Consider the following 57,314-nt stretch of genomic DNA (forward strand, 5'->3'; position numbering starts at 1 on the left):
GTCACGACGGAAACCCGGCGCACCCTGGTCGCCGAGACCGCCACCGGACCGGGCGAGACGCTGCGCCGCACCTTCACGGTCGACGTACGCGACCCGCAGGGCGAGCCCACCGGACCGGTCGGCACCCCCGGTCTCGACCTCACGGTCTCCGGCGCCGCACCCCGGCTCGCGGGTCTGAAGGTCACGCCCGCTCCGGGCGCGCGCCAGATCCTGCTCGCGGGGGACTCCACCGTCTGCGACCAGCCGGGGGATCCGTACGCGGGCTGGGGACAGGAGCTGCCGCAGTTCCTCGGCAAGGGCCAGGCCGTCGCGAACTACGCGGATTCGGGGGAGGGCTCGCAGTCCTTCCGCGACAACCCGGTCTTCTTCGACGCGCTGCGGTCCCGTATCCGCGAGGGCGACCTGGTGCTCATCCAGCTCGCCCACAACGACAAGCAGACGCCCGCCGAGATCTACCGCGCCAACCTCACCGCCATGATCGACGGCGTACGGGCGGAGGGCGGCCGGCCGGTTCTGGTCACCCCGATCGTGCGGCGTTGGTTCAACGCCGACGGCACCCTGAACAACGGCACCGCGCTGATCGTCAACGGCCTCGGGGTGGACCTGCCCGGCGAGGTGCGGGCGCTCGCGGCCGCGCAGGACGTGCCGCTGATCGACCTGACCGCGCTGACGAAAGCACGGGTGGAGCAGCTGGGGCCCGAGGCGTCCAAGGCGCTGTACCTCTACAACGAGAAGCGGGACAACACCCACACCTCGGTGCGGGGAGCCACCGAGTTCGCGGCGCTGGTGCACGGTGAGCTGCGGGGGCAGGGGTTGATTCCGTAGCGCGTGTCCGTGCTGTACGCCGGGGTCCCGTGGGCAGCTCCACGGGACCCCGACGTGCTGACAGGGGCGATTCCCGGCCAGCGGAACGGCAGGGATCAGGACTTTGTTTCCACCCCTTCGTGGACTCGGGTCACAGCCGATGCACAGGGGCGCGAGCAGCTCCGTTAGCATGTTCGACCGCGTGGTGATCGCGTGCATGAACCTTCTGCCGGCAAGCAACGTCTTCGAGGACACACAGCGACCATCCAGCCAATATCTAGCGAACTGGCCAGGAGCATTGATAGCGAATCCGACGCGGGAGTCGACGCGCACCAGTGACCGAACGCGGGCGGCCGCACGGTGGCAGCCCAAGACCCTGATCTGGGTCGTGGCGGGCGTCGTCGCGCTCGGCTTCGTCGTGGGGCTGGAGTTCGCCGCGCGGAACTACGGCGTGCCCGGACCGCTCACCCAGCAGGCGCGCGAGCTCATCTTCGCACCCGCCTCGGGGCCGCTCCTGTACGCGGCCATGGCGCTGATGATGGTCGTGCTCACCAAGCGGGAGCGCATCGTCGCCTTCGGCGCCGCGGTCGGCATCGATCTGCTCTTCTGGCTGGTGCGCTGGGCCGTCGGCGCGGACATGAACTTCGGCAACGGCGCGCTGTGGGTGATGGTCGGCGTCGCGGTCACCGCCGTGACCCGGCGGGCGGGGCCCGAGCGGGTGCTGCTCCTCAAGGGCGTCGGCCTCGGACTGCTGCTCGTGGCGGGCCGCAAGACCGGTGACGCCTGGCTCCTGATCACCTCGAAGACCCGGCCGAAGGTGCTCGACCCGTATCTCGCGACCGCCGATCACGCGCTCGGCAACCCCTCCTGGGTGGCCGGCCGGATCCTGGAGGCCATCGGGCCGGTCGGCGCGCATGTCCTCGACTGGGTCTATGTGCAGCTCGCCGTGGCCGCCGTGGTCATCTCGCTCTACCAGCTGCGGAACGTCTCGGCCGCCCGCCGTTTCCCGCGCCACCATCTCGTACGGACCTTCCTGGTGATAGGTCTGCTCGGGCCCGGCATCTACATGATCTTCCCGGTGGTCGGCCCCGTCTTCGCGTACGGGATCGACGGCGGCCTGTGGGCGGCCGGCCAGGTGTGGCCGCACACACCGGTCCAGCTGACCGCGCCGCAGGCGATCCCCTTCGACCAGATCACCCCGCGCAACTGCATGCCGAGCCTGCACACCGCGTGGGCGACGGCCCTGTTCATCCACTCGCGCAAGGGGCCGCGCCTGCTGCGGTTCGCCGGGACGTTCTGGCTCGTGGCCACACTCTGCGCGACGCTCGGCTTCGGCTACCACTACGGGGTCGATCTCGCCTCCGGCGTGGTGTTCGTGCTGACCATCGAGGCGGCGCTGCGGGCACAGGAGCACGGCTGGGACCGTCCGGCGCTCAAGCTCGCGGGCTACGGTGCGGGCGTGTTCACGCTGATGCTGGTCATGTACCGGTTCGCCGCCGTGGAGATGTCCCGGTACCCCGTGATCTTCGGGATGCTCGTGCTCCTCGCGATGGGTTCGGTCATCTACGGCTACGTACGGATCAGCAAGCGCTGGGAGCAGAAGTCCCTTCCCACGCCGCGCAGGCCCGTTCTGCCCCGGCCCGCTGCCGCGCCGGTTCCGTAAGCCTCGCGCGCCTTCTTGTCGGTACGCGTCCTGTTGTCGGTGCGCGCCTTCTTGTCGGCGCGCACCGTCTTGTTGCCCCCACTCAGGTCGTCTACTGTATGCAATCTGCGATCCGGTGACCGGTGCCCGGGTCGGGCCATGCGCCGGGCGGGAGGGGCCACCCATGCTGTTTCGCCAGCTGGAGTACTTCGTCGCCGTGGCGCGCGAGCGGCACTTCGCCAGGGCCGCCGAGTCCTGTTACGTCTCGCAGCCCGCGCTCTCCGCCGCGATCGCCAAACTGGAGCGCGAGCTCAACGTCACGCTCATCAACCGCGGGCACAACTACGAGGGCCTCACGCCCGAGGGCGAGCGGCTCGTCGTGTGGGCCAAACGGATCCTGGCCGAGCAGGAGGCGTTCAAGGCCGAGGTGGCCGCCGTGCAGTCCGGGATCACCGGCACGCTCCGGCTCGGCACCGAACCCACCGCGTCGACCACGCTCGCGCTGCCCGTGGGCGCGTTCTGCTCGGCGCATCCGCTGGCCAAGGTGCAGGTGCGCTCGCGGCTCGCGACCAAGGAGCTGCTCCGCCAGCTCAGGGAGTTCGAGCTGGACGCGGTGATCGGCTACTTCGGGGCCGATGACCACGAGGGGCTGCAGGTCGTGCCGCTGTACGAGGAGCAGTACATGGTGGTCTCCGGCGATCAGCTGCTGCCGCCGGGCACGACCATGACCTGGGCCGAGGCGGCGCAGCTGCCGCTCGCGCTGCTGACCCCTGACATGCGGATCCGGCAGCTCATCGACGAGGTGCTCGGCCGCGCGGACCTGGTGGCCATGCCCCAGGTCGAGACGGACTCGATCGCCTCGCTGTACGCGCACGTCGGCGTGGGGGAGTGGGCCAGCATCGTGCCGCACTCGTGGCTGCGGGCGATGCCGGTGATCGGGCGGGCGCGGGCGGTGCGGCTGGTGTCGCCGGATGTGCGGGCCCAGGTGTCGGTGGCGATCCACGCGGCGACGCCTGGGTCGGTGGCGGCGCGGGCGTTCGTTTCGGCGGCGACGGGGTTGGCGTTGGATTCGTTTTTCGGGGAGCCGGTGGTGGGGGGTGTGCATCGGGTGCGGGCGGCTGTCGGGTGACGGGGTGGTGGGGTGCGGGTTCGTGGCGCCTGCGGCGGGCCTCTCTCCCCGCCCCGCCCCTTCCCGGCAGTGACATTTTGCGGCTCCGCCGCGTGGGGGCTCCGTCCCCGGACCCCCTCATCCGAACTTCGTTCGGATCTGCTCAAGCGCCGCAGGGGCTGGTGGGGAAACCCTCCCTGAGTGCCTGGCGATCCAGGCCGCCCTGGGTCGTGTGGGGCAGCGTGGTCACGATGTCCACGCGGTCCGGTACGCCCGGCATCGCCAGTCGTCCGCGGCAGTAGCGCAGTACCTGCTCCGACCCCAGGTACTCGCCCTCGCGTGCGACCACGGCGGCCCCCACGCGCTCGCCCAACTCCGGGTCGGGCAGGGCGAAGACGGCTGCCTCCAGGACGCCGGGGCAGCCGGCCAGGATGTCCTCGATGTACTCGGGGGAGATGCGCCGGCCGCCGCGGTGGATCAGATTTCTGATCCGGCCGGACAGGAAGAGGTAACCGTCCTCGTCGAGCCGTCCCAGGTCGCCGGTGCGCAGCCAGCCCTCCTGGAATCCGTGTGCGGTCGCCGCCGGATCGGCGAGGTAGCCCCGGGCGACGGCGGGGCCGCGCACCCACACCTCGCCTTCCTCTCCTGTTGCGCAGGTCCGCCCTCGCGCGTCCACGATCCGCAGCTCGACCCCGGTGGGCCGGCCCGCCGAGGCGTGCTTGAGGAAACCGTGCTGAGGGAGCGGTTCGCTCGTGACCTGGTGCGTGGACTCCGTCATCCCGTACGCGGTCAGCAGCGGCGCGCCGAAGGTGCGTTCCAGGGCGCGCTGGGTCGCGGTGTTGAGCGGGGCGCTGGAGCTGCGGACGAACTTCAGCGGGGCCGCACCCGGGCCCGGATAGTCGCGTTCCGCTCGCTCCAGGAGCAGTTCGTGCACGGCCGGGACCGCGGTGAACCAGGTGGCCGCGACCGCGCGTACGTCGTCCCAGAAGGTGGTGGCCGAGAAGCGTCCCCCGGCGGGCAGCAGCACACAGCCCCCGCTCGCCAGCGAGGCGAGCAGCGTCGCGAACAGGCCGTGGCTGTGGAAGAACGGCATCACCGCGACCGTCGCATCGCCCGGACCCAGCTCGTACGTGCCGCAGATCCCGCGGATCGCGGCCATCACGTTGACGTCCGTGAGCGGCACCATCTTGGCGCGGTCGCTCGTGCCGACGGTGAAGAGGATCAGCGCGTCCCCCTTGCCGTCGTCCGCTGCAGACGCTTCCCGCAGCTCGCCCGACGCAAGCCCCAATGCCCCCCGCGGCACATCCGCCCTCAGCGTCCAGGAACCCGGTACGCCGACGTCGGGCGAAGCCAGAACAGCCCGCGCCCCCAACCCGGCCAGCCGTTCGGTGAGTTGGCCCCGAGCCCACTCCGGATCGACCGGCGCCACCACCAGACCGGCCCGTGCCGCCCCGAGCAGTCCGACCACGAACTCCACGGTGTTGGCCGAGACCAGGACCACCCTGTCGCCGCGCCGCAGCCCGGACCGGGTGAGCCGGTGCGCCAAGTCGTCGACCAGGGCGTGCAGTTCGCGGTACGACAGGCTGCTCCGGTCGGCGGCGTGGACGAGTGCGGTGGCCGAGGGACGTTCCCGTACCGGCCGATCCAGAAGATCCGCCAGGCCGGTGATCGCCGGCGGACGGTACAGCGATACGCCCCGCACCGATGCCGCGGTCGAAACGGCCATGACCCCCACCTCTTCGTACGGAGGAACCTCGCGGACACAGCCCCGGAAGGCTGCCGTCTAGCGAGCGTGCGCGGCCCGTCGGCGCACGTCCAATACGCGCTGGTGAACACCCGATAGCGGGTGCTTATCAACCGGGGCGAAACCCCAGGTGGCGAGGGTTGGTCGGACGCTCGATAGACGGCGTTTATCGGCTGGTCGCCGATACGTCTTGGACGGCGGCGAGCGGGGTGCGCAAGGTGAGACCAGTAGCCGCATCAAGGACCGCACGTATGACCGCTCAAGGAGGAGCTCGGACCATGACTGACACTGCTGCTGCCACCGACACCGCGGCGAGCGATGGAGACCGGGCCGAGCTCACCGACGGATACCACCTGGTCGTCGACGCGCTCAAGCTCAACGACGTCGAGACGATCTACGGCGTGGTCGGCATCCCGATCACCGACCTCGCACGCCTCGCCCAGGCCGAGGGCATCCGCTACGTGGGCTTCCGCCACGAGTCCAACGCCGGGCACGCCGCGGCCATCGCCGGATACCTCACGAAGAAGCCCGGTATCGCGCTCACCGTATCCGCGCCCGGCTTCCTCAACGGGCTCGTAGCGCTGGCGAACGCCACCACCAACTGCTTCCCGATGGTGCAGATCTCGGGCTCCAGCGAGCGCCATCTCGTCGACCTCAAGCAGGGCGACTACGAGGAGATGGACCAGCTCGCCGCCGCGCAGCCCTTCGTGAAGGCCGCGTACCGGATCAGCCGGGTCGAGGACATCGGCCGCGGCATCGCCCGCGCGCTGCGCACCGCGATCTCCGGCCGGCCCGGCGGTGTCTATCTGGACATCCCGGCCGCCGTACTCGGCTCGATCATGCCTGCCGACGAGGGCGCGAAGACGCTGAGCAGGCTGGTCGACCCGGCGCCCCGGCAACTGCCCGCGCCCGAGGCCGTGGACCGCGCGATCGAGCTGCTCGCCTCCGCCGAGCGCCCCCTCGTCGTGCTCGGCAAGGGCGCCGCCTATGCCCAGGCGGACGAGAAGATCAAGCAGTTCATCGAGTCCACAGGCATCCCGTACGCGCCGATGTCCATGGCCAAGGGCCTGCTGCCGGACGGCCACCCGCAGTCCGCGGCCGCCGCGCGCTCCCTCGCTCTCAAGCGGGCCGACGTGGTGGTCCTGATGGGCGCGCGCCTCAACTGGCTCCTGAACCACGGCGAGCGGGGCTGGAACCCGGACGCCCAGTTCATCCAGATCGACATCGAGCCCAAGGAGATGGACTCCAACCAGCCCATCGCCGCGCCGCTCGTCGGCGACATCGAGTCGGTGCTCGACGCGCTCGCCGAGCGCACCAAGCCCGGCCAGATCTCCGCGCCCCAGGCGTGGAAGGACGAACTGGCCACGAAGACCGCGGACAACGCGGCGAAGATGGCCAAGCGGCTCGAGGCCGACCCGCACCCGATGCAGTTCATGGGAGCGCTCAAGGCCGTACGGGACGTGCTGCGCGAGCGTCCCGAGGTGTACCTCGTCAACGAGGGCGCCAACGCGCTCGACATCGCCCGCAACGTCATCGACATGCAGGTACCGCGGCACCGCCTCGACAGCGGTACGTGGGGCGTGATGGGCATCGGCATGGGATACGCGATCGCCGCGGCGGTGGAGTCGGGGCAGCCGGTCGTCGCGGTCGAGGGCGACAGCGCCTTCGGGTTCAGCGGCATGGACCTGGAGACCATCTGCCGCTACAACCTGCCCGTCGTCACCGTCATCATGAACAACGGCGGGGTGTACAAGGGCGACGAGGCCCCCGGCGGCGGCTCCAGCGACCCTGCGCCGACCGCGCTGATGAGCGCCGCACGGCACGATCAGATGATCGAGGCCTTCGGCGGCAAGGGCTACCGGGCCACCACGCCCGCCGAGGTCACGGCGGCGCTCACCGAAGCACTCGCCGCGGGCGTACCGGCCCTGATCGACTGTGTCATCGACCCCTCGGCCGGCACCGAGAGCGGCCATATCGCCCACCTCAACCCGAAGGGGCTCGGCAACTTCGGCGGCAAGAAGTAGCGCCGCGAACAGCGGTCTCCCCGCGGCTGCCACGATCGGGCCGGGCTCTCCTCGTACGAGGAGAGCCCGGCCCGATCGGTGTGCGACGGGGTCTTACCGACTCCCGCTGCCGCTCGTATAGTTACGTAACTTTACCGACGCAGCTGTGCACTGACCGGCGCCTCCGATACGCACGCGAGGAGCTCGAAGTGAACGATCCTGCTCCGTTACCCAATCCCACCCCCACCCCCACCCCCACCCCCACCCCCACCCCCACTCCCTCGTCCGTCGTCCTCGCCCTCGACATCGGCGGGACGAAGACCGCCCTGACCGTCGCCGACCTCGACGGTCGGCGCCTCGCCGACCTCACCGTCGCGACGCCCGCGGACCAGGGCGCCCAGGCCGGCCTGAAGAGCGCGGTCGACGCCGCACGGGCCCTGCTGGACGGCCGCGAACCCGTCGCCGTGGGCGTGTCCACCATCGGGATCCCCGGCGAGGACGCGGTGGCGCTCGCTCCGAACATCCCCGGCTGGGAGGAGCTCGCGCTCGGCCGCGAACTCGCCCTGGCCTTCCCGGAGTCTGCGCTGCGCCTGGTCAACGACGTGAAGGCCGCGGCCCGCCACGAACACGACCACGGCGCCCTGGCCGGCGCCGACCCCGGCCTGTACCTCAACCTCGGCACCGGACTCGCCGTCGCACTCGTCGTCGGCGGCACGGTGCTCTCCGGGCGGCACGGCGCCGCGGGCGAGATCGGGTACAACCTGCTCTCGCCGGCCGACGTCGGCAAGGCGGCCCCCGTCCCGCTGGAGTCCGTGGTCAGCGGGAAGGCGCATGCCCAACGCCCGCTGGGAGAGGGCGAGTTCCTGAACCTGCTCGCCTTCCATCTCGTCAACCTCGCCATCGCCCTCGATCCCGAACGGATCGCCGTCGGCGGCGGCATGGTCCGCTCCTGGGCGGCGCTGCACGGTCCGCTGCGCCGCGCCCTGGACGCCGCCGTGCCCTATCCGCCCCAGCTCGTCCGCGCCGCGCACCCCTACGAAGCGCCGCTCCTGGGCGCACTCGCGCTGGCCGTGGAGGCCGCGCACCACCCCGTATGACCGTGTGAACTCCCGAAGGGACTGGCAGCCATGAGGCCCACGCGCACCCTCGCCGCCGCTGTCGTCGTCGCACTCGCATGGACGGCAACGGCCTGTTCGGAGACCAAGCGGAAAGACGACGACAACAACCCCACGCAGAGTGCGGGGCCGCGCAAGAAGGGCGGCGAGGTCACCATCGCCAACACGGCGGGCCAGACCTGGACCTGCAACTTCAACCCGTTCAACCCGGCCGTCTACAACACCTCGATCGGCTTCGTGTACGAGCCTCTCGTCTTCGTCAACGCCCTGAAGGACGCGGCCGAGACACCGATGCTCGCCAAGAGCTACCAGTGGAACGCCGACAAGACGCAGATCGACTTCACCATCCGCGAGGGCGTGAAGTGGAACGACGGGAAGCCGTTCACGGCGAAGGACGTGGCCTTCACCTTCAACCTGATGAAGGAGCATCCGCCCATCGACCTGTACGCGCTGTGGACCACCGCGGGGCTGCAGTCCGTGACCGCCTCCGGCGACAAGGTCACGCTGAAGTTCAAGGAGGCCGCACAGCCGTACTTCTACGCCTTCGCCAACCAGCAGCCGATCGTCCCCGAGCATGTCTTCGGCGCGGGTGAAGCACAGAGCAAGCCCGAGACCTGGGTGGACAAGAAGCCCGTCGGCACCGGCCCGTTCGAGGTCGACCCGTGCTCGCCCAACAACATCCAGTACACGGCCAATGCCGAGTACTGGCAGCAGGGCAAGCCGTACATCCAGAAGGTCCAGTACCCGGCGTACCTCGACAACGCGCCGGCGAACCTCGACCTCGCGAGCGGCAAGGCGCAGTGGGGCAGCCAGTTCATCCCGGGGATCGAGCAGTTCTATCTCGGCAAGTCGAAGGACAACCACACCTGGTCCCCGCCGGTGCTCAACGTCGGCATCTACCCGAACCTCGACCCGTCCAAGAAGACCAGCAGCAACAAGAAGGTCCGGCAGGCCATCTCGTACGCCATCGACCGCGAGCAGGTCGCGAAGATCGGCGTCGGCGGTCAGGTGCCCGTGGCCAACCAGTCCGGCGTCGTGATCCCGACCTTCGACAAGTACTACGACGCGGCCGCCGTACAGAAGGCGGGCTTCGACAAACCCGACCCGGACCGGGCCAAGGAGCTCCTGTCCGAGCTCGGCTATTCGCCGTCCAAGCCCCTGAAGCTCACCATCCTGTCCATCACCGGCTACACGGACTGGGACGCCTCGCTCAAGGTCATCAAGCAGAATCTGAAGGCCGTCGGCATCGACCTCACCGTGCAGACCCTCGCCCAGCAGACCTTCGTCGGGCGCCTGTACACCGGCGACTACGACTTCGCGTACTACAACCAGCAGACCAGCGGCCCGTCCCCGTACTACGAGCTCCGGCAGATGCTGCACTCCGCGAACACCGCACCGCTCGGCGAGAACGCGCCCAGCAACTTCGAGCGCTACAAGAACCCGCAGGTCGACGCGCTGCTCAACGAGTACGCGGCGGCCGACGAGGGACGCCAGGCGGAGATCGTCAAGGAGGTCTCCCAGTTCATGCTGGACGACGTCCCGGTGATTCCGGTGGTTTGCGCGGTGGACTGGTACCAGTACAACACTGAGGACATCGCGGGCTGGCCCACCGAGGAGAACCCGTACGCCCAGCCCGCCGCGTACAACTTCCCGGACAACGGGCAGGTTCTGGCCAACATCTACTCCAAGTCCGCTCAGTAGGCGGTGACTTGTGCGCTTCATCCTGCGCCGCCTGGGGTTCTTCGTGCTCACGCTCTGGGCGGCGCTCACCCTGAACTTCTTCATCCCGCGCTTCATGCCGGGCGACCCGGTCGACGCGCTGATCGTGCGCACCCGCGGCCGGGTCACCCGGGAGTCCCTGGAGGGGATGCTGACCTCGTTCGGCTTCAAGCCGGACACGAACCTCCTGGTCCAGTACCTCGACTACCTGGGCCATATGTTCACCGGCGACTGGGGCCGCTCCATCGGCCAGACCCTGGGCGAGCCGGTCACCTCGCTGATCGGCGGGGCGCTGCCCTGGACGCTCGGCCTGGTCGGCATCACCACGGTCCTGGCGTTCCTGCTCGGCGCCTTCATCGGTACGGTCGCGGGCTGGCGCCGCGGCGGCACGCTCGACGCGATCCTGCCGCCGATCTTCGTGGTGACCTCCGCGCTGCCGTACTTCTGGGTGGGGCTGCTCCTGATCCTGGTGTTCTCGGAGTGGACCGGCGGGCTGCTGCCGTCCAACTTCAACTACGACACCTCGATCGTCCCCGGCTTCTCACCCGGGTTCGTCGGCAGTGTGCTCACGCACGCGATCCTGCCGGCGGCGACGCTGCTCATCACCACGATCGGCGGCTGGATCCTGACCATGCGCAACAACATGATCACCACGCTCGCCGAGGACTACGTACGGATGGCGCGCGCCAAGGGCCTCAACCCCCGCCGCATCATGTACGCCTACGCGGCCCGCAACGCCGTCCTGCCGAACCTGGCCGGCTTCGCCATGTCGCTCGGGTTCGTGATCTCCGGCGCGATCCTCATCGAGTACGTCTTCAACTATCCGGGCGTCGGCTATCTGCTCTACAACTCCGTGCAGAACGTCGACTACCCGCTGATGCAGGCCCTGTTCATGCTCTTCACGGTCGCCGTCCTGGTGGCCCTGCTGATCGTGGACATCGCCACCGTATGGCTCGATCCGCGCGCCCGGGCGAAGGGATGACGATGGCCACCACGACCGCCCTCACCACCGCGCCCGCCCGCACCCGCGCCGGATCCGGCCTGTGGCGGGCGATCCGCGGCAACCGCAAGGCGCTCGCCGGTACGGTGATTCTCTTCGTGTTCACGCTGATCGCGTTGTTCCCCGGCCTGTTCACCTCCGTGGATGATCCGAGCGAGCTGGCCTTCGAGCCCCGCCTGGAGCCGTCCACGGCGCATCTGCTCGGCACCACCGGACTCGGCCAGGACATCTACTCCCAACTCATCCACGGGACAAGGGAGTCGCTCGTCATCGCGGTGGTCGCCGGAGCGCTCGCCACCGTCCTCTCCGTGCTCGTCGGCGTCTCCGCGGCCTACCTCGGCGGCATCGCGGACGATCTGCTCTCGCTGCTCACCAATGTCGTCCTCGTCATCCCCGCGTTCCCGCTCGTGATCATCCTCGCCAAGTACGCGGGCACCGGCTCCCTCGCCGTGATCCTCGCCGTCCTGGTCTTCACCGGCTGGTCCTACGGCGCCAACCAGCTGCGCGCGCAGGCGCTGTCGCTGCGCAACCGGGAGTTCCTGGAGTCGGCGCGGGCACGTGGTGAACGCCGCTCGTACATCATCGTGCGTGAAGTCCTGCCGACGATGACCTCCCTGATCGTCGCCAACTTCCTTGGTGCGGCGCTGTATTCACTGCTCACGGCCGCCGGACTGCAGTTCCTCGGCCTCGGCGACCCGAACTCCGAGAGCTGGGGCACGATGCTCTACTGGGCCCAGAACCAGCAGGCCCTGCAGACCGGCCTCCCGCTGTGGTCGCTCGCCCCCGGCCTCTGCGTCGCGCTGCTCGGCGTCGCGTTCGCCCTGGTCAACTATGCGTTCGACGAGATCGGCAACCCCGCGCTGCGTCCGGTGCGAAGGAGGCGGAAGCGTGCCTGAACCTCTGCTGTCCGTACGGGATCTCAGCGTGGTGTACGAGACCGTGCGCGGACCGGTCACCGCGGTCGACAACCTCCAACTGGAAGTGGGCGAGGGCGAGTTCGCCGCCGTCGTCGGCGAGTCCGGCTGTGGGAAGTCCACCCTGCTCTTCGCCATCGCGGGTCTGCTCAACCCACCGGCCCGTATCGCGTCCGGCTCCGTTCTCTTCCGCGGCGCGGACCTGGTGACGATGACCGAACGCGAGCTCAACGAGCTGCGCTGGCGCGACTACTCCGTGGTCCTGCAGTCGGCCATGAACGCACTCAATCCGGTGGCCACCCTCGCCGCCCAGTACAAGGACGCGATGGTCGCGCACGGGACGCACACGAAGGAGGAGATCCACGCCCGCAGCATGGAAGTGCTCCGGCTCGTCGGTATCGACCCCGTCCATCTGCGCAGCTATCCGCACCAGCTCTCCGGCGGCATGCGGCAGCGCGCGATGATCGCGATGGCGCTGCTGCTCGCCCCCGACCTGGTCATCATGGACGAGCCGACCTCCGCGCTCGACGTGGTGGCCCAGCGCTCCCTCATGGTGCAGATCAAGGAACTGCAGCAACTCCTCGGCTTCGCCGTCGTGTTCGTCACCCACGACATGTCCCTGGTCAGCCACTTCTCCGACCAGCTCCTGGTGATGTACGCGGGGCAGGTGGTCGAGCAGGGACCGACCCGCACCGTCTTCGACTCGCCCTCTCACCCGTACAGCCGGGGCCTGTTGGAGGCGTTCCCGTCGATCCGCGGCCCGCGCGTGCCGCTGCGCGGCATCCCCGGCAGCCCGCCGGATCTCGCGGCACCGCCGCCCGGCTGCCGCTTCCACCCGCGCTGCCCGCTCGTCTTCGACCGGTGCGACACGGTGCCGCCGGCGCTGTACGAGGTCGGCGCGGCGTACTCGCGATGTCTGCTCCATGCCCCGGCGGCGCGGGAGGTCACCTCATGACGCTCCTGGAAACCTCCGGCCTCACCCGGCACTTCAAAGTCGGTACGGGGCTGTCGCGGCGCCTCCTGCACGCGGTCGACGAGGTGGATCTGACGATCGGGGAACGCGAGATCGTGGCCCTGGTGGGGGAGAGCGGCAGTGGGAAGTCCACACTCGCGCGCCTGATCGCGCAGGTGTACAAGCCGTCGGCCGGTGAAATCCGTTACCAGGGACGTCCGTTGAGCGCGTTGCGCGGCCGCCGCGACCGGCTCGCGTACCGCGGCGATGTCCCCATGGTCTTCCAGGACCCCTTCTCCTCGCTCAACCCCGCGTATCGCGTCTCGCACGGCATCCTGCGCTCCCTCACACTCCACCGGCCCGAACTCTCCCGCGCGCAAAGGGATACGGAGGCCGAGCGGGTGGTCGAGGCCGTCGGTCTGACGCCCGCCGCCGACGTGCTCGACCGCTACCCGTACGAACTCTCCGGCGGCCAGCGCCAGCGCATCGGCTTCGCCCAGGCACTCGCCCACCGGCCGAAACTGATCCTCGCCGACGAGCCGGTGTCGATGCTCGACGTCTCCATCCGCATCGGCCTGCTCAACGTGATGGCCGAGCTGCGCGAGAACGAGGGTGTCTCGTTCCTCTACATCACGCACGACATCGCGAGCGCGCGCTATCTCTCCGACCGGATCGTCGTCATGTACGGCGGCCATGTCGTCGAGACCGGACCCACCGAGGAGCTCCTGGCCCGGCCGCGGCACCCCTACACCGAGCTGCTCCTGTCCGCCGTCCCCGATCCGCGCGCCCCGCTCGACGTGGACGCCGCCACCGCGAAAGCGGACCCGCCCGTGGTCATCGACCCCGTCCCCAGCTGCCGCTTCCGCGCCCGCTGCCCGCTCGCCGAGGACATCTGCCACCGCGTCACCCCCCGGCTGCAACCGGTCGGCCCCGAGCACACGGCCGCCTGCCATGTCACCGCGCCGGGGACCGCCACGTGACGACACCGCCCTGGAACCGCCGGCGCCTGCGCAGCAACAACGAGTGGCTGCTCCTGGAGCGGCTGCGCCTGGAGGGCCCGGCCTCGCGGGCCCAACTCGCCCGCGAAAGCGGCCTGTCCAAGCCGACGGTGTCCTCGGCGCTCGCGGCCCTGGAACGGGCCGGCCTCGTCCGCGAGGCCGGCACCCACGCACAGAGCCGTGGCCGGGTGGCCGTTCTGTACGAGCCCGATCCGCGCGCGGGCTTCGTCCTCGGCATCGACATCGGCCGCGCACGTCTGCGTACGGCGGTGGCGGACCTGTCCGGCGAGATCGTGGCGCGTACGGAGGTACGCAACCGAGGCCGCAGCGCCCTGTCGGTCGCGGACGCGGCCGTGGGATGCGCCGAACAGGCGCTGGCCGAGGCCTCGTTGACCCCGGCCGACATCGTGCGCACCGCCGTCGGTACCCCCGGCGTCTTCGACCGGCCCACCGGGCGCGTACGGTACGCCGTCAACCTGCCCGGCTGGGGACGCCCCGGCCTGATCGAACGGATGCGGGACCGCCTCGGCACCCCGCTGTCCGTGCACAACGACGCCAACCTGGCCGCACTCGGCGAGTACACCTTCGGCAGCGGCGCGGGCAGCAGGCTCTTCGTGTACGTCCTCATCGGCACCGGACTCGGCATGGGTGTCGTGGCCGACGGCGAGCTCTTCCTCGGCGCGCACGGCGCGGCGGGCGAGATCGGCTACCTCCCGCTCGACGGCGTCCCCGCCACCGGCACGGCCCCGCGCCGCGGTCTCCTGGAGGACGCGGTCTCCGCCGACGGCGTGGTCCGCGCCGCCCGCGAGCTCGGCATGACCGGACCGCTCACCGCGAAACGCGTCTTCGACGCGGCCCGGGCCGGCGCACCCGCCGCGCTCGCCGCGGTCCGCCAGGAGGGCGAGCGGCTCGCGCTCGCGGTGGCCTCCGTGAGCGCGGTCCTCGACCCCGACCTGGTGGTGCTCGGAGGCGGCGTCGGACGCGGCGCCGACCTGTTCCTCACCACGGTCACCCAGACCCTGCACCGCCTCACGCCGCTGCGGCCCCGTATAGAAGCGAGCACCGCGGGCGACGACGTGGTGCTGCTCGGTGCGCTCACGCTGGCGGTCCGCGCGGCCCGGCCGGAGGTGTTCGAGCGCCGGACGGGAGGGGCCTGAGGGCGGTCCGGGGGTGAACCAGGGCGGTCCGGGGGTGAACCAAGGGCGGAGTGAGGGCCTCCATTCCTTATTGCGTATGATTTGCAAGTGCCTGATTACCGCATACGTGCCGCCACGGCCGAGGACGTCGACGCCGCGCGCTCCGTCATGCTCGACACGGTCTACCGCGATTTCGGCACGGGCTACGTGCCGCGCTGGCACGGGGACATCATCGATCTCGACGGTGCCTACCTGCGGCCCGAGCGGCACACCCTGCTGGTAGCCGTCGACGAGACGGACGGCAGCGTCGTGGCCACCGGAGCGCTGGACGCGCGCGGACCCCAGCACCCGCCGAACCCCCAGTGGATCGCCGAACGCTTCCCGTCCGGCGGGACCGCCCAGCTGCGCCGGATCTACGTGCGGCCCGAGCACCGGCGGCAGGGTCTCGCCGGACGCCTGGTGCGGGCGCTCGTGGACTTCGCCGTCGAGGACGGCGGCTACCGCCGGATCTATCTGCACACCGACCCCGGCGTCCCCGGCGCCGAGGGCTTCTGGCGCTCGCTCGGCAAACTCGTCTGCGACGAGCGCGAGGCCCCTGGCGGCGTACAGGTCATGCACTTCGAAGTCCCGATGGAGCGGTGAAGAAACCCTTGCGCACCCCCTCTCGCCGTCGGCTGCTCGCCGCGCTCGCCCTCACTCCGCTGCTCGCCGGCTGCTTCGCGTCGGGCGGCGGCGCCTCCTCCGCCACCGGCTCGGGCGACGCCCGGCTGCGGGTCGCGATGGCCTTCCCGCCCGCCGAGAACTACTCGCCCTACGGGGCGGACGGCACGCTCCTGAGCCGGCTCGGGGTGACCGAGGGCCTGACGAAACTCGACGCCAACGGCAGCGCCGCCCCCGCACTCGCCACCTCCTGGCAGAAGGAGGACGGCGACAGCTGGCTGTTCACGCTGCGCGAGGCACAGTTCCAGGACGGCTCCCAGGTCACCCCCGCGGCCGTGGCCGGCGCCCTGACGAAGGCAGGCGCCGCCGAGCCCGTCACCGCGGCCCTCTCGGGGATCTCGCTGGCCGCCGAGGCCGAGGGCGCCGACAAGGTGCGCATCACCACCAGCACCCCCGACCCGGCCCTGCCGCTGCGGCTTCCAGCCCCGGGCTCGCGATCCTCTCCGCGAAGGCCTACGCCGAGCCCGGCAAGGTCGACGCGGTCGGCACCGCCACCGGCCCCTTCGAGCTGGCGAAGACCACCGGCTCCACCGCCGCCACCCTCGAGCGGTTCGACGACTACTGGGGCGGACGCGCCCAGGCCGCCGGGATCGACGCCCGGTTCATCGCCGACGGCACCGCGCGTGCCAACGCGCTGCGCACCAAGGAGATCGACCTCGCCGAGGCGATCCCCGTGGCCCAGGCCGGCGCGCTCGACAAGGGCACCGCGAAGGAGACCGCCACCGCCCGCACCACGAGCCTTCAACTCAACACCAAGAGCCCGGTGTTCAAGGACGCGGGCCTGCGGGCCGCCGCGCGCGAGGCCATCGACACCAAGGCCATCGCCGACGGCGTCTACGACGGACACGCGGATGCGGGCGCCGGTATCTACGGACCGGCGCTGACCTGGGCCGGGGCCAAGCGCGACCAGCCCGAAGGGCGCGCGGCAGCCAAGGACCCGAACGGTGCGGCCATCACCCTCGCCACCTACGACAACCGGCCCGAACTCCCCGAGGCCGCCCAGGTGATCGAGCAGCAGCTGGAGAAGGCCGGCTTCAAGGTGAAGCTGGAGGTGCGCGAGTCCTCGCGGATCGAAGGCGACGCTCTCGACGGGAAGTTCGACGCGTTCATCGGCGCGCGCAACACCATGCTCGACACCGGCGACCCCGTGTCCGTACTCGCCGGCGACTACACCTGCAAGGGCTCGTACAACCTCGCCCTGCTCTGCGACAGCGGTGTCGACGCCGCCGTCGAGAAGGCCCGGAACGAATCCGACACCGACAAGCGCCAAGAGGCCGCCATGGCCGCCGAGGCCGCGATCCTCGGAACCGACGCCGTCGTGCCGCTGGTCCACCAGCGGATCGTCACCGGCGTCGCCGACGGAGTGCAGGGCGCGGTCCTCGACCCGTACGAGCGCAGCCTCGTCGCCACCGGAACCCGGCGCTGACCCATGTCTCTCGGGAGCCGCGGGGCGGCGCTGCTGTGGCGCGCCGCCCTCACGGCGGCGCTGGTCTGCGGGATCGGCCTGCTTCCCTGGCTGTCGCGCACCGACCCGGCGCTCACCGTGCTGCGCGCGCGGTCCGCCGAGCGCACCCCGACCCCGGAACTCCTCGACGCGATCCGCGCCCAACTCGGTCTGGGCGAGGGCCCGTTCCACCTGCTCGGCCAGTGGCTGAGCGGGCTCGTACGGGGTGACGCGGGGCAGTCCTGGATCTCCGGCGACGCCGTACTGCCGTCGGTGGTCGAAGCCCTCGGGGTTTCGCTGCTCCTGATGGCCGCCGCACTCCTCGTCGCCTGTCTGACCGCCTTCGCGGTCTGCGCCCGCACGCTGCGGCTCGGCGCACGCAGACGCCTCGGCGGCCGTCGCGGCACGGGTGGGGCGGCCGCCGTCGTGGTCGCGCTGCCCGAGTTCCTGATCGCGTCCGTGCTCGCCACCGTCGTCGGCGTACAGCTCGGCTGGCTGCCGGCGCTCGGCTGGTACGGGCCGCAGTGGATGGTGCTGCCCGCGCTCGCCCTTGGACTGCCCGCCGGAGCCCTGCTCGGCCGCCTCGTCGCCGACCTGCTGCCCGGCGCGTTCGCCGAACCCTGGGCACAGGCCTCCTTCGGACGCGGTGTGCCCGGCCGTCGTATCGCCGCCCACGCGCTGCGCCGCTGCGTGCCCGGAGTGCTGCCGAACCTCGGCCTGTTCGCCGTCGGCCTCACCGGGGGAGCGGTCGCCGTGGAGCAGGTCTTCGACATCCCCGGCCTCGGCCGCACCACCCTGCAGGCAGCACTCGCCCAGGACCTGCCCGTCCTGCAGACCGGCGCGCTGCTCATGGTGCTGCTCGCCGCCGTCGTGTCGCTCCTCGCGCGCCCGGCCTCCCGTCGGCTCGTCGGACGCGCGCTCACCGACGGCGCGCTGTCCTCGCTGCACCGCGCGGGACAGGGCACCCGCAGTTTCCTGCCCTGGACATACGGAGTGGTCCTCGTCGCCCTCGTCGGCATCGGACTGCTCCGCGATCCGCTGGCCCTGGACACCACGGCAAAGCTCCAACCGCCTTCCTGGGCTCACCCGTTCGGAACCGACGCGCTCGGCAGGGATATGATCGCCCGCGTGTCCCACGGCGCACTGACCACCCTCGCGCTCGCGCTCGCGATCACGACGGTCTGCTTCGTCGCCGGAGTGCTGCTCGGCCTCATACCCCGCATATCCGGCCCCTTGGCCGACACCCTCAACGCCATCCCCGCCGTCCTCGCCGGACTGCTCGTCGCGGGTGTCGCGGGTGGCGGCTCCCTCACCCCGGCGCTCGCGGTGGCCGCCGTCGCCTGGACGCCGCTCGCCGCCCACACCTCCGCGCTCCTGCAGCAGGAACGCGCCGCCCAGCACGTACTGGCCACGCGCAGCCTCGGCGCCGGACGATGGCATCTCCTGCGCCGCTCCCTGCTGCCCGCCGTACTGCCGTCCGTCCTGCGCCATGCCGTACTCCGGCTGCCCGGTGTCGCCCTCGCGCTCGCCGCGCTCTCCTTCCTCGGGCTCGGCGCCCAGCCGCCCTCGCCCGAGTGGGGACTGCTGCTCGCCGAGAACCAGCCGTACGCGGAGCAGGCACCCTGGACCGTGCTCGCACCGGCCCTCGCCCTGATGCTGCTCGGCGCCCTGGCCGTCAGTGCGACGGGCGGCGCCCGGATGCCGCGCAGACGGCGCGCGGAAGCGATGGTCCCCGCATGACCACCTGGCGCTCGCTCTCCCCGCTCCTGCGTCTCCTCATCGGCACCCAATTCGCTTTCAACCTCGGCTTCTACGCCGTACTGCCCTACCTGGGCACCCACCTCGGCTCGGCCATCGGCCTGGCCGGCTGGCTGGTCGGCTTCGTCCTCGGCCTGCGCACGTTCAGCCAGCAGGGCCTCTTCGTCGTCGGCGGCGCCCTCACCGACCGCTACGGCGTGCGGCCCGTCGTCCTCATCGGCTGCGTCCTGCGGATCGCCGGCTTCGTCTGGCTGGGCTTCGCCACACAGCCCTGGGCCGTGATCTGCGCCGTACTGCTCATCGGGTTCGCCGCCGCGCTCTTCTCACCCGCGGTGGAATCCGAGGTCGCACGGCAGGCCGTGCTCTGGGAAGAGGCGGGCAACGGCCCCCGTACGCGGGTGCTTTCGCTGCTCACGGTCGCGGGCCAGGCCGGCGCGTTCATCGGCCCGCTGATCGGCGCGCTCCTGCTGGCCGTGGACTTCCGCACGGCCTGCCTTGCGGGTGCGGGGGTGTTCGTGATCGTGCTCGCCGGGCATGTGTGGCTGCTGCCGCAGCGCATCCCCGGCCGCGAATCCGTACCGGTCCGCGGGGGCATGGGCCCGCTCCTGCGCAACCGCCGCTTCCTCGCGGTCTGTTCGGCCTTCGCCGCGTACCTCCTGGCGTACAACCAGCTCTATCTCGCGCTCCCTCTGGAAGTCGAACGGGTCACCGGCTCGCAGTCCGCGCTCGCATGGCTCTTCGCGCTCTCCTCGCTCCTGGTCGTGACCCTCCAACTGCCCGTCACCCGCTGGGCCGGCGACCGCCTCGACCTGCGCTGGTCGATGGTGTGCGGTCTGGTGCTCGTCGGCGCGGGGTTCGCCGTGGTCATCCCCGGCTGGGGAGGTCTGGCCCCTTCGGTGGTGCTCATCGTCCTCCTCACCCTCGGCCAGATGCTCATCCTCCCGTCGGCCCGCGCATGGCTGCCCGAACTGGCCCATGAGGGACGGCTCGGCCTGTACGTGGGGGCGATGTCGTCCCTGTCGGGCCTGGCGGTCCTCGTGGGCAGCTCCGCGGTGGGAGCACTCTTCGACGGCGGGGTGTCCCGGTGGGTGCCGTGGGCCGTGCTGGCGGTGCTGCCGGTGGTGGTGACGGTGGTACTGCCTCGGCGGGAGGTGGTGGAGGTTGCGGGGAGCCGGGCTGGGTCTCCGTCGGAGGTGCCCTCGTCCTCGTCCTCATCCTTGCCTTCGCCTTCGTCCTCGCCTTCGTCCTCGCCTTCGTCCTCGCCTTCATCCTCATCCTCGTCCTCGTCGGGTTAGCGGGGCGGGCGGTCGGTCTGACCTGGGCGTCAGCCCTTCGTGGCCCGGTCACCCCTGGGAGTGGCGCGCCGCTTTGGCGGTCCGGCGGTCTGGGCCCGTAATCCCCGGCCCGGTGCCCGTAAGGGTGAGTGACGATTGCCGGATAAGCCGAACCCTCTGCCAGGGTGCTCGGCCATGACAAGTGATCACCCTGATCTGCGGGTGCCGACCACGGAGTTGGGCCGGTTCGCCAAGGCGCTGCACGACTCGGTGGAGTCGCTCGACGAGGCACGGCGGGCGCTCGGCCACGTACGCGCGGACCAGATCGGGACGGCTGATCTCGACGCGGCCTGCGACTCCTTCCAGGAGTCCTGGGCCCACGGCGCCGAGCAGCTCGGCGAGCGGATCGGCCGCATCCAGTCGGCGGTGGCGCTCAGCCACAACGGGTACGTCGAGCTGAACCGGGCTCTCGCGGAGGCGTTCCGGGCGGTGAAGGTCGATGGGTGAGGTGGGTGCGGCCGGGTCTGCGGCCCTGTATCCGAACCTGGGATTCGACCCCGTGCCCGGGAACCCCGGTGAGATCTCCGCTCTGCAGAAGCAGGTCGCCAAGGCGGCGAAGTCCCTCGGCACGGCACACGAGCTGGTGGACCGGCTGCTGCGGTCGGCTTCGTCGTGGCAGGGCGAGGGCGGCGACGCCTTCCGCCGTTCACTGTCCGAGGACCTGCCACGACGGCTGCTCGACGCGCACAAGTCGCTGTCGAAAGCGTCGGGTGCGCTGCTGCGGTGGCACGACGGGGTGGTCGAACGACGCGTCCTCGCGCAGGGGTACGAGGACCGCGCACGGTCGGCCGCGTCGGCGCTGCGAGCGGCGGAGGGGCGGCGCGCGGAGGACCCCGAAGGACTGTCGTCGGCGCGGGATGCGGTGGGGGATGTGCTGCGGCTTGCGCGGGAGCTGGAGGGAGCGCATGCGGAGGCGGCGCGGGCCGTGTCCCGAGCGCTCGACCTCGCGGACGATGGGTTGGCTCCGGAGGAGCCGGGGGCTCTCGACAAGGTTGTGGCTTTCCTTGAGGAGGATCTCGGTGACTATCTGTCGGTAGCGGCTTCCGTCGCCGGGCTCGCGGCCGTGATGGCGACGGCGCCCGTCGGAGTCGCCATCGCCCTGACGATCGCCGCGACGTCGAGCGCCGGCGCGTTCGCTCTTCACCTCAAGGACCCACAGATCCGTGACGCGGTCTGGCGCGGGTTCACCGAGGGCAAGCTCGACGCCAAGTTCTGGGACGGCGCGGTCACGCTTGTCGGTGACGGCATCGGGGCTCTGCCGGGCATCGGCCTTGCCGCGGGTGGTGCGAAGGGTGCGGTCACCGCCGTGAGAGCGGCGGGCTCGTTCGATGACGCGGTCCGGGCCGGCGCCGTCGGTCTCGTGGACGGCGCGAAGGCGACAGGACTCGAGATGGCCACGGTGACGAATCGCGTAACCGATTGGGCGTTGCACAGCGCCGGCACGCGTACGAAGGACGCGGTCGAAGTGGGGATTGCCACTACCGGTGTGGCGACAAGCGTGGGGGATGTGACTCCGCTCAAGGACGAAGAGGTCTACGAGACCGCGGCTCCGGCCGTTGACGGTGCCCGCATCGCCGTGGAGGACATCCCGAGCAACTTCGCGCGTGTGGCTCACGCCGCGACAAGTCTGTGAGGACGTCCATGGAAGCTTCACCACCTCTGTGGTTCCGGCTGCCACCGGGATACCAGCCTTTCGACCCGGCGAGCCTGACACCGGTGCGCGCTCACGCGCCCGAATGGGTTGGCCCGCTGGACGAGATTTTTCGATGCGGAACCTTCTACGCGGCGCTCGGTTTGCACTGGACCGACGTGAACGAAGTCGTCACGACCTCGCTGTTCACCCTGTCCGCCATCCGTACGTCGGTGCGGGATCCCGCGGTCGCCGCCGCCCGGGCACTGGTGTCCCGCGCACGTTGGCCGCATTGGACCGCGGAGACCAGCGAGCTGCGCACCATCGCACGGGCAACACCGGCGGCCTTCACCGCCGGTGTGCTGCGATGCGGTGACGTGGACGCCGTCAGTGTTAGCCAGGCTGCCTACAGCTTCTTGGTTCCTGGTGCAGCGTCGCTTGCGACAGCGGCGTTGACGACCCCCGACCTGGCGCAGGCAGAGGCGTACGCCGAGATCCTCGGTGCCGTGGCCGACACGATCAGCTTCGAAGAGCCGGCATCCACGCCCGCACCGCGCCAACCCCTCTCTCGCATCTCGGAGTTGCTCACATGACTCACCTCTCCCTCGCCAAGACCGCGATGGACGAACCGGCCACTGCGAGCAGCGTCAAGCGCGCCCGTGAGCGTGGTAGGAAATGGACCCTGGTGGTGCTCGTCACCATTGCCGCAGGCATGGCCGTCGGCTATGCCTTGTCCGCCACCAGTTGGTCGGTACTGCCGTTCATCTGCTCGATGGTCACGGCCTTTGTGTCCCTGCAAGTGGGCTTGGCGTTCGCGTACAACGCTTGGCAGGCGCGTCGCATCCTGCGCGCCTACCCGTGGCAGGCGCTGCCGTGCGAGCGGGTGGACAGCCCGGGGAACTATCGCATCCGCGTCGAAATGACGGGTTCGGGAGCGGAGTTGCTCCTGCAGTCTGTGGCCTACAGCTACCCGGTTGCGCTGCGCGGCGGCGATCAGCCCCAGGCCATCTGGTACGCAGGGCCGCCCACCGGTAAGGGCGTTGTCTCGCCCGTCGGCGGGCATCTGCCGTACCGCGTCATCGTGGTCAGGCCCCTTCCTGGTGACGTGGTCCCGCACCAGCCACATCGTCCGGGATACCGGGCCACCCGGCAAAGGTGATCCGCCAGCGCGGAGATTGAGCAACTTCGCGTAAGCCATCGGCACATATTCCAGCCAGCCCCGCACGACCCGTTGACCATCGATCACCACCACCCCTAAGTTCCGTTCGAACTGTCGACCATCGTTCGAAATATCGGACAAGGAGATGAGGTATCCGAATGGCACGCAGAAGACTGCGGCTCGGGGTGACCGTGGCCGCACTGCTCGCCGGGACGCTGGCCGCGCTGCCCGGTCACGCCGCCGAGCCCGAACCCGTGGACTACACGCTCGAGGTCGACCCGACCCGCACCGGCGCGCGGATCGACGACTCGATGTACGGCGTCTTCTACGAGGACATCAACCGCGCCGCGGACGGCGGCCTCTACGCCGAGCTCGTGCAGAACCGCTCCTTCGAGTACGACCCCGCCGACCACGCCTCGTACACCCCGCTCAGCTCGTGGCAGACGAGCGGAACCGCGGACGTGGTGAACGACAGCGGGCGGCTCCATGAGCGCAACCGGAACTACCTGAAGCTGGGCGGCGGTTCGTCCGTCACCAACTCGGGCTACAACACTGGGTTCGCGGTCCAGAAGGGCAAGCGGTACGACTTCTCGCTCTGGGCCCGTACCGATGCGGGCGCTGCCGTCACCGTGAGCCTGGGCGACGCCGCCGGCTCCCTGGCCGAGGCGGGGCGGATCTCCGCGCGCGGCGGCTGGACCAAGTACAAGCTCTCCTTCACCGCGACGCGGACCTCCACCACCGGGCGCATGACCGTCGCCACGGACCGTCCTGCCGCCCTCGACATGATCTCCCTTTTCCCGCGCGACACCTACAAGGGACGCGCGAACGGGCTGCGCAAGGACCTGGCCGAGAAGATCGCCGCGCTCGATCCCGGTTTCCTGCGCTTCCCCGGCGGCTGTCTGGTCAACACCGGCAGCCACGAGGCGTACGAGGAGTCCTCCGGCTGGCAGCGCAAGCGCTCGTACCAGTGGAAGGACACCATCGGGCCGGTCGAGCAGCGGCCCACCAATGCGAACTTCTGGGGATACAACCAGAGTTATGGGCTCGGCTATTACGAGTACTTCCTGTTCGCGGAGGACACGGGCGCCATGCCGCTGCCCGTCGTGCCCGCTCTCGTCACCGGCTGCGGACAGAACAAGGCCACCGACGACCCGGCTCTGCTGCGCCGCCACATCCAGGACACCCTCGACCTCATCGAGTTCGCCAACGGTCCTGTGACCAGCACCTGGGGTGCCAAGCGTGCGGCCATGGGGCATCCGAAGCCGTTCGGGCTCACCCATATCGAGGTCGGCAACGAGGAGAACCTGCCCGAGGAGTTCTTCGCGCGCTTCAAGGAGTTCCGCGCCGCCATCGAAGCGAAGCACCCCGGGATCACCGTGATCTCCAACTCCGGTCCGGACGACGCCGGTCCGACCTTCGACAAGGCCTGGCAGCTCAACCGCGAGGCGAAGGTGGCGATGGTCGACGAGCACTACTACAACAGCCCGCAGTGGTTCCTGGAGAACAACAACCGCTACGACTCCTATGACCGTAACGGCCCCGAGGTCTTCCTCGGTGAGTACGCCTCGCTCGGCAACACCCACTACAACGCGCTCGCCGAAGCGGCCTTCATGACCTCCCTGGAGCGCAACGCGGATGTCGTCAAGCTCGCCTCGTACGCCCCGCTGCTCGCGAACAAGGACGCGGTGCAGTGGCGGCCGGACATGATCTGGTTCGACAACGCGCGGTCCTGGGGCTCGGCCAACTATGAGATGCAGAAGCTCTTCATGACCAACGTCGGGGACGAGGTGGTCCCCTCCGCGGCCTCGGCGACCCCCGTGCTCAGCGGCCCGATCAAGGGCGCCGTGGGCCTGTCGACCTGGGCGACGAGTGCCGCGTACGACGATGTGCAGGTCACCGACGCCGAGGGGAAGACGCTCCTGAGCGACGACTTCTCCGCAGGTGACGGGCAGTGGACCAAAGCGGCGGGTACGGGCTCGTGGTCGGTCCAGGACGGCGCGTACGTGCAGTCCGACGAGAGCGCCGAGAACACGCTGGTCACCGCGGGCGACGCGAGCTGGCAGAACTACGACCTCAAGGTGAAGGCCACCAAGAAGTCCGGCAAGGAGGGCTTCCTCGTCGCCTTCGGGGTGCAGGACACCGGCAACTACTACTGGTGGAACCTGGGCGGCTGGAACAACACCCAGCACGCGGTGGAGAAGGCGGTCGGCGGCGCCAAGCAGACGTTGGTCCAGACGCCCGGCAGCATCGAGACCGGGCGCACGTACGACCTGCGGGTGGAGGTGCGCGGGCGCCAGGTGTCGCTGTACGTCGACGGCGAGAAGTGGGGCGGCTTCACCGACGACAAGGTGGCCGAGCCCTTCCGGCAGGTCGTCACGCGGGACAAGGCCACCGGCGATCTGATCGTGAAGGTCGTCAACGCCCAAGCGTCGGCGGCGCGTACGCGGCTCGACCTCGGCGCGGAGCCTGCGTCGGGCACCGCCGCGGTCACGACGATCGCGGCCGCGCCCACGGCCGAGAACACGGAGGATGCCCGGCCCGTCAAGCCGGTGAAGTCGAAGGTCGACGGCATCGGCCGCAGCTTCTCCTATACGTTCCCGGCGTATTCGGTGACGTTCCTGAGAATCAAGGGCTGACAGGCGAGGGGGCGGGATGAGCCGATCGGCTCATCCCGCCCCCGGACCTAGCGGTTGAACCCCGCGCCTAGCGGTTGAACCGCGGCGGGCGCTTCTCCAGGAACGCCCGCATCCCCTCGCTCTGGTCCTCGGTCGCGAACAGGGCGTGGAATACGCGGCGTTCGAAGAGGACACCCTCGCGCAGGCCCGTCTCCAGAGCACGGTCGACCGACTCGCGGGCCGCGGCCACCGCCGGCCGGGCGTAGGACGCGATGGTCGCGGCGGCCCGCGCGGCCTCCTCGAGCACCTGGTCGTCGGGGACCACCCGGGCGACCAGGCCGCAGCACTCGGCCTCGTGGGCGTCCATGGTGCGGCCGGTGAGGATCAGATCCATCGCCTTGGCGCGGCCGACCAGGCGCGTCAGGCGCTGGGTGCCGCCGATGCCGGGGATCACGCCCAGCTTGATCTCCGGCTGGCCGAACACCGCGGACTCGCCCGCGATCACGAAGTCGCACATCATGGCCAGCTCGCAACCGCCGCCGAGCGCATAGCCGTTGACGGCCGCGATCTTCGGCGTGCGGAAGTCCGCGAACTCCTGCCAGCCGCCGAAGTATTCCTCGGCCGCCATCTGCGCCGCAGACCTGCCCGCCATCTCCTTGATGTCGGCGCCCGCGGCGAACACCCGGTCCGAGGAACCGGTGACGACGAAGCAGCCGACCTCCGGATCGCGGTCCAACGGGCGCAGGGCGTCGAGGAGTTCGTGCATCAGGTCCTGGCTGAGGGCGTTGAGCACAGCGGGGCGGTGCAGCCGTACGGTGACGACCGGGCCGTCCCGGTCGATCTTCAGGTTCATGGAGTGTCCCTTCGGTTGGCGATGCGTGGCCGGGAGGCGTCAGGAGTCCCAGATCGCGCCGTACGCCGGGATGCCGCGGCGCTCCAGGCCGTGCACCACCTGCCAGGTGAGCTTCTTGTTGGAGATGCAGATGACCGCCTCGGCCCCGAAGTCCCGGTACGCGGCGTAGGCGAGGCGCACCATGTCGGGCTTGCCGTCCTTGCCGGTGTCCCAGACCACGGCGTCCGGCTGGACCGCGAGGATCTCGTCCACCAGCCGGTCTCCGTACGTCTTACGGGGATCGCGCGTCGCCCACACCAGGCGTGCGGGCACCTCGGCGGCCAGGAGGTGGGGCAGACAGGGGCCGATGCCGCTGCCGGTGGCCATGTAGACCACCTTGCTGAACAGGGTCTCGATGTTCGCGACCCCCGCCGTGGTGATGCCCTTGACCCACACCCGCTCGGGCGCGTCGTCGATGAAGGACCCGGTCCAGTCGCCCGCACGGGAGATGGTCAGCCGGAAGCCGGGCCTGCCGGGCGAGGGCACATTGGCGAAGGAGTGCCACTCCTTGAGCGGGCTCCGGCTGATCGCCGTGGAGGACCCGGCGAACGGGGTCACTCCGTGGTCGAAACGGGCCAACGCCACATGCGAGGAGGGCCGTTCGATCGCCACATCGACCTTGCGCAGCCGCAGCCAGGGCAGCGCCACACTGAAGGTGACCCCGGCGAGCACCCAGATGCCCGGCTCGCCGGGGCCGCGTGCGAGCAGCAGGGTGTGTGCCCAGAAGAGGAGCAGCGCCGTCCAGCCGCCGAAGCGATGGATCAGCTCGAAACGGTCGTGGAAGCGGGCACGGAACGGCGGCAGCGCCGTGGCCACGATCACCGCGAGCAGGGCGATGAGGGCGTACGAGACGGCCAGGACCGCCGCGCCGCCCTCGCCCGTCGCGGTGATCGACACCGTCAGCGCGAGGAACCAGCAGGTGCCGGCCAGGGCGCCGCCGACGTGCAGACCCCCGAAGTGGTACACCTTGCCCAGCGTCCAGCGCGCCTTCAGGGGCCAGCTCACGGGAGCCCAAGTCGCCAGCCGGAACAGCAGGTTGATGACGTACTGCTGCCGGATCACGATCGCGAGCGCCAGGTTCGCGAGCGCGGCGTGACCGAGTGTTCGGGGGTCCTCCGGGAAGCCCCGGACGAGCACGGCGGCGAGATTGACGACGAGGACGGCGGCCGCGAGCCGGTTGTAGTGCATCAGCCGGGGGTGCTTGAGGAGGCGCCGGTGCCATGAGGTGACGGGCGGCAGCTGGACCGCGTCGCCGTAGCGCCGGGGTGCCGGGACTTCCTGGGGGAGCGGATGTCGCAAGGGCGGAGACGTGGTCACCGGGCCACCCCCGAAGCCAGCCGGAGCAGCGCCGCCTTGTCGATCTTCCCGCGGTCCGTCTCGGGCAGGGTGGCGAGCGGCAGGACCGCGTCGGGCACGCAGTAGTACGGCAGCGCGTCGGCGACCGCACGGCGGGCCGCCTCGGGGTCCACGTCCTGCGGGCAGACGAAGGAGACTAGGCTGCGGGCATCCCGCTTGAGCGTCACCGCCCGCACGCACCCCGGCACCGACTCGAGGACCGAGGAGACCGCGTCGGGCTCGACCCGGAAGCCCCGGATCTTCACCTGGTCGTCGGTGCGCCCCAGATGCTCCAGCTCGCCGTCCGCCGTCCAGCGCCCGAGGTCACGCGTGCGGAACATCCGCCGTCCGCCGCCGAGGAACGGATCGGGCGCGTACCGCTCCTCGGTGAGCTCCGGATTGCCCAGATATCCGGCGGACACACAGTCGCCGCCCGCCCACATCTCGCCGACCTCGCCGATGGGCAGGGCTCTGCGCTGCTCGTCCAGGACATAGACCGTGTTGTTGGGCGTCGGGCGGCCGATGGTGAGCGGCGCGGTGCCGGGCAGATGGCGCTGCATGGTGTTGACGATGGTGGTCTCGGTGGGTCCGCAGCAGTTGTAGAAGGTGCTGGTGGCCGCCCACAGATCGGCCAGCGGCCGCGGGCACGGCTCGCCGGCGACCGCCACGGTCCGTACGCGGGGACATGCGGCCGGATCGATGCCGGCAAGGACGGTCGGCGTGGCGATGACGACATCCGCCGTCCGTACGGTCTCGGTGATGTCCTTGCCGCGGATGACCAGCGTGCCGCCGCCGGTCAGGCAGCCGAGGATCTCCCAAGCCGCCATGTCGAAGGCGATGTTGAGGATCTGCGCCACCCGCTGACCGGGTCCGATGCCGAGTCCGCCCGGTGCGGTGAGCAGGAGATTGCAGAGGTTGCGGTGGGTGACCGTGACCCCGTTGGGGGCGCCGGTGGTGCCCGAGGTGAACAGGACGTAGGCGCCGTCGTCCGGGCTGACGGCCCGTGTGCGCCGGAACGCGACGGGCGCGTCGGGCAGCTCGTCGACCGCGATCCGTACGCACCCGGGGGCGGCCGGTATCCGGTCGGCGTGGCGGGCCTGGGTGAGGACGACCCGGGTGCCGGCCGTGCGCATCACGTGGCGCAGCTGCGTGGCGGGGGTGAGTCCTATGTCCTGCGGTACATAGGCCGCACCGGCCTTGAGCGTGGCGAGCAGCCCGATGAGCATCGGGATCGAACGGCGCGTGAACAGACCGACCCGGTCACCGGGACGTACGCCTTCGTGGACGAGCCGGGCGGCGAGCTGGGAGGACCTGCGGTCCAGCTGGCGGTAACTGATGGCGGCGCCCTCGTGCTCGGCGGCGACGGCATGCGGGGCGGCGGCGGCCCGTCGCTCGAAGGCCTCGTGCACGAGGAGCCCCGGCAGCGGGACGGCCGGTCCCTGCCCGAACTCCCTGAACAGCACCCGGTCATGGGGGGAGAGGTGGGCGAGCAGTGCGTCGGGGGGAGCGAGGAACGAAGTCGTGGGCGGCAGCGGGGGAGCGCCCATGGCGGGAAACGGGAGTGTGCCCATGGATGAGGAGACCTCCTGGCAGTGGTGCGCGACGGATCGGGGGATGGATCGTCGGTATGCCGAACGCCTTACGGTCTTTCGAACCGCCGACTGTAGCCGGGGTCGTTCAATCCTCAAGTAGCTCTGTCAGGCCAAGATTTGCGGCACTCTCGGCCACATGTGGCGTCTTGTGTCCCGGCGGCAACCTCCGCACCACCGGCGGCGACTAGGAGTGGGGGATCTCTGTACCTGACGCGAGGAAAGGACCGACTCCGCATGAGCCGCGCCGCCGCACCCGACGCCCGTACCGCGGGAAGACCTGCGCTGCCCACGTACCGCAACCCGCTGATACGCCACCGGGCCGACCCGCACATCACCCGTCACACCGACGGCCGTTACTACTTCACGGCGACCGCACCCGAGTACGACCGGATCGTCCTGCGCCGCTCCCGTACGCTGCAGGGCCTCGCGATCGCCGACGAGCGGGTGGTCTGGCGGGCCCACGCGCGCGGCGAGATGAGCGCCCACATCTGGGCGCCCGAGCTGCACCACATCGACGGAGCCTGGTATCTCTACTTCGCCGCCGCCCCGGCGGACGACGAGTGGAAGATCCGTATGTGGGTCCTGGAGAACCTCGACCCCGACCCCTTCAAGGGCAGTTGGACGGAGAAGGGGCAGCTCACCACCGCCTGGGACACCTTCTCGCTCGACGCCACCACCTTCACCCACCGGGGTTCGCGCTATCTCGCCTGGGCGCAGCACGAGCCGGGGACGGAGGGCAACACCGGTCTGTTCCTGTCCGAGATGGCCGATCCGTGGACCCTGACCGGGCCTCAGATCCGCCTGAGCACACCCGAGTACGCCTGGGAGACCGTCGGTTTCGAGGTCAATGAGGGGCCGTCGGTGATCGAGCGCCACGGCCGGGTCTTCCTGACGTACTCCGCCGGCGCCACCGACCACCACTACTGCATGGGCCTGCTCACCGCCGACGCGGGCGGTGACCTGATGGATCCGGCCTCCTGGTCGAAGTCACCTGTGCCCGTCTTCACCAGCGACGACAGGGCCGGACAGTACGGCCCCGGGCACAACTGCTTCACCGTCGCCGAGGACGGCCACACGGATCTGCTCGTCTACCACGCCCGCCCGTACAAGCAGATCGAAGGCGACCCCCTGCAGGACCCCAACCGCCACACCCGCGTCCAGGCCATCACCTGGACCGAGGACGGGAGACCGGACTTCGGCACACCGGTGGCGGACGCTTTCCCCTCCGTCTCCCGGCCTTAGGACTCCTCGATCACCCGGTCCGTCAAGTGCGCCCCGTAGTACGCGGACTGGCGGGCCATGATCGTACGCAGCGGGGTGCCGCGCTCGACGCCGTAGACGGTGCGGGGGAAGTCCAAGTCCATCTGTACGGGCTGGAGTTCCTCGTGCCGTTCGGGCGAGAACAGCTGGGCCGGTGCGCCCGCGGCGATCCAGCCGATGGGCACGACGGCGTCGGGCGGCAGGACCGAGTTGGCGTGCAGCACACAGTTGATCCGCAGCTCCGAGCGCGTCCCGGCCACGGCTCCGGGGAACACGGAGGCGCCCGTGGCGACGAACACCTCGTCCTCGATCGTCGCCCCGTTGATGTGGGCGTGCGGCCCGATCAGGACCGCGTCCCCGATGACCGCAGGATGCCCGGCGCGGCCGCGCACCAGGGCCTGTTCCATGACGACGGCGTTCTTGCCGATCCGCACCTCGCCGTCCTCGGCGGTGAGCACGGCGCCGTGCAGGACCCGCGCGCCTTCGCCGAGGGTCACGGCTCCGCACAGGGTGGCGGAGGGGGCGACATAGGCGGACTCGGGGACGAAAGGCCGGCGGCCTCGGTGTTCGATCAACATGCCGTGAGCGTACGAGGTGCGGCCCGCGGAGCGCGTGGCAATTAGCGGGCGACGCAGGGCGGACGGCCCGCAGCACGCGCCGTATAGGAGAAACCCGCACCACCACAAGGCGCAATGCCCTCTGGGCGCCCGTACCCCCTGCGCGCTACCCTCCCCGCGAGCATGCACATGACCAATGCTCATGGCGGATCAGGGGGAAGTCGTGCGCTTACGATTACGCGGCCTCGGGGCCTTCGCCGCACTCGCGCTGCTCGCCGGTGCCACCGGTTGCGGGGGCGACGACGGTGAAGGCGGGGGCAAAGGCGAAGGGCTCGAGAAGAGCACGCTGACCATCGGGACCATGCCCGTCGCCGACACGGCACCCTTCGAAATCGCCCGCGCCAAAGGGCTGTTCGCGAAGGAAGGGCTGACCGTCAGGACGCAGACCCTCAGCGGCGGTGCCGAGTCCATCAGCCGGCTCAAGGCCGGAGCGCTCGACATCTCGTTCGGCAACTACGTGTCCTTCATGCTGGCCCACACCAACAAGGCCCTCGACGTACGGATCGTCGCCGACGCCTTCCAGGCCGCACCCGGCACACACGCGGTGCTCGTCGCCGACGACTCGACCGTCAAGTCGTTCGCCGACCTCGAGGGCAAGCGCATCGGGGTCAACACCAAGCGCAACATCAGCGCGCTCCTGGTGAAGGCCGCGGCCAAGGAAGAGGGCGTCGAACTCGACGACGACAAGGCGTTCGCCGAGGTCGACATGCCGAACATGGGGACCGCCCTGAAGTCCGGCAGCGTCGACGCCGTACAGGCCGTCGAACCCTTCGTCACCCAGATCACCTCGTCCGGGACCGGCCGGGTGCTCAAGGACCTGGGCGAGGCGCCGACCCAGGAGTTCCCGATCGCGGGATACGCCACCACCGCCGAGTTCGCCAAGGAGAACCCCAAGACCGTCGCGGCCTTCCAGCGCGCCCTCAAGGCCGCCCAGGCGATGGCCGATGACCGTGCCCTGGTGGAGCAGACGCTCCCCTCGTACACGAAGATCACGGCTCCCGTCGCCAAGGAGATCTCCCTGGGGACGTATCCGCCCGAACTCAGCGAGGAACGGCTACGGCGCGTGGCCGATCTGATGGCCGAGTTCGGCTATGTGCAGGGGGACGTCGACGTCGCCGGGCTGCTCATCCGTGGCGGCTGAGTGGGTGGGCGTGCATGGCGGCTGACCGGTGCGCGTTCATGGCGGCTGAGCGGGTGTGCCTTCATGGCGGCTGACCGGGCGCGGCGGATGCTGCTCGGCGCCCTCGGTGTGCTGCTCGTGCTCGGGGCGCTGGAGACGGCGTCCCGTACCGGGCTCGTGGACACGGAGTCGGTGCCGCCCGCGACCGAGATCCTCGCGCGCGCCGTGGAGATGGCGGGCGACGGGGAGTTCGGCGGGCACCTCGGTGCCACCGTGGGGGCCTGGCTGACCGGAGTACTGCTCGCCGTGGCCTTCGCCGTACCGGCCGGGCTGATCCTCGGCTCGGTGCCGCTGCTCGACCGCGCCAGTCTCATCGTGGTCGAACTCCTCCGGCCGATCCCGTCCGTGGCCCTGATCCCGCTCGCCATCCTGGTCTTCGCCGAACCGGCCCGGGTGGAACGGTCGTTGGTCTGCTACGCCTGCCTCTGGCCGATCCTGCTCAACACTCTGTACGGGCTGCGCGAGGTCGACCCCCTCGCCAAGGAGACCCTGCGCAGCTTCGGGTTCGGCCCGCTGAGCGTGCTCGCCCGGGTCTCGCTGCCGTCCGCCGCGCCCTTCGTCCTGACGGGCGTACGGATCGCGCTCGCCGTGGGCCTGGTCGTCGCGGTGAGCGCGGAGCTGCGGGCGGGCGGCGAGAGCGGGCTCGGGATCTATCTGCTCGCCACCCAGTCGGGCGGCGGACGCCCGGACCTGATGCTGGCCGGTGCCTTGTGGGCGGGCGTCCTCGGTCTGGTGGCGAACGGGCTGCTCGTCGGGGTGGAGCGGCGCGCCTTCCGCTGGAGGGTCCGGTGAAGGCCGCCCGGCGGATTGCGGGCCGCGTCTGGCTGGCCGTGCTGCTGCTCGCCGTATGGGAACTGGCCGCGCGGACTGCCGACGACCTCTACTTTCCGCCGCCCACCGAAATCGCCTCCGCCGTACGGGAGTTGTGGTGGTCCGGACCGGCCTCGCGGCTGTTCCTGTCGGACAAGGCGCTCGACGACTTCGGACCCAGCCTCACCCATCTCCTTGTCGGCTGGGCGCTCGCCGCCGCCCTCGGCATCGCCGTCGGAGTGGCGATCGGCCTCAGCCGTGTCCTGGCCGAACTCTTCGACCCGGTCCTGCAGGTGGGCCGGGCGATCCCGCCGCCGACGCTGATCCCGTTCTTCATGGTCGTCTTCGGACTCGGCACCGATATGCAGGTCGCCACCATCGTCTTCGGGGCGGTCTGGCCCGTGCTCCTCAACACGGTCGACGGCGTCCGCGGCGTCGACCCCCTGCACCTCGACGCCGCCCGGGTCTTCGGTCTGAGCCGCACCACCCGACTCTTCCGGGTCGTCCTGCCGGCCGCCGCGCCCAAGGCCGCCGCCGGACTGCGGGTCGCTCTCGGCTTCGCCCTCATCCTCATGGTGATCGCCGAACTGATGGGCGCGGGCGGCGGGATCGGCGCCCACCTCAATGACGCGGAGCGAGGCTTCCGGCCCGTGGAACTCTGGGCAGGAATAGCCCTGTTGGGCATCATCGGCTACGTACTCAACGGAATCTTCCTGCTCGCCGAACGCCGGTTCATCGGCCACCACCGCGAAAGGCAGGCCTGACCGCACGTGCTGGAGATCAAGGCCCTGGGGCACACCTACGCCGACGGCCATCGCGCCCTGACCGGCATCGACCTCGGCCTGGAGCGCGGCGAACTCGTCTGCCTCGTCGGGCCTTCGGGCTGCGGCAAGTCGACCCTGCTGCGCTGCATTGCGGGACTGCAACGGCCCACCGAAGGCACCGTGCTTCTCGAAGGGCAGGCCGTGGAGCGGGTGCCGGACGGGCTCGCCGTGGTCTTCCAGGACTACACCCGCTCGCTCTTCCCGTGGCTTTCCGTACGGGACAACGTGGCCCTGGTGCTCCGCCGTCGCGGCCTCGCCCGGGCCGCACGGCGCGCCGCCGCCGAGGAGGCGCTCGAGGCGGTCGGCCTGGCCGCGGCCGCCCGCAAGTACCCGTGGCAGCTCTCCGGCGGTATGCAGCAACGGGCCGCCATCGCCCGTGCGTTGGCGTACCGGCCGCAGCTGCTCCTGATGGACGAGCCCTTCGGGTCCGTGGACGCGCAGACCCGCGAGGACCTCGAGGATCTGCTGCTCTCCGTGCGCGGCGACCACGGCATGACCATCCTGCTCGTCACGCACGACATCGACGAGAGCGTCTACGTGGGCGACCGCGTGGTCGTCCTGACCGGGGCGCCCGGCAGTGTGCACACCGATCTGCCGGTGCGGCTGCCATCGCCCCGCGACCAGATCGGCACCCGCGAAGACCCCGCCTTCGTGGCGCTGCGTGCCGAGGTGGGAAGGGCGGTACGGAGGACATGACCCGAGTCCTGGTCGCGGGCGCCGGCATCGGCGGCCTCACCGCCGCGCTGTCCCTGCGCGCGGCCGGGCTCGACGTCACCCTCGTCGACGCGGCGCGCTCCCTGCGGCCCGTGGGCGTCGGCATCAATCTGCTGCCGCACGCCGTACGGGAGTTGACCGAACTCGGCCTCGGCACCGTCCTCGCCGAGACCGGCATCCCCACGGCCGAGATGGTCCACTTCGACCGGCACGGCAACCGCATCTGGGGCGAACCGCGCGGTCGGGCCCTCGGCTACCACTGGCCGCAGTACTCCCTGCACCGCGGCGATCTGCAGCGGCTGCTCCTGGACGCGGTGCTCGCGCGGATCGGCGAGCTGCGCACGGATGCCGCCGTGACCGGCTTCCACGACGACGGAGACCGGGTACGCGTGCGGTTCGCGGGCGGCGGCAGCCTGGACGCGGACGTCCTGGTCGGCGCCGACGGACTGCATTCGGCCGTCCGCGCCCAGCTGCACCCGGGCGAAGGACCGCCGTTGTGGAACGGCATCCGGATGTGGCGCGGCCTCACCGAAACCGCACCGTTCCTGGACGGCCGCACGCTCGCCGTCGCCGGCAGCAACGAGACCGCCAAGTTCGTCGCCTACCCGGTCTCCCGGTCCGCCGAGATCCGCGGCCGCGCCCTGGTCAACTGGGTCGCCGAGGTCCGCCTCGCGGGCCGCACACCCTCGGCCGACTGGGACCGCACCGGCCGACTCGCCGACGTACTCCCGCACTTCGGCGACTGGCACCTCGGCTGGCTCGACGTCCCCGCACTCCTCGAAGGCACCGGCCGCATCCTCGAATACCCCATGGTCGACCGCGATCCGCTGCCCTGGTGGGGCCGCGGCCGGGTCACCCTGCTCGGTGACGCCGCGCACCCCATGTACCCCATCGGTTCCAACGGCGCCTCGCAGGCGGTGCTCGACGCCCGCGCACTGGCCCGCCACCTGGCGACGACTCCCGGCCCCGAACAGGCACTCAAGGCCTACGAAGCCGAACGCCGTCCCGTCACCAACGCCTTGGTCCTCGCCCACCGCGACATGCCCGCCGACCGGATCCTGGCGGAGGTCGCCCGCCGCGCGCCCGACGGATTCGCCCGGGTCGAGGACGTCCTCACCGCCGACGAGCTGGCCGCGTTCGACACCGCGTATCGCCGGACGACCGGCGCGGACGTGGCGTATCTCAACAACAGGGAGTCGTGGTCGGTGCGCGCGGACGGGGCTTGAAGTCGGCCGGTACGCGAGGTCGGGACTGGAAACCGGTCGGCACGCACGGACGGGACCTGAAGCCGGGCCGGTGCCGGTCTCTCAGGCTCTCACTCCGTGCCGCTGCCGGTCCCTGGCGGCATAATCCGGGCGTGACCCTTACCGCGCGCCGCCTCGCCCTCGCCACCCTGGACCGCCAACTGCTCCTGGAGAGACGGCGGATCGATGTGGCCGATGCGGTACGGAGCCTCTGCGCGCTCCAGGCGCAGACTCCGGCCTCGCCGTATCTCGCCCTGTGGAACCGCATCGCGGACTTCGCGCCCGAGGACCTGGACGCGGCCTTCGCGGACGGCCGGATCGTCAAGGCCGGCCTGATGCGGATCACCCTGCACGCGGTGCACGCCGAGGACTATCCGGCCTTCCACGCGGCGATGGTGAGCTGTCTGCGGGCCGCGCGCCTGTACGACCGGCGCTTCACCGACACAGGTCTGACCGCAGCGGACGCCGACGCGCTGCTCGTCGAGCTCACCGCGTACCTCCAGGAACCCCGCACCGGCGCCGAAGCGGAGGCCGAAGTCGTGGCGCGCCGGGGCGAGGGCGTCGAACGCGCCTGGTGGGCGCTGCGCACCTACGCCCCGCTGCACCATGTGCCGGCCGGCGGCGGCCCCTGGTCCTTCGGCCACCGCAACACCTTCCGCGCCGCACCGGCCGCACGTGAAGTGACGGCCGACGAAGGCGTACAGGAGCTGCTGCTCTCGTATCTGCGGGCCTTCGGACCGGCGACCGCCAAGGACTTCGCACGCTTCACGCTCCTGCCGAGCCCCACGGTCAAGCGGGCCGTGGAGGCGCTCGGCGAAGCCCTGTGCCCCGTCGGCGGACCCGCGCGCGCCCCGCTGTACGACCTGCCCGGCGCCACCGTGCCGGACGAGGACGTCCCCGTACCGCCGCGGCTGCTGCCCATGTGGGACAGCTCGCTGCTGGCGCATGTGGTGCCGGGCCGTTTCCTGCCGCAGGAGTTCCGTCCCGCGGCCGTCCGGCGCAACGGTGATGTGCTGCCGTGCCTCCTGGTGGACGGGCAGGTGGCCGGCGTGTGGCGGTCGCTCGACGGCGGGGGCCTCGAACTCACCGCGTTCCGCCAGCTGTCGGCGGGGGAGTGGCGCGGCCTCACCGAGGAGGCCGAACGCCTGGTGACCTGGCTCGCGGACCGTGAGCCCGAGGTGTACCGGCGCTACGGCCACTGGTGGGACAAGGGCATGCCCGGGGTCGACACGCGGGTCATCAAGGCCTGAGCCTGCCGACAGCCGACCGTCACCGTACGAGACAGGGCCGCTTCGGGTCGAACTCCCAGCCGGGGACGAGGAATTGCATCCCCACCGCGTCATCGCGCGCCCCCAGCGCCTTATCCTTGTACAGCTCGTGCGCGGCGAGGAGCCGGTCCCTGTCCAGCTCGACCCCGAGCCCCGGCGCGTCCGGCACCGCGATCTCGCCGCCCACGATCCGCGGCGGCTGCACCGTGAGCCGGTCCAGGCCTTCCTGCCAGATCCAGTGCGTGTCCAGGGCGTTGTACGCGCCGGGCGCCGCGGCGCCGCAGTGCGTCACCATCGCGAGCGAGATGTCGAAGTGGTTGTTGGAGTGGCAGCCCCAGGTCAGGCCCATTGCGTGGCACAGCTGGGCGACACGGACCGAGCCCTGCATGGTCCAGAAGTGCGGATCGGCCAGCGGGATCGACACCGACTGCAGGGCGAGCGCGTGCGTCAGCTGACGCCAGTCCGTGGCGATCATGTTGGTGGCGGTCGGCAGACCGGTCGCGCGCCGGAACTCGGCGAGCACCTCACGGCCCGAGTAGCCGTCCTCGGCGCCGCAGGGGTCCTCGGCATACGCGAGCACATCGCCGAGCGGGTCGCACAGCTCGACGGCCTCGCGCAGGGACCAGGCGCCGTTGGGGTCGAGGGTGATCCGGGCGTCGGGGAAGCGCTGCTTGAGCGCCCGCACCGCCTTGACCTCCTCGGCGCCGTCGAGCACCCCGCCCTTCAGCTTGAAGTCCTTGAAGCCGTACAGCGCGTACGTGGCCTCCGCCTGCCGCACGATCGCCTCCGGCGTGAGCGCCTCCTCGTGCCGGATGCGGTACCACTCGTGCCCGGCGTCGGGCTCGCGCACGTACTCCAGGTCCGTGCGGTCCGGGTCGCCGACGTAGAAGAGATAGCCCAACACCCGTACGGATGAACGCTGTTGACCGTCCCCGAGGAGCGCGGCGACCGGTACCTCCAGATGCTGCCCGAGCAGGTCGAGGAGAGCCGACTCGACGGCCGTGACCGCATGCACGGTGGTGCGCAGATCGAAGGTCTGCGCCCCGCGGCCGCCCGCGTCCCGGTCTCGGAAGCGCTCCCCGATCTCGCGCAGGACCCGCTGGTAGTCGCCCAGTCGCGCGCCGACGACCAGCGGCTCGGCGTCCCGCAGCGTCTGCGTGATCTTCTCCCCGCCGGGCACCTCGCCCAGACCCGTACGGCCTTCGGAGTCGGTGAGCACCACGATGTTGCGTGTGAAGTACGGGCCGTGCGCGCCGGAGAGGTTCAGCTCCATGCAGTCGCGTCCTGCGACCGGATAGACGGCGAACGACGAGACGGTCGGCTGGGGCATCGGTGCGGCTTCCTGTTCGGCGGGGTGGTCGAGGGTGCGGGCCCGGTGCGGTGGCTTACGGCGTCACGCCCCGGCCGCCTTCAGGCCGGTCTCCAACAGCCGTTCCAGTACGGCGAGATCGGCGGCCGAAGGGTCGGTGAGCGGTGCGCGTACGGGGCCGACGGGCAGCCCGCGCAGCCGGGCGGCGGCCTTGACCAGGGAGACCGAGTAGCCCGGGACCGTGTCGCGCAGCTCGACGAGCGGGACGTAGAAGTCGCGAAGCAGCCTGTCCATGGTGGCCAGGTCGCCGGCCTGGAGTGCGGCGAAGAAGGCGTTGGCGATCTCCGGCGCGAACGCGTGCACGGCCGAGGAGTACGCCGGGACGCCGACGGTGGCGTACGCGCGGGCCTGGATCTCGGCGGTCGGTGCGCCGTTGAAGAAGAGGAAGCCGTCGGGGGCGGCGAGCGTGAGGCGCTGGAGCCGGTCGAGATCGCTGTGCCCGTCCTTGAGGCCGATGACCCCGGGGATCCGGGCGATGGCGCGCACGCCGTCGGGGCCGAAGGCGACCTGGCCGCGCTGATAGGCGATCAGCGGGAGCGAGGTGCCGGCGGCGATGCGGCGCAGCTGCTCCACCAAGCCGGCCTCGGGGGCGGCCACCAGGTAGTGCGGCAGCACGAGGAGGGCGTCCGCGCCCGCCTCCTCGGCGATCCTCGCGAAGCGCACCGCCTGCGCCCAGCCGTAACCGGTCCCAGCGACGACGGGCATCCGGCCGGCCGTGATCTCGACGGTGACTTCCACCACCGCGCGGTACTCGTCCTCGTCGAGCGCGTGGAACTCGCCGGTGCCGCACGCGGGGAAGACGGCGCCGGGTTCCGTCGCCAACTGGCGTTCCAGATAAGCCCGGTAGCCCGTGAGATCCAGCGCACCGTCCGCGTCGAAGCTGGTCAGCGGGAAGGAGAGCACGCCGCGGGCCATGCCCTCGCGCAGCCGCCGGGCGGTGTCCGCCTGTTGTCCGGTGAGTCCTGCCGGCCGAGCCTCGTTCCCTGCCATGACCTTCATCCCCGTATGTAGACAGCGTTCGCGTATGAAGATGGAGATTAGGTTGATGAATGAAGGAGGTCAATGGGTCGCGGAAAACCGCTTTCCCGTATCCGTACCTGCACGGCGCCCTCGCGGCTCTACCCTGGAGAGGGGAGCGAGGGGGGCAGCGTATGGCGGGCGGTGAGGAGAAGGTTCTCCTGGTCGACGACCACGAGGACAACCTGTTCGCCCTGGAGAGCGCCCTTGCGCCGCTCGGCCAGCCCTTGGAACGGGCCACCAGCGGCAATGACGCCCTCAAGACGGTGCTGCGCGGCGGTATCGCCCTGGTGCTGCTCGACGTGGTGATGCCCCAGGTCAGCGGACTCGACGTGGTCCGCTACATGCAGCGCGTCGAGCAGACGCAGAACATCCCGGTGATCCTCCTCACCGGGTTCGGGCGGGACAGCGAACTCGCCCGGGTCGCCTACCGGCTCGGCGTCGCCGATCTCGTGATGAAGCCGGTGGACCCGTGGTCGCTGCGCACCAAGGTGCGCTATCTCCTCGCCCAGCGACGGCGGATGCAGGCCCTCGACATCCAGGTGCGGCTTCAGGACGTGGAGCTGCGCTCGCTGCGATCCCAACTGGAAGCGCTCAGGGCCCCGCATGCCGCCGGTCCGCTGCCGCACCCCGACGTACGGGTGCCGCCGCAGCCCGGGCCGCACGAGCCGTTCGACGAGGACCGCAAGCCGCGGTCGGAGTTCGCGGAGGAGGGCGAGGCCTGAGGCCTCACGCCCCGCCGCTCCCACTCCGAAGCCGCAGCCCCGGCTCACCTGTCACCGCTCCCACTCCGGCGCCGCGGCTCCGCACTCCGCAGGCGCGGCCCCTCACCCCACCAGCGGCCGTACCTCCTCCGCCACGAACCGTACGAACCCCACCGGATCCCGCTCGTCCGCGGTCGACTGCAGGACCACCGAATCCGCCCCCGCGTCCGCGAGCTGTTCGACGGCCTTTGCGATGGTCTGCGCATCGCCTGCCGCGCCGAGTCCCGGTGCCGTCTCCCGCCCGTCCAGGGCCAGTTCGGCCCGCAGCCGGTTCTCGGCGTCCGGGCCGGTGACGGCGGTCATGTAGACCAGGACATGGTGGTCGTCGGCGCGGCCCGCGTCGGCCCTGCCCTCCTCGATCAGCCGCAGCCCGGCCCGCAGATCCGCGGGTGTCGTCGAGGACTCGAAGATCGTGCCGTCCGCCGCCTCGCCGCTCAGCCGCACCGTACGCGGCCCTTTCGCGCCGGCGAACACCGGAGCGGGCGCGGACGGCGGCCAGTCGAGCGCCACTCCGTCGAGCCGCACATACCGCCCCTCGGCCGTCACGCGCTCGCCGCGCAGCAACGCCCTTGTCGCGTCCAGGTGTTCACGCAGCAGCGTCAGCGGGGACTCGGCGCGCGCCCCGACCTGTCCCATCCAGCTCTGGACGCCATGGCCGAGGCCGAGCACGAAACGGCCCGGGAAGAGACGGTGCAGCGTCGCCGCCTCCATGGAGGTCACCGCCGCGTTGCGCAGGGGTACGGGGAGAAGGCCGATGCCGACCTTCAGGCGTTCCGTCCAGGCGAGGACGGCCGCGGCGGAGGCGATACCGCTCTCCAGGAAACAGTCCTCCCACAGCCACAACTGGTCGAGGCCCGCGGCCTCGGCGGCCTCGGCCACCTCACGGAGCCGCTCGGGCGGCGACTGGGGACGGAACACAGCACCAAGTGATGTCATGCCCCTTTCCTAACCCGCGGCACCACTACGGTGTAAGCCCTTTCCGGACGGGCCTCGGCCGCCTGGCCGGCCCAGGACAATGGAGCGCCCCGTCGACCGTCGACCGATTGATGAGCAGGCAGGCCCTGGCTACCGTCGCCAGAGCCCTGTATCTCGCGACCCCTCCCCATGAATCGGAGCGAGGATGTCCTACCGCCGGCTCGAATACACCCCCCGCCGCAACTACAAGATCCTCCGCGCGGCCGAAGCCATCGCGAGGACGATGGGGCACGGACACGTGGGCGTCGAGCACCTCTTCCCGACCCGCCGGTGATCGCAGAGGCGTTGTCGCGAGTGATGGAGTCCCCGGACTGCGAAGGCCCGGCGCAGGGGGAGTTCCCGCATGGGTCCGACCTCGTCGACTGATGGCGTGGGCCTGCCCGTTGATGCAGGCCGGCCGCCATTGGTGCGGCGCACACGAGGTGTGCTGGCACAGTGGGCGTGCCAGGCCGTCCCGCGGACGCGAGGCGTGCAAGCTGCGCTCGGGTGGCCTGGTGACGCCCGAAGATGCCCCGAGGTCGCGAACCGCGACGACAGGAGGGTTCAGCGTGCCGCTGAGCTGGAAACCCGCAGTCCGGAGGTCGGACGAGCGCCCGACGCTGCGTGAACTCGCCGTGCAGGCCCTCTCCTCCGTGGAGCACGGCTACGACCTCCTGGCGCCGAAGTTCGACCGCACTCCCTTCCGCACGCCCGAGCACGTGCTCGACGCGGTCGCGAAGGCCCTGCGCTCCCTCGGTCCCTTCGACCGCGGGCTCGACCTGTGCTGCGGTACGGGCGCGGGCATCGACGTCCTGCGCGAGGTGTGCCGCGAGCGGGTGGCCGGGGTGGACTTCAGTGCCGGGATGCTCGCCGAGGCGCGGCGCCAGGCACCCGACGACGTCGCTCTCGTACGAGGGGACGCACTCGCCCTGCCCTTCGGCGAAGCCTTCGATCTCCTCGTCAGCTTCGGTGCGTTCGGCCACTTCCTGCCCGAGGAAAGGACCGTCCTGTTCGCCGAGGCGTACCGGGTGCTGCGGCCCGGCGGCAGCTTCGTGTTCCCGATCGGCGCGCCCGTGCCGCTGCGCTCGCGCACGTACTGGATGCTGCTCGGCTTCGACTCCGTGATGCGGGTCCGCAACGCCGTGTGGCGGCCGCCGTTCGTCATGTACTACCTGGCCTTCGGGCTGCGTGAAGCCTCCGCCGAGCTGACCCGCGCCGGCTTCGAGGTGTCCCTGCGCGACCTGCCGGAACTCGGCCTGCGCGCCGACGGCTCGCCGCGAGCCCGCGCGGTGGTGGCCACCAAGCCGTCCGTTCAGGGGAGTTGAGCCACCGAGCCGCCCCGCTCAGCAGAGTTGAGCCACCGAGCCGCCCGCTCAGGAGAGTTCGGCCACCAGCTCGCCCAAGGCCTCGCCCAGCTCGCGGACGCCCTCGTTGGCCGGGCCGCCGGGCTCGCTCATGTACAGATCGCGGCGGATCTCGATCATCAGCGCCTGCACCCGCTCCTCGCGCCCGTAGAACTTCAGCGGCACATACGTCCCCGCGAACGGCGAGTTCACGGCCGTACCGCCGAAGCGCCCGAAGATCCGCTCGGCGCGGGCGAGCAGCCCGGGCGATGTGTGGAAGGGGTCCACGCCCAGACACACCGGCGGTCGCGGCCCCTCGCCGTGCAGTTCGTAGGGCAGCGGACGCGTCGGATACGAGTGCACGTCGATCACCACGGCCCACCCTGCCGCATCGAGGCGCTCCGCCACGGCGTCCGTCATGGCCGCCGCGTACGGATGGAAGTAGCGCTCCAGGAGCGGCCCGTCGTCGAACCCGTCGGGCCGCAGCACCTCGCGGTGTGTGGTCCGGGTGTAGACCGCGCCCATTCCGACCGCCGCCATCTCCTCGCGCTCGTCGGGGAACCGCTCGGGGTCGACGACAAGACGCGACAGCCGGTTCACGAACCGCCACGGTGCGGTCCGCGCGCCGAGCGCCGCATACGCGGCGATCTCCGCGGTGTGCGCGTCCGTGATGTGCCGCGCCTCGGCCGCGAGCGCCTCGTCGTCGAGCACGATGTCCGCACGTACGTCCCCGGGAATCTCCCAGGAGCCGTGCGGCACATGCAGCAGTACGGGGGAGTCGCCGTCGCCCGCGTGCACTTCGAAGCCGGTCATGCGCCTCACCCTAGACAGGGGCCGCCCCGGCCCGGACACGCGGTCCTCTCCCCGGACAAGCGGTGCTCACCCCCGGACAAGCGGTGCTCACCCCCGGACAAGCGGTCCTCACCCCCGGACACGCCGGAGCGCGGCACCCGTCCGAGGGCGCCGCGCTCCGGCGGTGTGGCGGCTCAGGCGTCCTCGTACACGATCCAGACCTGGCCCTGCGCGAACGGCATCGGCTTGCCGCCCTTCTGGATGAAGGTCGTGCCGCTCTTGACGTTTGGCCGCTGCCACCACGTCTTGTACGCCTTGCCGTCCCGCAGGACCGTCGCCCAGCCCTTGCCGACGGTCTTGATGTACGGCGTGACGGCGCCGTTGACGTCGCGGTACTTAGACGGCGGCATGTGCACCTTCTGGATCACGATGGTGCGCGCGCTCATCTGCCGTCCGTCGGTCAGCCGCGCGGGCGCCCCGTCGAAGGAGACGAACCAGCGCTTCTTCGCCGGCGACCAGCGGAAGGTGTGGCTGGCCGAGGCATAGCGCACCGTGCGCTCCGCCATCGGCTTGCCGCCCTGGGGCGCCGGACCGAAGCGGAAACCGATGTCCTGCGGCTTCCAGGCCTTCGGCGCGGACTTCAGGACCTTGGCCGGGTTCACGAACAGGTTGTGCGGCGCCATGCGGCCCTGTGCGCGGAAGTAGGCGCGCGGCAGGGCGCCGTGCGAACGCACGTAGATCGGCGAGTTCTTCAGGTACTTGTGCAGCGCGCTGCGCACCCCGGAGTACGCGAGCGCAGGACGCCCGAACTGCTGGAGCAGCTCCACATCGGACTCACGGGCGCTGCGCACCGGGCCGAGGCTCCTGGGGATCTGGCTGGAGTACATGCCCATCAGGCGGCTCATCCCGCCCTCGACCTTCTCGACGTAGACGATGTCGGCCTTGTCGAGGTTGTGATGCGGCCGGGCACGCCGTGCGTTGTCGAACTTCACGGCGAGCACCGGTCCCTGTTTGGCCATCAGACCCGTGTACGGAGAGATCTTCCACGGGCCCTGGACCTGCTGGTACGCCTCCAGGGGGGAGTAGTCGTCGAGTTGTGCGGCCTGGGCGCCCTGCGGGGGCACGGGGTCGTGGCCGTCGAGGGCCGGTGCGGCGCCGAGGGTGAGGGTGCCCGCGGCAAGGAGGGCGAGCAGCGGGGCCGTACGGCGACGGCGTCCGGTGGCGGGAGAGGACAAAGCGAGGCTCCTTGGGAGGGCGCGCCCGCGGGCGCGCTGCGGCTGTGCAGGCGCAGCTTTCCTCCCGGGGCCCCTGTTCGAATCGGTTCGGGCTCGGTGATCGCCTGAACGGGGACGCGTCCCCCGCCCATCCGGCAGACCGGCGGACCGTCAGGCCCCGCGCACCAGCCGGTCCACGGCCGCGGTCCCCGACCTGTACCGCACGGGCCGCAGCGCCGCGTACCCGGTCGCCGGCTCCGGGCCGCCCGCGTACGCGGTGTCCTGAGCGGCGCCCGCGTACCCGGTGTCCCGAGCGTCACCCGCGTACCCCGTCACCTGCTCACCCCCGTACAGGCTCTGCCCGAGTCCCGCGAGCAGCCGCTGCACATCGTGCTGGGGCCGCACCACCAGGCGCAGGAAACGGCTCGACGAGCCGATCTTGTTGCCGCATTCGCGTACGAGCACACCGTGCGCGGTGAGCAGTTGGTCGCGCAGGGCCGCTCCGTCCACGCCGTCGGGCAGTCGTACGTAGAGGAAGTTGCCCTGGGAGGGGTAGACCGTGAGCCCGGGCAGGCGGCCCAGATGCCAGAGCATCTCCTGCCGGTCGCGGCGGACCTGGCGCAGGCTGTGCTCGTACGCGTGGCGGTGTCTGCCGAGCAGGAACACCACGGTCTCGGCGAAGGAGTTGAGGTTCCACTTCGGCAGCGCGGCGCGGATCTTTCCCGCGAGCCCCGGGTTGGCGACGAGATAGCCGAAGCGCACGCCGTGCAGTCCGAAGTTCTTGCCGAGGCTGCGCAGCACGATCACATTCGGCCGCAGCACCGCCTCGTGCACCACGCTCGGCTCCGGTCCGGCGTCCGCGAACTCCAGAAAGGACTCGTCGACCACGATCAGATCGAGCTCCTGCAACGCGTCGAGCAGGGCGACGACGGCGCGCTTGGGGAGCAGGCCGCCGTCCGGGTTGTTGGGGTTGCACAGGACGGCGGTGCGCGCGCCACGGCGCCGTACGAACTCCGTGAACGCCCCCGGATCGAGCTGGAATCCGGCCTGCTCCGGCAGCGGGAACATGTCGACCCGCTTGCCCGTCTCCATCGGCTGGTCCGTCCAGCGGCCGAAGGTCGGGACGGGGACGGCCAGGGATTCCCGTACGAGCAAGTGGTCGATCCAGGTGATCAGTTCGGTCGATCCGTTGCCCATCGCGACGGTCTGCGGGTTGAGCCCGAGGACCGCGCACAGCTCGGCGGCGATGGTGTCCGCGCTGCTCGGGTAGTACGTGCGGATCTCCCGAAGGCGCGCCCCGAGCTCGTCGAAGATCTCCGGCGTCGGGAAGTACGGATTGCACGGAATGCAGAAGTCGACGACCTGGCTCCCACCCCCGGCCGCCCGGTCGAGCGTCGCGTACGACGGACTGTGCGCCGTGGCCGTACGGAAGAGCGCGGTGACATTGCCGGCGTCGGACATGGCGGCCTCCGGGAGGGGAGCGGGCTTCGCGGAGGGGTACGGGCGAGGGGCGCGAAATGCTCAACCGTCACTTGCGTCTCGGCTCGGAGCTGCCGAGATCTCTATGTTTAGGAAGATTTCCGGCATTTTGTGGAGGAATTCACTCCCGCCGCACCCCGCTGACCTCGGCGCATCACAGCACCCTCATACGCACCTACTCGCGGTCGAACTAGATGGCCATGCCATCTATATCCATGGCTTCCAGCATCGAGGAGCACTGACCCCGAACGTGTGAAGGATCACCATGGCCATGGAGGCGAGGCATGCGGCACCGCGCGGTACGAAGGGCGCCAAGGGGCGCACGGAGGGGTCTTCGGCCAGTGAGGGCCTCAGTCCGGAGACGGCCGGTGAGGGCCGCAGCCCGGAGATGAGTGTCACGCAGGTCTCCGGTTCCGCGCTCGGCGCGGTGTCCGGCGCACTGCTCGCCTCGGCGCTCGGCCTCTTCGGCACGGTCGCGGGCGCCGTCATCTTCAGCCTCACGGCGACCGTGGGCGGTGCCGCCTTCCAGCTCGGACTGCACCGAACCGGCCACCGCTACCGGACCCTGCGCCGTACCGGACCCGGCGTCGCCCGGACCTCGTCGCATGCCGCCCGGACCCCGTCCCGTATCGGACGGGGCTCAGCGCCTGCGGACGTGCAGGATCCACACCTGACCGTCGGCGAACAGCAGCGGCTTGCCGTCGGCGTCGGTGTAGACCGTCGCTTCCTCGGCTGATTCGCGGCTCCAACGCCCGGTGTGCGCACGGCCGTCGCGCAGCATCAGGGCCTCGCCCTCGCCGACGGTCTCGGTGTACGGGGAGACATTGCCCCAGCGGTCACGGAAGCGGGAGTCCCGTACGACTCCGTACTGCACCACGACCGTCGACGGCGTCAGGTTGGTGCGCGTGCCGTCCATCGACACACGCCACCGGTCGCGGGCCGCGGACCAGGTGAAGCCGTAACGCGCCGCCGGAAAGCGCACGGTGTGCTCTCCGGTGGCGCGCCCCCCGGACGGCGCCCCGCCGAAGCGCAGGCCCAGGTCCGCCGGCTTCGCTTCCTTGTCCGGCGCGGGATCGAGCCGCGAGGGGCGCAGATAGAGGTTGTGCGGTATCTGGCGCGAGGGCGAGCGGAAGTAGGCCCCCGGCGCCTCGGCCGGCGACCGCGGATACAGCTGCGCCTTGTCGATCAGCGGCAGCAGCTTGCCCTGCGCGCCGGAGAAGGCGAGCACCGGCTTGCCGTACTGCCGCAGGAGTTCGAGGTCCGTCTCGCGCGCGCTGCGCACGGGCCCGATGGACTGCGGCAGTCCGCCGCCCGAGTAGACGGCGAGCAGCCGGGTCAGTCCCGACTCGACCTGCTCGACATGGATCACGGTGGCCTCGCGCAGACCGGTGTGCGGCCGCGCGGCCCGTACGTTGTCGATCTTCACGGCGAGCACCGTGGGCCTGCGCACGGTGCGCGGCCGGGGCTCCGGTGGCGCGGACGACTCGGGTGCCGGGGACGTCGGAGGCTCGGGGTCGTCAGGGGCGCCGCCCCGATCGCTCACGGTGCAGGCGGCGAGCGCGGCGGCGGCGGGCAGCGTCAGGAACAGCCGGCGCCTCATGGGGCCGGCCGTACAGGGGACTTCATAGGGGTAGGGGTACCCGCCTGTCGCACCGGTCAGGCCGAACGAAGGTTCCCCTCCGCTTGTTGTGTACCGCTTGGTACGCCTGACTGTTCGGCCGGTTGGCCGGATCAGGCCCGTCGCCGCCTGCTTGCCGCCACGCGCTGCGGGTCGATCACCGGATGCGCCCACTGCTCGGCCAGCGCCAGCGACTCCGCGCGCCCGTCCACCACATGCGCGTGCGCGAGCGCCGCCGCGCGATCGCCGTCACCGGCCGCGATCGCCTCGTACATCTCCTCGTGCTCCGCGCACTGCTGCGCGGGATCGCGCTGCGCGGTGAGCCGGAAGAGCCAGTGCGTGCGCGCTTCGAGCGGCCGCATCATGTTGCTGAGCAGTGGATTGTGCGCCAGCTCCACGATGTCCGTGTGGAAGCCCGCGTTGGCCGCCGCGATACCGCCCCGGTCCTCGGCGGCGATCGCCGTACGCGCCGCCTTCAGGCGCGCGGCCAGGCGCGCGAGTTCCTCGGCTTCGGCGCGCTCGGCCGCCAGGCGCGCGGCGAGCGACTCGAGCGACTCCCGTACGTCGAAGAGGTCGCGCACATCCGCCGGCGTGAACGGCGAGACCAGCGCGCCCCGGTGCGGCACGAGCAGGACGAGCCCGTCCGCCTCCAGGCGGCGCAGCGCCTCGCGCAGCGGGATACGGGAGACGGCGAGCTCGGCGGCGAGGTCGCGCTCCACAAGGCGGGCGCCGGGCTTGAGTTCGGCGTCGAGAATGCGCCGGCGCAGGGCGTCGTATGCGAGATCGCGCAGCGAACCACGTGCCGCGCCCGCCGGGCCTGCCACCATCGCCAAGGTCTTCCTCCGCTCGCTCCTTCGACCACCCTAAGTGGCCAGGGTGCCGGGTGCGTACTGCTAACGAGCCGCTAACACGCAGGCAACAAGCGGATCCCAGACTGAGGGCGCGTAACGGTATACCACTAGCGGGTTCGCGGATCTCCCGGCAACGGCACGCGGCCCCTCCCTCTGGAGGTCCCAAGTGGCACTCACTCACCCCCGGCGCGCGCTCGCCCCCGCAGCGCTCCTGTCCGTCGCGGGACTGCTCGCGCTCACCGGCTGCGGCGGCGACTCGACCGCACAGGACGGCAGTTCGGGCTCGGGGACGCTCAAGGTAGGTGTCCTCTTCCCGGGTTCGCTGTCGGACGGCGGCTTCATGGAGTCGGCCTACCGCGGCTACCAGCGGGCCGCGAAGGAGCACAAGGGCAAGGTCGCCTTCAGCAAGGTCGAGCAAGTACCGGCCGCCGACTACGAGCAGGCCCTGGTCCGCTTCGCGACCACCTCCGACCTGGTGATCTCCATGGGCGGTCAGACCGACGCGGCCGTACGGAAGGTCGCGGCGCGTTTCCCGAAGGTGAAGTTCGCCGAGATCGGCGGCCCGGCCGACGGCGAGCCCACCGCCAACCTCGCCCTCTACGACCCGCAGCAGGCCGAAGCCGCGTATCTGTCGGGCGCGGCCGCGGCGCTCCTGTCGAAGAAGAACACCGTCGGCTTCCTCGGCGGCGCGGAACTGCCCGCGATCGTCAACGCGGCCAAGGAGTTCGAGCGCGGCGCGAAGGCGGTCGACCCGGACGTGAAGGTCCTCACGCCGCAGTACGTCGGCGACTTCAACGACGCCGCGAAGGCCAAGCAGTCCGCACTCGCCGACTACAGCGCCGGCGCCGATGTGCTGGGCCAGATCCTCAACCTCGGCCAGAAGGGCGTCGTCCAGGCCGCCTCCGGACGCGGCGGGCTGCTCGTCGGCGGGCCGATCCCGGCCGACTGCGGCACCGACAAGGCGTACGCCGCCTACGTCGAGACCGACATCGGCGCCGAGATCGAATACTCCACCGACCAGCTGGTCAAGGGCAGTTGGAAGGCGGAGGCCGTGCACTTCGGTCTTACCTACGCCGAGCCGCAGAACAACATCCACCTCTGCGACACCGCCGACCCCGCGGTCGCGAAGAAGCTCGACGAGGTGAAGGCCGACATCACCTCCGGGAAGGTCAAGACCCGGTGACGGCCGCCCTGGAGATCACCGGCCTCGTCAAGTCGTACGGGAGCATGCGCGCCCTCGACGGCGTCGATCTCGTCGTCGAGGCGGGCACGGTGCACTGCGTCCTCGGCGAGAACGGCGCGGGCAAGTCGACGCTCTGCCACGCGGTCGCGGGCTCCCTCACGTCGGACGAGGGATCGCTGCTGCTGTACGGCGAGTCGTACGCCCCGCGCCGGCCGGCCGACGCGCTGGCGGCAGGTGTCGCCATGGTGCACCAGCACTTCTCGCTCGTGTCGACCCTCACGGTGGGGGAGAACCTGCGGCTGCTGCGGCTGCCGGACCTCGCCGGACGGATCGCGCGCGTACGGGAGGCCTACGGCCTGGTGCTCGAACTGGACGCGGTGGCGGGGAAGTTGCCGGTCGGCGTGCGCCAGCGGGTCGAGATCGTCAAGGCGCTCCTGCGCGATCCACGGCTGCTCGTGCTCGACGAACCCACGGGGGTCCTCGGTCCCGCGGAGACGGACGCGCTCCTGGAGACCTGCCGGCGGATCGCGGCAGCGGGGCACGCGGTGGTGCTCGTCACGCACAAGCTCGGCGAGGCGGTACGGGCCGGAGACCACGCGACCGTGCTGCGGGGCGGACGGGTGGCGGGCGGCGGTCCGATGGCCGAACTTTCGGCGGAGCGGCTCGTGCCGCTGATGATCGGGCGCTCGGTCGGTGCGCTGGACGCCACGGTGGCGGGGGCGGTGGGGCTGGAGCCCGGTGCCGTCGAGCCGGTGGGTCCGGTGACCGTGGGGCCGGGGGCTGCGGGGTCGGTGCCTGCCGCCGTGGAGCCCCGAGGGTCGGCGCCTGCTGCCCTGGACTCCGCGGGATCGGCGCCTGCAGCCGGGGAGTCCGCAGGGCCGGTGCCCGTCACCGCGGACTCCGCCGGTGGGGGAGCGGACGATGGCGACGGGCAGCGCGTCGGCGGCGCCGCGCTCGGTCTGAGCGAGGTCACGGTCCGGCGGGCCGACGGCACGTATGCCCTGGACCGGGCCGCACTGGAGGTCGGCTTCGGGGAGATCGTCGGGATCGCGGGGGTCGAAGGCAACGGCCAGAGCGAGCTGATGGCCGTGATCGCCGGATCGCTCGCGCCGGATGACGGACGCGTGGTGCTCCACGGACGGGACCTGACACGGGCGAAGCCCGCCGCGCGGACGGGGGCGGGACTCGGGGTCGTGCCCGAGGACCGCCATCACGAGGGATGCGTACCGGAGTTGTCCGTGGCCGAGAACCTGCACCTGGGGCGGCTCGGGGAGTTCAAGCGCTTCGGCGTGTTCCTCGACCGGCCGGCGCTCGGACGCGCGACGGAGAAGGTGCTCGGCGAGCACGACGTACGGGCGCCGGGGGCGTTCGCACCGATGGCCTCGCTGTCGGGCGGCAACCAGCAGAAGGTGGTCATCGCCCGCGAGTTGGCGCTCGATCCGCTGGTCTGCCTGGCGGCCTCGCAGCCCACGCGCGGCCTGGACATCGGCGCCGTCGAGGCAGTCCACGCCCGCATCCGAGCCGCGGCCGCCCGCGGCGCAGGCGTCCTGGTCGTCAGCGCCGAACTCGACGAACTGCTCGCCCTCTGCGACCGCGTACTCGTCGCGTACCGGGGCCGCCTGCTCGGCCCGGTGGACCCACGGGCCGAGGGGGCACGGGAGCGGATCGGGGCGTTGATGGTGGGGGCGGATGGGGCCGGTGTGCCGGCGGGGGTCGGACAGTCCCCGCCCACCCGGGGGCCAAGCCCTTCCAAGGCTATCGGCGCCCACTGACAACGGCGCGCCACTGACAACGGCGCCCACTGACAGCGGCGCCTACTGACAGCGGCGCCTACTGACAACAACCTTCGCCTGCCTCACCCCAGCCAACCCCTCCCACCCCAGCCAACCCCAACCCCAACCCCACTCCCACCCGGCCCCGCCCCAGCCGCACAACCCGCCGCCCCCGGGACGGCCTGCCAACCCGCCTCACCCCAAGGACCCTCATGTCGGCACCCACCACAACCACCTCCCCACCCCCCGAATCCCCACCCTCGGCCAAGCCGCACCCCACACCGCAACCCGCCCTCCGCACCCGCCTCCACACCCTCCCCCGCCACCCCCTCACCGTCGCCCTCGTCGCCGCCCTCTGCGCGGCCGTCGTCGGCATGGTGCTCGTCGTCGCGGCCGGGGCGGAGCTCGGCAGCGCGTGGCAGGCGTTGGAAGAGGGGATGTTCGGGTCCTCGTATGCCGTCGGGAGTTCGCTGAACTCCGCGGCCGTGCTCGCGCTCATCGCCGCCGGGTTCACCGTCGCGCACCGCGCCGGGCTCGTGAACGTCGGCGGGGAGGGCCAGCTCTGCGCCGGCGGTACCGCGGCCGCGGCGGTCGGCCTGGTGCTGCCCGCGCAGGTGCCCACCGCGGTGGGCGTCCCCCTGGTCGTGCTCGCCGGCTTCCTCGCCGGCGCCGCCTGGGCCTCGATCGCCGCCTGGCTGAAGGTGAAGCGCGGCACCAGCGAGGTCATCACCACCCTGCTGCTCAACTTCATCGGCATCGGCATGGTCTCCCTCGCCGTCCACGAGGAGGCCCTGCTCCGCCAGCCCGTCACCTCCTCCGAGACCCTGCCCCAGTCCGCGCCCCTGCCCACCGGAGCCCAACTCCCCCTGATCGGCGACGTGGAGTCACCCGCCACGGCCGTCGTCGTCATCGCCGCAGTCGCGGTCCTGGCCACCGGCATCGTCCTGCGCCACACCGCACTCGGCCTCAGGCTCCGCGCCGTCGGCCACTCACCGGCCGCATCCGCCCGGCTCGGACTGCCCGTCGGGCGGCTCGAAGGCGGCGGGCTCGCGTTCGCCGGCGGACTCGCGGGTATCGCGGGCGCGGCCCTCGTCGCCACCGCCCCGTACGTCCTCGCCGAGCACTTCTCCTCCGGCTACGGCTTCGCGGGCCTGGTCGTCGGACTGCTCGCCCGTGGCTCCCTCACCGCCGTCGCCGCCGTCTCGCTGCTCTTCGGCTTCCTGACCTCCGGCGGCATCAACCTCCAGCTCGCCGCCCAAGTCCCCGCATCCACCGTGCAGATCGTCCAGAGCCTGCTCGTCCTGTTCATCGCCGCCGCGATGCTGTTCACGACGCGCCGTCCCGGGAGCCGCTCATGAGCGCCGTAGCCGAAGAACTCGCCTCCGGCGGAGTCCGGATGGCCCTGCCCCTGCTGCTCGCCTCCTCCGGCGAACTCCTCAGCGAACGCGCGGGAGTGCTCAACCTCTCCGTCGAAGGCATGATGCTCACCGGCGCCTTCGCCGGCGCCGTGGGCGCCCACCAGTCGGGCAGCGCCGCCGTCGGAGTCCTCACCGCGATCGTCGCCGGTCTCCTCTTCGCCGCCCTCCAGGCGCTGCTCAGCATCACCCTGCGCGCCGACCAGATCGTCACCGGCATCACCGCGAACGCCCTCGCCCTCGGCGCCACCACCTACGGCGCACGCCTCGCCTTCGGCGACGGCGCGGGCGCCAAGTCCCTTCCCGGACTCGACCCGTTGGCCATCCCGCTGCTCAGCGATCTGCCGATACTCGGCCCTGCGCTCTTCGAGCAGACCCTGCTCGGCTATCTCGCCTTCGCGGTGGCGATCGCCCTCGCCCTCGGCTTCAGCCGCCGCAGGACCGCGGGCCTCGCCATCGACGCCGTCGGCGAGGACGCCCTCGCCGCCGACCGCAGCGGACTCCCGGTGGCCTTCATCCGGTACGGGACCGTCCTGCTCACCGGCATCACCGCGGCCCTCGCCGGCGCGCATCTCGCGCTCTCCGAGGTCCACGCGTTCAGCGACAACATCACCGGCGGCATCGGCTACCTCGCCGTGGTCGCGGTCATCGCGGGCCGCTGGCGCGCCTGGCCGACGCTGCTCGCCTGCCTGGTGTTCGGGCTGGCCCAGTCACTGCAGTTCGCCGCGCCCGCCATCGGACTGCACATCTCCGCCCCGCTCCTGACGACGCTGCCGTACGTCTTCGCCCTGCTCGCCGTGAGCGGACTGGTCGGCCGCAGCCGCGCCCCATCAGGCCTCACCGTCCCGTTCGTACGGGCGAGCTGACCCCGCACACCCGCAGACCAGCACCCGCGCCCCGTCGAGCCGTACGGAATCCACGTCGGCCGTACGGAATCCACGTCAGGAGTACCCGCACCATGACCCTGATCCTCACCCGCTCGGTGATACGCAGCCTCCTCGCCGAAGCCGGAGCCCTCGCCGAGGTCGAGCAGGCGGTCGCCCGGGCGCACCGCGATCTGGCGCTCGGCCGGGCCGTGCTGCCCGCGCCGCCCGCGATGCGACAGCCGGACGGCGAGGGCGCCTATCTCGCGATGGCCGCCGCTTCCGCGCCCGACGGGCTCGCCACCGTGAAACTCCTCGCCGACCTGCCGGCCAACCGCGAACGCGGCCTGCCGGTGCAGCGTTCGGCGGTGCTCGCGGCCGACGCGGAGACCGGGGCATGCGTGGCGCTGCTCGACGGAGCCGAACTCACCCGGATCCGTACCGCCGCGGCCACCGCGGTCGCGACCGGGGCGCTGGCCCGCGCGGACGCCCGCACCCTCGGCGTCCTCGGTACGGGACCGCTCGCGCGCGCCCACGTACAGGCGCTGCTGCCGGGGCGCGCGTACGAGCATGTCCTGGTGTGGGGCCGTACGCCGGACAACGCGCAGTCCCTCGCGCACTGGATCACGGCCGAACTCGGCGTCCCCGCCAAGGTGTTCACGGACCCGCGCTCGGTCACGGAGCACGCGGACGTCCTGTGCACGCTCACGCCGTCCCGGGACCCGCTGGTGCACGGCGACTGGCTGACCCCGGGTCAGCACATCAACGCGGTCGGGGCCCCGCCGCGCGCCGACCACCGTGAACTCGACACGGCGGCGGTCCTGCGCTGCCGCATCGTCGTCGACGCGTACGAGACGGCGCTGGCCAAGTCGGGCGAGGTGCTCATTCCGCTCGCGGAAGGCGCCCTGCGCGAGGACGCCTTCCGTACCGAACTCGGCGCGGTGCTCACCGGCCGGGCCCCGGGCCGCACCACCGACGAGGAGCTGACGCTCTTCAACTCGGTGGGCGTGGGACTCCAGGACCTGGCGGTCGCCCGGCTGCTCATCGACCGGGCGGGGGAGCGGGGGCTAGGCCTGACCGTGGATCTGGCCAGCTGAGCCCCTCCTGGTTGTGTCAGCCCGCCAACAGCTTGTCGATCCGCTGCAGTTCCTCCGCGGAGAACTCCAGGTTCTCCGTGGCCGCGACACTGTCCGCGAGCTGCTCCGGGCTGCTCGCGCCCGCGATCGCCGAGGTGACCGTCCCCTCGCGAAGGACCCACGCCAGGGCCATCTGCGCGAGGGACTGGCCGCGTTCGCGGGCGACGTCGTTGAGCGCGGTGAGCTGCGCGACGGTCTCGTCCGTGATGCGGCCGGCGTCCAGGAACGGGCTGAGGCTCGCAGCACGCGAGTCGGCGGGGATGCCGTCCAGGTAACGGTTCGTCAGCAGGCCCTGGGCGAGCGGCGAGTACACCACCGCGCCGGCGCCCGCCTCGCCGAGCTCCGACCACAGACCGTCCTCGGGGGCACGGTCCAGCATCGAGTAGCGCGGCTGGTGGACCAGCAGCGGCGTGCCCAGCTCCCGAAGGATGCGGGCGGCTTCACGCGTCTGCTCCGGCGAGTAGTTGGAGATGCCCGCGTACAGCGCCTTGCCCTGCTGCACAGCGGACGCGAGGGCGCCCATCGTCTCCTCGAGCGGGGTGTCCGGGTCCGGACGGTGCGAGTAGAAGATGTCCACGTACTCCAGGCCCATGCGCTTGAGGGACTGGTCGAGGGAGCTCAGGACGTACTTGCGCGAGCCCCATTCCCCGTACGGGCCCGGCCACATGAGGTAGCCGGCCTTCGTGGACACGATGATCTCGTCGCGGTGCGCGCGCAGATCCTCCTGGAAGATCCGGCCGAACGCGGTCTCGGCGGCGCCGGGCGGCGGACCGTAGTTGTTGGCCAGGTCGAAGTGGGTGACGCCCAGGTCGAAGGCCTTGTGCACGATGGCGCGCTGGCGGTCGAGCGAGCGGTCGGTGCCGAAGTTGTGCCACAGGCCGAGCGACACGGCGGGCAGCAGCAGACCGCTCCGGCCGGTGCGCCGGTAGGGCATGGACTCGTAACGGCCGGGTGCGGCTGCGTACACGGAAGACCTCTCTCCACGATCAGCGGATGTTCGGTCCCAGCCTACGGCGAGGTGTCGCCTGCCTGCCGCGGCCCGAGTACCTCGCCCAGGTCGAAGTTCACCGGCTCTTCGAGCTGTGCGTACGTGCAGCTCTCGGGGGTGCGGTCCGGACGCCAGCGGCGCCACTGGGCGGTGTGCCGGAAGCGCGCCCCGTTCTCCATGTGGTCGTACGCGACCTCGGCCACGCGCTCGGGCCGCAGGGGCACCCAGGTGAGGTCCTTCTTGCCGTTCCAGCGGTTCACGGAGCCCGGCAGACGGGCCGACTCGTGCGCGGCCTCCTCCGCCCAGGCCTGCCATGGATGGCCCTCGGCGGACTCCATACGGAGCGGCTCCAGCTCCTCCACGAGTTCCTCGCGGCGTTTCATCGAGAAGGCCGCGACGACGCCGACGTGCTGCAGCGCACCCTGGTCGTCGTGCAGTCCGAGGAGCAGCGAGCCGACCACGGGCCCGCTCTTGTGCAGGCGGTAGCCGGCGATGACCACGTCGGCTGTCCGCTCGTGCTTGATCTTGAACATCAGGCGTTCGTTCTGCCGGTAGAGCAGGTCGAGCGGCTTCGCGATCACCCCGTCGAGCCCGGCGCCCTCGTACTGCTCGAACCACTGGCGGGCCACCTCGATGTCCGTGGTCGCGGGCGCGATGTGGACGGGAGCCCCGGAACCCGCGAGCGCCATCACCAGCTTGGCGCGGCGGTCCGCGAGCGGGGTGTCCACCAGCGACTCGCCACCGAGCGCGAGCAGATCGAAGGCGACGAACGAGGCCGGCGTCCGCTCGGCAAGGAGCTTCACGCGCGACGCGGCCGGGTGGATACGCTCCGTGAGCGCGTCGAAGTCGAGCCGCCCGTCACGGGCGATGACCACCTCCCCGTCGAGTACGCAGCGGCCGGGCAGATTCGCCTTCAGCGACTCCACGAGCTCGGGAAAGTACCTGGTCAGAGGCTTGCCCGTACGGCTGCCCACCTCGATCTCGTCACCGTCGCGGAACACGATCGCCCGGAAGCCGTCCCACTT

Annotated in this window: 50 protein-coding genes and 1 pseudogene (2 of these 51 cut by a window edge); 36 read left to right on the top strand and 15 right to left on the bottom strand. The window is 71.1% G+C overall.

Annotated elements, in window-relative coordinates; all coding sequences use genetic code 11:
* The 3 genes from H9Y04_RS13240 to H9Y04_RS13250 all read left to right on the top strand — a co-directional run.
* Positions 1–825 carry the 3' portion of a rhamnogalacturonan acetylesterase gene (locus H9Y04_RS13240; protein ID WP_187814012.1) on the top strand. It extends 210 nt beyond the left edge of the window, so 825 of the gene's 1,035 nt are visible here — the last part of the coding sequence; the start codon falls outside the window, past its left edge; it ends in the stop codon at positions 823–825.
* Positions 826–1,102: 277 nt separating this feature from the next.
* Entirely contained in the window at positions 1,103–2,467 is a 1,365-nt protein-coding gene (locus H9Y04_RS13245; protein WP_438818102.1) for a phosphatase PAP2 family protein, read from the top strand.
* 163 nt (positions 2,468–2,630) lie between these two features.
* Entirely contained in the window at positions 2,631–3,575 is a 945-nt protein-coding gene (locus tag H9Y04_RS13250) for a LysR family transcriptional regulator (RefSeq protein WP_187814013.1), read from the top strand.
* Positions 3,576–3,717: 142 nt separating this feature from the next.
* Here H9Y04_RS13250 and H9Y04_RS13255 read toward each other — a convergent pair whose 3' ends face one another.
* Complete coding sequence (locus H9Y04_RS13255; RefSeq protein WP_187814014.1) at positions 3,718–5,280, bottom strand: FadD7 family fatty acid--CoA ligase; 1,563 nt, start codon at positions 5,278–5,280, stop codon at positions 3,718–3,720.
* Positions 5,281–5,576: 296 nt separating this feature from the next.
* On the opposite strand from H9Y04_RS13255, the gene oxc reads away from it, so the two are divergent.
* From oxc to H9Y04_RS13340, 17 genes and pseudogenes are all read left to right on the top strand, one after another.
* Positions 5,577–7,322 carry an oxalyl-CoA decarboxylase gene (gene oxc / locus H9Y04_RS13260; RefSeq protein WP_187814015.1) on the top strand — a complete coding sequence of 582 codons (1,746 nt, stop codon included), beginning with the start codon at positions 5,577–5,579 and terminating at the stop codon, positions 7,320–7,322.
* 188 nt (positions 7,323–7,510) lie between these two features.
* Complete coding sequence (locus H9Y04_RS13265) at positions 7,511–8,398, top strand: ROK family protein (RefSeq protein WP_187814016.1); 888 nt, start codon at positions 7,511–7,513, stop codon at positions 8,396–8,398.
* Between the two features lie 30 nt (positions 8,399–8,428).
* Entirely contained in the window at positions 8,429–10,117 is a 1,689-nt protein-coding gene (locus H9Y04_RS13270; protein WP_187814017.1) for an ABC transporter substrate-binding protein, read from the top strand.
* A 10-nt stretch (positions 10,118–10,127) separates the two neighbouring features.
* On the top strand, positions 10,128–11,117 hold the full coding sequence (locus H9Y04_RS13275; protein ID WP_187814018.1) for an ABC transporter permease: 990 nt from the start codon (positions 10,128–10,130) through the stop codon (positions 11,115–11,117).
* A gap of 2 nt (positions 11,118–11,119) precedes the next feature.
* A complete protein-coding gene (locus tag H9Y04_RS13280) occupies positions 11,120–12,031 on the top strand; it encodes an ABC transporter permease (protein ID WP_187814019.1) in 912 nt (303 codons plus the stop codon).
* Positions 12,024–13,004, top strand: a complete 981-nt coding sequence (locus H9Y04_RS13285) for an ABC transporter ATP-binding protein (protein WP_308800964.1) — start codon at positions 12,024–12,026, stop codon at positions 13,002–13,004. The genes H9Y04_RS13280 and H9Y04_RS13285 overlap by 8 nt, the downstream gene beginning before the upstream one ends.
* Positions 13,001–13,981: an ABC transporter ATP-binding protein gene (locus H9Y04_RS13290; RefSeq protein ID WP_187814021.1), complete on the top strand. Its 981-nt coding sequence runs from the start codon at positions 13,001–13,003 to the stop codon at positions 13,979–13,981. The genes H9Y04_RS13285 and H9Y04_RS13290 overlap by 4 nt, the downstream gene beginning before the upstream one ends.
* Positions 13,978–15,156, top strand: coding sequence for an ROK family transcriptional regulator (locus H9Y04_RS13295; protein WP_187814022.1), 1,179 nt, complete (start codon positions 13,978–13,980; stop codon positions 15,154–15,156). Before H9Y04_RS13290 ends, H9Y04_RS13295 begins: the two co-directional genes overlap by 4 nt.
* Before the next feature lie 87 nt (positions 15,157–15,243).
* Entirely contained in the window at positions 15,244–15,777 is a 534-nt protein-coding gene (locus H9Y04_RS13300) for a GNAT family N-acetyltransferase (protein WP_308800965.1), read from the top strand.
* Positions 15,778–15,785: 8 nt separating this feature from the next.
* A pseudogene (locus H9Y04_RS13305) lies at positions 15,786–17,281 on the top strand (ABC transporter substrate-binding protein).
* A gap of 3 nt (positions 17,282–17,284) precedes the next feature.
* On the top strand, positions 17,285–19,039 hold the full coding sequence (locus tag H9Y04_RS13310) for an ABC transporter permease subunit (RefSeq protein ID WP_187814023.1): 1,755 nt from the start codon (positions 17,285–17,287) through the stop codon (positions 19,037–19,039).
* A complete protein-coding gene (locus H9Y04_RS13315; RefSeq protein WP_187814024.1) occupies positions 19,036–20,352 on the top strand; it encodes an MDR family MFS transporter in 1,317 nt (438 codons plus the stop codon). Before H9Y04_RS13310 ends, H9Y04_RS13315 begins: the two co-directional genes overlap by 4 nt.
* Positions 20,353–20,526: 174 nt before the next feature.
* Positions 20,527–20,838 (top strand): DUF6317 family protein, encoded by a 312-nt coding sequence (locus H9Y04_RS13320; RefSeq protein ID WP_187814025.1) that lies wholly within the window; start codon positions 20,527–20,529, stop codon positions 20,836–20,838.
* The gene (locus H9Y04_RS13325; RefSeq protein WP_187814026.1) at positions 20,831–22,024 is read left to right on the top strand and encodes a hypothetical protein; all 1,194 of its coding nucleotides are present in this window, start codon (positions 20,831–20,833) and stop codon (positions 22,022–22,024) included. Before H9Y04_RS13320 ends, H9Y04_RS13325 begins: the two co-directional genes overlap by 8 nt.
* An 8-nt stretch (positions 22,025–22,032) precedes the next feature.
* Positions 22,033–22,614: a hypothetical protein gene (locus tag H9Y04_RS13330; RefSeq protein WP_187814027.1), complete on the top strand. Its 582-nt coding sequence runs from the start codon at positions 22,033–22,035 to the stop codon at positions 22,612–22,614.
* Positions 22,611–23,180 (top strand): hypothetical protein, encoded by a 570-nt coding sequence (locus H9Y04_RS13335; RefSeq protein ID WP_187814028.1) that lies wholly within the window; start codon positions 22,611–22,613, stop codon positions 23,178–23,180. Before H9Y04_RS13330 ends, H9Y04_RS13335 begins: the two co-directional genes overlap by 4 nt.
* 158 nt (positions 23,181–23,338) lie before the next feature.
* The gene (locus H9Y04_RS13340; protein WP_187814029.1) at positions 23,339–25,816 is read left to right on the top strand and encodes an alpha-L-arabinofuranosidase family protein; all 2,478 of its coding nucleotides are present in this window, start codon (positions 23,339–23,341) and stop codon (positions 25,814–25,816) included.
* A gap of 67 nt (positions 25,817–25,883) precedes the next feature.
* Here H9Y04_RS13340 and H9Y04_RS13345 read toward each other — a convergent pair whose 3' ends face one another.
* Genes H9Y04_RS13345 through H9Y04_RS13355 form a run of 3 tightly spaced genes read right to left on the bottom strand, consistent with a single transcriptional unit; the run spans position 25,884 to position 29,569 of the window.
* Positions 25,884–26,648 (bottom strand): enoyl-CoA hydratase-related protein, encoded by a 765-nt coding sequence (locus H9Y04_RS13345; RefSeq protein ID WP_187814030.1) that lies wholly within the window; start codon positions 26,646–26,648, stop codon positions 25,884–25,886.
* 39 nt (positions 26,649–26,687) lie between these two features.
* Positions 26,688–27,986 (bottom strand): FNR domain-containing protein, encoded by a 1,299-nt coding sequence (locus tag H9Y04_RS13350; RefSeq protein WP_187814426.1) that lies wholly within the window; start codon positions 27,984–27,986, stop codon positions 26,688–26,690.
* 14 nt (positions 27,987–28,000) lie between these two features.
* Positions 28,001–29,569 carry an amino acid adenylation domain-containing protein gene (locus H9Y04_RS13355; RefSeq protein WP_214661237.1) on the bottom strand — a complete coding sequence of 523 codons (1,569 nt, stop codon included), beginning with the start codon at positions 29,567–29,569 and terminating at the stop codon, positions 28,001–28,003.
* A 279-nt stretch (positions 29,570–29,848) separates the two neighbouring features.
* On the opposite strand from H9Y04_RS13355, the gene H9Y04_RS13360 reads away from it, so the two are divergent.
* Entirely contained in the window at positions 29,849–30,856 is a 1,008-nt protein-coding gene (locus tag H9Y04_RS13360; RefSeq protein WP_187814032.1) for a glycoside hydrolase family 43 protein, read from the top strand.
* Here H9Y04_RS13360 and H9Y04_RS13365 read toward each other — a convergent pair.
* The gene (locus H9Y04_RS13365; RefSeq protein ID WP_187814033.1) at positions 30,853–31,452 is read right to left on the bottom strand and encodes a gamma carbonic anhydrase family protein; all 600 of its coding nucleotides are present in this window, start codon (positions 31,450–31,452) and stop codon (positions 30,853–30,855) included. The genes H9Y04_RS13360 and H9Y04_RS13365 overlap by 4 nt on opposite strands.
* 202 nt (positions 31,453–31,654) lie before the next feature.
* Here H9Y04_RS13365 and H9Y04_RS13370 point away from each other — a divergent pair, with 202 nt between their 5' ends.
* The 6 genes from H9Y04_RS13370 (at position 31,655) to H9Y04_RS13395 (ending at position 37,513) form a co-directional block, all read left to right on the top strand.
* Positions 31,655–32,632, top strand: a complete 978-nt coding sequence (locus H9Y04_RS13370) for an ABC transporter substrate-binding protein (RefSeq protein ID WP_187814034.1) — start codon at positions 31,655–31,657, stop codon at positions 32,630–32,632.
* 63 nt (positions 32,633–32,695) lie between these two features.
* Positions 32,696–33,463: an ABC transporter permease gene (locus H9Y04_RS13375; RefSeq protein ID WP_187814035.1), complete on the top strand. Its 768-nt coding sequence runs from the start codon at positions 32,696–32,698 to the stop codon at positions 33,461–33,463.
* Positions 33,460–34,245 (top strand): ABC transporter permease, encoded by a 786-nt coding sequence (locus H9Y04_RS13380; RefSeq protein WP_187814036.1) that lies wholly within the window; start codon positions 33,460–33,462, stop codon positions 34,243–34,245. Before H9Y04_RS13375 ends, H9Y04_RS13380 begins: the two co-directional genes overlap by 4 nt.
* Before the next feature lie 6 nt (positions 34,246–34,251).
* Positions 34,252–35,001: an ABC transporter ATP-binding protein gene (locus H9Y04_RS13385; RefSeq protein WP_187814037.1), complete on the top strand. Its 750-nt coding sequence runs from the start codon at positions 34,252–34,254 to the stop codon at positions 34,999–35,001.
* Positions 34,998–36,245: a flavin-dependent oxidoreductase gene (locus H9Y04_RS13390; RefSeq protein ID WP_187814038.1), complete on the top strand. Its 1,248-nt coding sequence runs from the start codon at positions 34,998–35,000 to the stop codon at positions 36,243–36,245. Before H9Y04_RS13385 ends, H9Y04_RS13390 begins: the two co-directional genes overlap by 4 nt.
* Before the next feature lie 131 nt (positions 36,246–36,376).
* Positions 36,377–37,513: a winged helix DNA-binding domain-containing protein gene (locus H9Y04_RS13395; protein ID WP_187814039.1), complete on the top strand. Its 1,137-nt coding sequence runs from the start codon at positions 36,377–36,379 to the stop codon at positions 37,511–37,513.
* 19 nt (positions 37,514–37,532) lie between these two features.
* On the opposite strand, the gene H9Y04_RS13400 is transcribed toward H9Y04_RS13395, so the two are convergent.
* Both H9Y04_RS13400 and H9Y04_RS13405 read right to left on the bottom strand, forming a co-directional pair.
* Positions 37,533–38,861, bottom strand: a complete 1,329-nt coding sequence (locus H9Y04_RS13400) for an enolase C-terminal domain-like protein (RefSeq protein WP_187814040.1) — start codon at positions 38,859–38,861, stop codon at positions 37,533–37,535.
* A gap of 63 nt (positions 38,862–38,924) precedes the next feature.
* The gene (locus H9Y04_RS13405) at positions 38,925–39,890 is read right to left on the bottom strand and encodes a 5-dehydro-4-deoxyglucarate dehydratase (protein WP_236070790.1); all 966 of its coding nucleotides are present in this window, start codon (positions 39,888–39,890) and stop codon (positions 38,925–38,927) included.
* A gap of 161 nt (positions 39,891–40,051) precedes the next feature.
* Between H9Y04_RS13405 and H9Y04_RS13410 the strand changes: the two genes are divergently transcribed.
* Complete coding sequence (locus tag H9Y04_RS13410) at positions 40,052–40,642, top strand: response regulator (RefSeq protein ID WP_187814042.1); 591 nt, start codon at positions 40,052–40,054, stop codon at positions 40,640–40,642.
* 102 nt (positions 40,643–40,744) lie between these two features.
* Here the strand turns inward: H9Y04_RS13410 and H9Y04_RS13415 are convergent, their stop codons facing one another.
* The gene (locus H9Y04_RS13415) at positions 40,745–41,617 is read right to left on the bottom strand and encodes an LLM class flavin-dependent oxidoreductase (protein ID WP_187814043.1); all 873 of its coding nucleotides are present in this window, start codon (positions 41,615–41,617) and stop codon (positions 40,745–40,747) included.
* Between the two features lie 184 nt (positions 41,618–41,801).
* On the opposite strand from H9Y04_RS13415, the gene H9Y04_RS46125 reads away from it, so the two are divergent.
* Complete coding sequence (locus H9Y04_RS46125) at positions 41,802–41,930, top strand: Clp protease N-terminal domain-containing protein (protein ID WP_214661185.1); 129 nt, start codon at positions 41,802–41,804, stop codon at positions 41,928–41,930.
* A gap of 274 nt (positions 41,931–42,204) precedes the next feature.
* Positions 42,205–42,960 carry a class I SAM-dependent methyltransferase gene (locus H9Y04_RS13420; protein WP_308800966.1) on the top strand — a complete coding sequence of 252 codons (756 nt, stop codon included), beginning with the start codon at positions 42,205–42,207 and terminating at the stop codon, positions 42,958–42,960.
* A gap of 48 nt (positions 42,961–43,008) precedes the next feature.
* Here the strand turns inward: H9Y04_RS13420 and H9Y04_RS13425 are convergent, their stop codons facing one another.
* The 3 genes from H9Y04_RS13425 to H9Y04_RS13435 all read right to left on the bottom strand — a co-directional run bounded on the left by H9Y04_RS13425 (position 43,009) and on the right by H9Y04_RS13435 (position 46,445).
* Complete coding sequence (locus H9Y04_RS13425) at positions 43,009–43,791, bottom strand: N-formylglutamate amidohydrolase (RefSeq protein ID WP_187814044.1); 783 nt, start codon at positions 43,789–43,791, stop codon at positions 43,009–43,011.
* Positions 43,792–43,964: 173 nt separating this feature from the next.
* Positions 43,965–45,005, bottom strand: a complete 1,041-nt coding sequence (locus tag H9Y04_RS13430) for a DUF3048 domain-containing protein (RefSeq protein WP_187814045.1) — start codon at positions 45,003–45,005, stop codon at positions 43,965–43,967.
* A 150-nt stretch (positions 45,006–45,155) separates the two neighbouring features.
* Positions 45,156–46,445 (bottom strand): pyridoxal phosphate-dependent aminotransferase, encoded by a 1,290-nt coding sequence (locus H9Y04_RS13435; RefSeq protein ID WP_187814046.1) that lies wholly within the window; start codon positions 46,443–46,445, stop codon positions 45,156–45,158.
* A gap of 289 nt (positions 46,446–46,734) precedes the next feature.
* On the opposite strand from H9Y04_RS13435, the gene H9Y04_RS13440 reads away from it, so the two are divergent.
* Complete coding sequence (locus tag H9Y04_RS13440; RefSeq protein ID WP_187814047.1) at positions 46,735–47,199, top strand: hypothetical protein; 465 nt, start codon at positions 46,735–46,737, stop codon at positions 47,197–47,199.
* Here H9Y04_RS13440 and H9Y04_RS13445 read toward each other — a convergent pair.
* Entirely contained in the window at positions 47,104–48,063 is a 960-nt protein-coding gene (locus H9Y04_RS13445; protein WP_187814048.1) for a DUF3048 domain-containing protein, read from the bottom strand. The genes H9Y04_RS13440 and H9Y04_RS13445 overlap by 96 nt on opposite strands.
* A gap of 131 nt (positions 48,064–48,194) precedes the next feature.
* Positions 48,195–48,908, bottom strand: a complete 714-nt coding sequence (locus H9Y04_RS13450; RefSeq protein WP_187814049.1) for a GntR family transcriptional regulator — start codon at positions 48,906–48,908, stop codon at positions 48,195–48,197.
* Positions 48,909–49,098: 190 nt separating this feature from the next.
* On the opposite strand from H9Y04_RS13450, the gene H9Y04_RS13455 reads away from it, so the two are divergent.
* From H9Y04_RS13455 to H9Y04_RS13475, 5 genes are all read left to right on the top strand, one after another.
* Entirely contained in the window at positions 49,099–50,115 is a 1,017-nt protein-coding gene (locus H9Y04_RS13455) for a BMP family ABC transporter substrate-binding protein (RefSeq protein WP_308800967.1), read from the top strand.
* Positions 50,112–51,887 (top strand): ABC transporter ATP-binding protein, encoded by a 1,776-nt coding sequence (locus tag H9Y04_RS13460; protein ID WP_308800968.1) that lies wholly within the window; start codon positions 50,112–50,114, stop codon positions 51,885–51,887. The genes H9Y04_RS13455 and H9Y04_RS13460 overlap by 4 nt, the downstream gene beginning before the upstream one ends.
* Positions 51,888–52,099: 212 nt before the next feature.
* A complete protein-coding gene (locus H9Y04_RS13465; RefSeq protein ID WP_187814050.1) occupies positions 52,100–53,245 on the top strand; it encodes an ABC transporter permease in 1,146 nt (381 codons plus the stop codon).
* Positions 53,242–54,168 carry an ABC transporter permease gene (locus H9Y04_RS13470; protein ID WP_187814051.1) on the top strand — a complete coding sequence of 309 codons (927 nt, stop codon included), beginning with the start codon at positions 53,242–53,244 and terminating at the stop codon, positions 54,166–54,168. Before H9Y04_RS13465 ends, H9Y04_RS13470 begins: the two co-directional genes overlap by 4 nt.
* A gap of 92 nt (positions 54,169–54,260) precedes the next feature.
* The gene (locus H9Y04_RS13475) at positions 54,261–55,262 is read left to right on the top strand and encodes an ornithine cyclodeaminase family protein (RefSeq protein WP_187814052.1); all 1,002 of its coding nucleotides are present in this window, start codon (positions 54,261–54,263) and stop codon (positions 55,260–55,262) included.
* A gap of 16 nt (positions 55,263–55,278) precedes the next feature.
* Here the strand turns inward: H9Y04_RS13475 and H9Y04_RS13480 are convergent, their stop codons facing one another.
* Together H9Y04_RS13480 and H9Y04_RS13485 are read right to left on the bottom strand one after the other, a co-directional pair.
* On the bottom strand, positions 55,279–56,268 hold the full coding sequence (locus H9Y04_RS13480) for an aldo/keto reductase (RefSeq protein WP_308800969.1): 990 nt from the start codon (positions 56,266–56,268) through the stop codon (positions 55,279–55,281).
* 41 nt (positions 56,269–56,309) lie between these two features.
* Positions 56,310–57,314: the 3' portion of an ATP-dependent DNA ligase gene (locus H9Y04_RS13485; protein ID WP_187814053.1), read on the bottom strand. Its footprint extends 84 nt past the window's final position; 1,005 of the gene's 1,089 nt are visible here — the last part of the coding sequence; its start codon lies off the right edge, out of view; the stop codon is at positions 56,310–56,312.

It is taken from the genome of Streptomyces polyasparticus, assembly GCF_014493765.1.
GTDB classification, from domain to species: domain Bacteria; phylum Actinomycetota; class Actinomycetes; order Streptomycetales; family Streptomycetaceae; genus Streptomyces; species Streptomyces polyasparticus.

What these genes read in the sequence shown, in the direction of transcription:
- H9Y04_RS13250 (WP_187814013.1), top strand. Translation starts at nt 2,631, where the DNA reads ATGCTGTTTCGCCAGCTGGAGTACTTCGTCGCCGTGGCGCGCGAGCGG.
- H9Y04_RS13255 (WP_187814014.1), bottom strand. Translation starts at nt 5,280, where the DNA reads ATGGCCGTTTCGACCGCGGCATCGGTGCGGGGCGTATCGCTGTACCGT.
- oxc (WP_187814015.1), top strand. Translation starts at nt 5,577, where the DNA reads ATGACTGACACTGCTGCTGCCACCGACACCGCGGCGAGCGATGGAGAC.
- H9Y04_RS13270 (WP_187814017.1), top strand. Translation starts at nt 8,429, where the DNA reads ATGAGGCCCACGCGCACCCTCGCCGCCGCTGTCGTCGTCGCACTCGCA.
- H9Y04_RS13280 (WP_187814019.1), top strand. Translation starts at nt 11,120, where the DNA reads ATGGCCACCACGACCGCCCTCACCACCGCGCCCGCCCGCACCCGCGCC.
- H9Y04_RS13290 (WP_187814021.1), top strand. Translation starts at nt 13,001, where the DNA reads ATGACGCTCCTGGAAACCTCCGGCCTCACCCGGCACTTCAAAGTCGGT.
- H9Y04_RS13310 (WP_187814023.1), top strand. Translation starts at nt 17,285, where the DNA reads ATGTCTCTCGGGAGCCGCGGGGCGGCGCTGCTGTGGCGCGCCGCCCTC.
- H9Y04_RS13315 (WP_187814024.1), top strand. Translation starts at nt 19,036, where the DNA reads ATGACCACCTGGCGCTCGCTCTCCCCGCTCCTGCGTCTCCTCATCGGC.
- H9Y04_RS13320 (WP_187814025.1), top strand. Translation starts at nt 20,527, where the DNA reads ATGACAAGTGATCACCCTGATCTGCGGGTGCCGACCACGGAGTTGGGC.
- H9Y04_RS13325 (WP_187814026.1), top strand. Translation starts at nt 20,831, where the DNA reads ATGGGTGAGGTGGGTGCGGCCGGGTCTGCGGCCCTGTATCCGAACCTG.
- H9Y04_RS13330 (WP_187814027.1), top strand. Translation starts at nt 22,033, where the DNA reads ATGGAAGCTTCACCACCTCTGTGGTTCCGGCTGCCACCGGGATACCAG.
- H9Y04_RS13335 (WP_187814028.1), top strand. Translation starts at nt 22,611, where the DNA reads ATGACTCACCTCTCCCTCGCCAAGACCGCGATGGACGAACCGGCCACT.
- H9Y04_RS13340 (WP_187814029.1), top strand. Translation starts at nt 23,339, where the DNA reads ATGGCACGCAGAAGACTGCGGCTCGGGGTGACCGTGGCCGCACTGCTC.
- H9Y04_RS13345 (WP_187814030.1), bottom strand. Translation starts at nt 26,648, where the DNA reads ATGAACCTGAAGATCGACCGGGACGGCCCGGTCGTCACCGTACGGCTG.
- H9Y04_RS13355 (WP_214661237.1), bottom strand. Translation starts at nt 29,569, where the DNA reads ATGGGCGCTCCCCCGCTGCCGCCCACGACTTCGTTCCTCGCTCCCCCC.
- H9Y04_RS13360 (WP_187814032.1), top strand. Translation starts at nt 29,849, where the DNA reads ATGAGCCGCGCCGCCGCACCCGACGCCCGTACCGCGGGAAGACCTGCG.
- H9Y04_RS13365 (WP_187814033.1), bottom strand. Translation starts at nt 31,452, where the DNA reads ATGTTGATCGAACACCGAGGCCGCCGGCCTTTCGTCCCCGAGTCCGCC.
- H9Y04_RS13375 (WP_187814035.1), top strand. Translation starts at nt 32,696, where the DNA reads ATGGCGGCTGACCGGGCGCGGCGGATGCTGCTCGGCGCCCTCGGTGTG.
- H9Y04_RS13390 (WP_187814038.1), top strand. Translation starts at nt 34,998, where the DNA reads ATGACCCGAGTCCTGGTCGCGGGCGCCGGCATCGGCGGCCTCACCGCC.
- H9Y04_RS13400 (WP_187814040.1), bottom strand. Translation starts at nt 38,861, where the DNA reads ATGCCCCAGCCGACCGTCTCGTCGTTCGCCGTCTATCCGGTCGCAGGA.
- H9Y04_RS13405 (WP_236070790.1), bottom strand. Translation starts at nt 39,890, where the DNA reads ATGGCAGGGAACGAGGCTCGGCCGGCAGGACTCACCGGACAACAGGCG.
- H9Y04_RS13410 (WP_187814042.1), top strand. Translation starts at nt 40,052, where the DNA reads ATGGCGGGCGGTGAGGAGAAGGTTCTCCTGGTCGACGACCACGAGGAC.
- H9Y04_RS13415 (WP_187814043.1), bottom strand. Translation starts at nt 41,617, where the DNA reads ATGACATCACTTGGTGCTGTGTTCCGTCCCCAGTCGCCGCCCGAGCGG.
- H9Y04_RS46125 (WP_214661185.1), top strand. Translation starts at nt 41,802, where the DNA reads ATGTCCTACCGCCGGCTCGAATACACCCCCCGCCGCAACTACAAGATC.
- H9Y04_RS13425 (WP_187814044.1), bottom strand. Translation starts at nt 43,791, where the DNA reads ATGACCGGCTTCGAAGTGCACGCGGGCGACGGCGACTCCCCCGTACTG.
- H9Y04_RS13435 (WP_187814046.1), bottom strand. Translation starts at nt 46,445, where the DNA reads ATGTCCGACGCCGGCAATGTCACCGCGCTCTTCCGTACGGCCACGGCG.
- H9Y04_RS13440 (WP_187814047.1), top strand. Translation starts at nt 46,735, where the DNA reads ATGGAGGCGAGGCATGCGGCACCGCGCGGTACGAAGGGCGCCAAGGGG.
- H9Y04_RS13445 (WP_187814048.1), bottom strand. Translation starts at nt 48,063, where the DNA reads ATGAGGCGCCGGCTGTTCCTGACGCTGCCCGCCGCCGCCGCGCTCGCC.
- H9Y04_RS13450 (WP_187814049.1), bottom strand. Translation starts at nt 48,908, where the DNA reads ATGGTGGCAGGCCCGGCGGGCGCGGCACGTGGTTCGCTGCGCGATCTC.
- H9Y04_RS13465 (WP_187814050.1), top strand. Translation starts at nt 52,100, where the DNA reads ATGTCGGCACCCACCACAACCACCTCCCCACCCCCCGAATCCCCACCC.
- H9Y04_RS13470 (WP_187814051.1), top strand. Translation starts at nt 53,242, where the DNA reads ATGAGCGCCGTAGCCGAAGAACTCGCCTCCGGCGGAGTCCGGATGGCC.
- H9Y04_RS13475 (WP_187814052.1), top strand. Translation starts at nt 54,261, where the DNA reads ATGACCCTGATCCTCACCCGCTCGGTGATACGCAGCCTCCTCGCCGAA.